Below are 40,949 nucleotides of genomic sequence, written 5' to 3'. Positions count from 1 at the left end.
CTCTTCTTATGGCAACAGGCAGTTCCTTATATTCAAGAGAGCCCACTTCTGGGAGGTGCAGCAAGGGTAGGCATTACTGCCCTCGCCAACATTAACGGCTCCTTTCGGCCTACTCCCTTACACAATTCATTTCTCACTTTGGCGTTAGTGGGGGGCCTGATTGCCGTGCTTCTAATGAGTATTCTTCTGTTAGCGGTTGTAGCGGCCGCCATGAGGCCGACAAACCCCGCAGCGCTGGGCTATGTCCAGCAATGGCTGCCTGCCCTAGCGGCTGGGCTTGCTACCTTCGCAGTAAATCCAGTAATTGACAGTCTCGGCTCTTCTCTGTTCTTTTACACGGTGATTTGCCTAGGCTTGGCCAACACAACTCGAACTATGTCCGGTATCAGTAAGGATACGCTGGCTGCCCAAGTACCGAAGCAAGCAGGAACAATAGCTGGTACTCGGTTGGGTTACTCAAAGTCTCAATTTAGGCCACGTAAATAGTGAGGAAAAGCATTCTGTCGATATTGCACACTGCAGCAAGCCAGCTTTGCCAGTCCGGTACAAGCTTTCTTGTAACCTTAGGCTTTGCGCAACTGCTCTCACCTGCGGACTTTGGCCTACTTGCTGGGGTATGGCTGGGCTGGATGTTGATATTGTCTTTCAACCGTTCGGTGTTTGCCGAGCAACTGCTTTCTCAAGGCTTGAAGGATCATAGGTCCAAAGGATACGGTTCGTTTTTTCTCCTGTGGATCACAGGATTAACAGGCATTACTGTGGTTTTCTTGATTTGGGCACATTCGCCACAGCTGCTGCCAGGGGCCTTATATATCGCAGGTTTTGTAGGCTCAGATGCCGTAAGGTATTGGTTCTTTGCAGGGGATCAGACGGCTAAGGCAAATCGCTCCCTTGTCATCGGCGTCGAAGTGATTCGCTTTGTTCTTGCTTTGCTTTTCTTCGCATTGGCGATGACCGATTTTGATCATCCACTAACAATTTGGCTTAGTGTTGCTATAGGTTTGGTATGGCCCATTGCCGGATATTCGATTAGGCGAAAGGTGACGTTATCTGGGGCCGCGGGCTTTGTTCGCAGCAAGAGCAAGTTCGAATTCCTTCTCGCTTTACAGTACTTTTTAGCGACAGGTGTCTCTCAGTTGTTGCCGCTGATGGCATTACCGATGTACGGATCCTCGTCTTTTGGCGGTATGCGTCTGACGCAGAGCTCTCTTTCCCCACTTGCATTACTGGGTACAGCTTTCCAGCCAGGAATGATCAAGTTTTTTGCCGGCCGAAGGGACCGTGGAGCGGTAGTCAGGCATCTCTCCATAGGGGTTGCGCTATGTAGCGCCGTTGCTTGCGTTATGGGTGTGGCAGCGTTTTGGGCAGTGATGGTCACTGGGCAGTATTGGTTGCCGTCCGAGCAGCTTCCGGTAGTTCAAGACCTTTCGCTGCCAGTAATAGTGGCCTTGACATTCGTTCTCATAGGCCAGCCCGGGGGTGCGGTTATTCGTGTACTCCGGCTGGGCGGAATATCCTTCGCAGGTCAGGTAGTAGGAATCGTAGCGGCGGCTCTTGCTTTCTACCTGGTTGCCATAACGGAGGGGGGTCTTCAAGACTTTGTCTGGGCGGTGTCAGTTGGAACTATAGGGACTGTGCTAAGCACTTATGTTCTGCTGGCCGTTCACCTTAGTAGGTCTAGCTTTGGCAGGGACGCCGACAGCTAGTGCGCCTGGCTCTATGCTTTCTAACAACAATGCGTGCGCTCCGACTTGGGAACCGGCTCCAACTGATACAGGTCCAAGCACGCTCGCTCCCGTTCCAAGCGTAACGTTGTCTCCGATCGTGGGATACATTCCTTTGTCCTGTCCATGTTGAACATCCCTTCGTCCTAGTACAACACCGCTCATCAAAGTGACATTCGCTCCAATACGACAATCACCTCCGATTACCGTCCCGACGGGATGCGCAAAAAGAATGCCAGAACCAATGCTTGCTCGGTAATCGACGTCAACGCCGTGTAGTATCAAATTGGCCTTCGAGAGCAGCCGAGCGACTCCCGGCCGGGAGTCGCGTAGGGCCGAAGACAGGCGGAAAACCGCAGCGGCGGCAAATGAACTGTTAGTCACGAAAAGTTTTGCAAGGCTGGGGAGGGATGTGTTGCTGGCGTTGAGCCGACGCGCGTCAGCCCTAAGTGTTTCGATGAAGGCCATGGTTGCACTGTACCTGATGGTGCTCTTTTTTTTCACCCAGTACCTCCAACTTACCTTTAAGGAATCGGAAGCAATTGAAAATCTCTGTCCTCACTCCCTCCTACAACTATGCCAAGTACATAGACACAGCGATAAATTCTGTCATGGCTAACGGGCTTGCGATTGAACATGTGATTATGGATGGCAATTCTAGCGATGGTACGCAGGACATCCTGGCTGCTTATGGTGGCAGAGTAAATTGGCGAAGCGAGGATGACAAGGGCCAATCGGATGCCCTGAACAAGGCATTAGCGCTCGCTTCTGGTGACGTTGTCGGTTGGCTGAATGCCGACGACTTTTATTTGCCGGGCGCCCTCGACCGTGTTGCAGAAGAGTTTGAACGGGATTCATCTTTGGACGTTCTTTACGGCGATACGGTTTTGGTTGATGGGGACGGAAAGGTTACGCGCCTTTATAAGTGCTACCCCGTCCCGCACAGCGTGTTGAAGTGGCGCGGATGCACGTTGATGAGTACTTCCACTTTCTTCCGAAAGAGCGTCCTGGGGGCTGATCCCTTTGATACGCAGTTAAGGATGCGAATGGACTGGGACTTGTTTCTCCGGTTGCGCCAAGATCGTTCGGTTAAGTTCAAGTATGTATCGGAACCCTTTGCTGCGTTTCGCTTTCATGAAGAGCAGGTAACGCATAATCAAGTGGCCTATAACACGGCTGAACACCTGTTGATACGCGAACGATACAATATTCGGCAGTCCCTTGTTCCTGCCACCCGCATGCTCGGCATTTCAATGCACAGAACGCTCAAGGCCATCAATGGTTCGTGGACGTTGGAGAGGAAGTCTGCAAAGCTCGAAGGGTTGCCCCTCATAGGTGAAAATGGACTGGTTGATCGTGCTTCACTCGGTGAGTTGCGTCGCCTTTGTTATGAGCGGTAGCGTCATCCTTGGTTGGGAAGTTCTGCGCTTTTGCATGATGGGGACGCTCCTTCATTTCACCCAATAGTGGCGTTCCGTGTTACCTAAGGGAATGAGGCGACTTCTTCTCAATCTAGAAGTGCCTCCCTCTGACCCTCTAGACTTGTTGCATGAAAGTATTGGTTACCGGCGGTGCTGGATACATAGGTTCGCATACGACTCTGAGCCTTTTAGATGCGGGCTATGAAGTCGTCGTTTTGGACAGCTTGGCGAACTCGAACCCCGAATCGCTGGTGCGTGTAGGGCAGTTAACCGGAAAAGAAGTGGATCTCCGGGTTATCGATCTCATGGATGCGGCAGCAGTGGACCAGCTAATAGAAGCCGAAGCCTTCGATGCTGTGATGCATTTTGCCGGGCTCAAAGCCGTTGGTGAGTCAGTGCAGAGGCCCTTGACGTACTACAGCAATAACGTTGTTGGAACAATAAATTTGCTGCAGTCCATGGAAAAACACGAGGTTCGAAAGTTGGTATTCAGTTCCTCGGCGACCGTCTACGGAAACACTGATAATGTTCCCATCGCCGAAAAATCTGAGGTGAGCGCGTCTAATCCTTACGGTAGGACGAAGGAGCACATCGAAGACATCCTGACTGATGTGGGTAGCGCTGATAGTCGGTGGAGCATCGCGCTCTTACGCTATTTTAACCCTGCTGGTGCCCATGAGTCCGGCCTTATCGGTGAGGATCCTCTGGGCACGCCGAATAACTTGGTGCCCTTCATCGCTCAGGTGGCAGTCGGAAGGCACGAGGCTGTTAAGGTGTTCGGCGATGACTATCCCACGGCGGATGGTACGGGGGTTCGGGATTATATTCATGTTGTCGATCTCGCACTTGGCCACCTCGCGGCCCTCAGATACTTAGATGGGGTCAACGGCACGTTCACATGGAATCTCGGAACCGGTCGTGGCTCATCCGTGCTAGAAGTTATTGAAGCATTCAGTGCTGCAGCGGGTAAAAAGATTCCGTTTGAATTCGCCCCCCGTCGAGACGGCGACTGCGCAGTTAGCTATGCCGATCCATCGTTAGCAATGGCTGATTTGGGTTGGTCAGCGAGACGCTCCCTTGCTCAGATGTGCGAAGACCATTGGCGCTGGCAGGCCTCTAACCCTTCGGGTTTTCGTTCTGTGTTGCCTGCCCAGCAGGGTCGCAAATAGGTGTGAAAAACGCCTGAACGAGTGGGAACCACTGGTCAACACGATGACCACAGCCATGCGTTAGGCCCGACACTCCATCTGCGAACCCTGCTTACGGCAGCTGGGCCACCCCGTTCTTGCCTTACGGGGGTAGAGCGTAAAGTCCCGACTTAGATTGCTCTTGCTCGGAGCCGGTGGTTGCTGTGGAACATTTAGCTATGGCTAGACGGCATCGGTGGGGGACTGATGGATACGCCGACTGTTGGCGCTGGTAGCCGCCGAGCGGAGGGGCCAGGAGGTGATGCCCACACGTGGTGTTTTTCACGGTCCTGTAGCACCCGCAACATCCGTGCCTGGGATTGGTTGATGACCGCCTGCCCCGCTTTGTGGTGTAGCAGCTGCCTGCCCGGCGTCATAAAACTCATGACTTGATCAATCCTTGAGGCTGTGTTCATAGCATGTCGGGCATGGGCAGATATGGGAGCGCATACCACGCTCGATACTCACGCCGGGAGTTTCGGCGGCGGAATATAAGGCTACTTTCCTATGTCCTGCTGTCAGCGTTGTCCGTGACAACGGTCGCCGTGGTCCTGCTGGCTTTGCGCGCTTAACTTCTGTAGGTACAAGTCTGTTTTGACATGACTTGTCATTCGGTTTGTCGCGTGATTGGGTCATAGTTGATGGGGATCACTGTGACCGATGGAGGCTGTTGTGGCTATATCCGAGTTTGCCTTTGCGTTGTGCGCCCTATTAGGCACCCTGCTGGTTCCCTTCGTTGTTTTGTACCAAATGCTGCGGCTTAAGCGCCGCGCCGTTCGGATCACCGCTCTCGCCGTCACCAGGAGTGAGCGCCGCTAGTCATGCCTTACGTAGACATCAACCCCCATAAAGGCCGTCCCAAGTGGCAGGGCTATGCCCTCCTGGCCGTGCTCTTGGTCCTCACTGCAGCTGTAGTGTCGGCCGCCTTGACGCGCATCTGACTCAGGACGTTCGCCAACCCCCTAGACTTACTGGTTGAACGAGTGCAGCAGAACAATTTGCCGAAACGTCCTGGGGGACTTACATGCCCGATCCGGCGGATCAGAACGCACGCGCCCATGCAGAAGATGCAGGGCAGCCGCAGCCGCGCCGACGCCGTGACCTCCGTCGCGGTGCCGGTGAACTGTCGGATGCCCGGACAGGAACCATGCCAGCCGAAACACACAACTCTGCCAGTCAGTTTGACGGTGGCAGGCCGCTGACGCGCCGGACCTCTTGGGCGGAGGCAGCTGCCGCAGCCGACGAAGTAATGCCTCCTGCACACGTCCCGGCTCCCACCCGTGCCCCCGAGCCCGCGCCGGTCCAGTCTGTTGCGGCGGATCCCGTCGCTTCCGGTCCGGATGCCGCTATGCCGGAAGCCCCGAAGCCGCCTTCCCATGCTCCTTCTGAAGCTCCCGCATTCCGTAGGGCCAGGCCGACCGTAGCCGACACCATCGCCGAAAAGCCCATGCCGGACTTCATCAGTTCGCCAGGACTGTTTGTAAAGGAACAAAAACCGCGCCCCGTCGGTGGTCTGCGCGGCGCCATCTTTAAGATGACAGGCGGGGCCTGGAACATGGGCCCCGGCGCAAAGCAGCGTCAGGAAGAAGAACTGGGCCGCCGCATCTCGCGCCAGTTGCAGGGCAGTTACAACACTGCCGTGCTGAGCCTCAAGGGAGGAATCGGCAAAACCTCCACCACCGTGGGCGTCGGCTTGACCCTCGCGGAGTACCGCGGCGACGCGCCCTGCGCCATCGATGCCAACCCGGACTCGGGTGACCTCGTGGAGCGTGCTTTGGGGGAGGGCATCTATCAGCAGGCCAGCCCCCGCACTATCACTGACCTGCTCCGGAACATTGAGTCCATTGATTCGCTCACAGCTCTGGCGCGCTACATGCACCACGCAGGCAGACTGCATCTCATTGCGGGGGAACAGGACCCGGAGGTCTCGGACTCGCTGACTGCCGGAGAGTACCTGCGGATCCGGAAGCTTATTTCCGCCTATTATTCTGTGGCCCTGACTGACTGCGGCACCGGGGTGACGCACAACGCCATGAGCGGAATTCTGCAGTCCGCGGACAACCTCGTGATCGCCGCCGGTTACGCCGTCAGTGGCGCCAAGCGCGCCCGCAGCACTCTGCACTGGCTCGCGAGCCACGGCTACCAAGACCTGGCCCGGAACGCCATCGTGGTGATCACCGATAAGGACGAGGTGTCCTCCCGCGTGGATAAAGATGCCATCGAGGAGCACCTTTCCGGAATCTGCCGTGAACTCATCGCTGTCCCGCACGACCGGGGCGTGGCCGACGGAGACCTGGTCACTCTGGACGTGCTGAAGCCCGAAACCCGGCGAGCTTACAAGGAGATCGCCGCCGCAATTGTTGACGGGTACCGCTGAAACTTGTTAGGGCTTGCTCTCGTGTGTCGACCTGGTCGTCGTTCCTAGCCAGGGTAAGGCTGACCGAGCGCGTAACGGGTTGCACCAGGTCTTTGGACCGTACCCCATGCTTCCTGCCGTAGAGAGTAGGGCACATAACCGGTCTTACGTGATCCTTACACTTAGGACATGGGGAAACTCGGCCAGCACATTGCGCCACCACCTCCTGACCTCTGAGTTGACGGTTCGGACCAGCGGTGCCCGGAGTGTGGGCACGAGCGCTAGGTCCGCAAAGAAGCCTGGGTGGATCGTCTCGCTGCGAAGCTTGGCTTGGTCCCTGGCCCTGCGCGGTGCGAATGGGAGGCGAAGTGATGACCGACCCTTGCGAATGCGGCCATCACTGCCACGACGCCTAGATCCCGTGCCGCCTGTAGTTCTGTAGGTAGGCGGCCAGTTCGTAGCCGGCCCTGTGTACACCCTGCTTGATGAAATCTTGAGCTTGACTTGGTAAGGGTTTCGGGGCGGGCTACGATCGGCAGGTTTGATACTGAAAGGTAAGCCTGCTGTGGAATTTTCTCAATATCTTTTCGGCCTAGGAATAGGCCTACTCATGATGGCACTGCCACTGCTCAGCGCACACTTCCTCTACCGGCGATACAAGAGCCGTCGCGGCACAGGCCAACAGACGTCCGACGCTGGGACGTATGATGAACGCGCCTGCCCCCTTGCAGGGGCCGTAGAGTAGGGCTGGCCTTGTATCGCATATTGGGGGATTGAACTTTGTTGTCTGCTCTTACACCGACCCGTGGCATTCAGGGCCTCCAGTTCGTTCGCGCCAATGCGGTGCTTCTTGTGGTTATGACCCATGCGGCGGCCATTCTTGCATTCCCCGAGAACATGAACCGGCCCTTCCTGGACGGGATCTTCGCGAAGGGCGCCGTCGGAGTCGACATATTCTTCGTACTCAGCGGATTCATCATCATTCACATAGCCCTGCAGAGACGAACGCTTGAGGCCCGAACTGGACTCGCTGACTTCCTCATCAAAAGATTTATCCGGATCGTCCCGTTCCTCTGGGTAGCCGTTGCAGCATATGCAGCCATCCGGTTCGTCGGCACGCGGGAGTTCGAATGGGGACCCTATCTGAACTCTCTGTTGCTCTTCCCTGTGGGCGAGGTCCGTCCGAACGTGGTCTGGTCACTGCGCCATGAGGCGCTCTTCTACCTCATCTTTGCTGCCTCATTCCTCCTATGGAAGAAGGCGCCCTACGTTCTGTACGCCTGGTGCGCATCACCGCTGGCCCTTTGGCTGCTCCGCGACTTTGGAGGATTGCACTTTGAGGCTGGCGAACTCTTCGATTTCGTATTCAACCGGGCTAACGCAATGTTTGGTTGCGGCGTTCTGATTGGCTTGATCTGTCAAAAGTATGAGTTGCCGCGGCGACCGTTGAGTCAGAACCCGATCATGCCCTGGCTGTTGATTGTCGGAGCTTCCGTTCTAGCATTTGTCGTCCGAGACACCTTGAATTCCGCCGCAGTTGCCCTCGCAGCTTCCGTCACCGTGGTGGCCGGCCTACTGACGCCGAACTCGGAGACGCTGTTCGCCCGCATATGGCAGTTGCTAGGGGACGCATCCTATGCCATCTACCTGACGCACAACATTATTCTCTTGGTTGGCGCCACACTTTGGGTGAAAGCACTGGGGAGTGACAATTTCGCGGCAGCAATCCTGGCACTCAGTATTTTCGCCGTTGTCGGTGGCGTGTTTGTGCACATTCTTGTTGAGAAGCCTGTCATCGTGCTTTCCAAGAGAGTCTCCGACAAATTGCGGACCAGGCGGGTGCCCGGTAAGCGCGTTCGCTCCGAAGTGCCCTAGAATCTGGACATCACAACTTGCTCTTTGGGGGACCCTTGCGCTCTGCTCGTTTGCTAACCGCCGCCGTCGTGGCGGGCTCGCTTTCCTTCGCAACAGCCTGCGCTTCCCATGAGCCAGTGCCCGTCTCGGAGAAGGTACAGCAGTACTACGACGAGCAGGTAGTAAACCGCCCCGCATCTACGGCCTCTGCCGCGCCGGCATCGCTGACGGTGGTGACTTTGACGCTGTAGCAGCCAAGCTGCGCGCGGCGGCGGAACCGCTGAGCCTCACGGTCATTGGCGACTCGACCGGCTTCCCTGCTCAGGGCTGGGTTGAAACCTCGCTGCGGGACATTGCCGCAACCACGGGTCGCGGCATCACCGTCCACACATGGGACAACGCAAGCGACCAGTACAGCGCCCCTCGCAGTATCGGGGCAGGCGAACCCACACTGACCGTTTGGAACGGGTCAGCACCAGGTAAGGACGCTCAGTACTCTCTGAACAACCTGGACACTCTGATGCCCGAGACTCCGGGCCTACTGATCATCAACCACGGCCACAACGTAGGGTTATCGAGCTCGATTGAGGGGCTTCTGATTCAGGCGGCGAAGAAAGCCCCCGGTGCTGCCGTGGCCGTGATGAAGCAGAACAAGGAGACCGGCACGACCGCGCCCGCGCAGTCCCTCCGCATGGCTGAGCTTGAGAAGATCACCGGGAAATATCCCGGCGTTCGGAAGATCGACGCGTTTTCCCTGTTCCCTGACACTGGGGGCACCCTCATGATGGAAGACGGGGTGCACCCCAGCGCCGAAGGTTACCGGGCTTGGGCTGACACGTTCCTCAAGGCCCTCGGCTTCTAAGGCTTCAGCGTAGGTGTGCGCAGGATACCCGTTGTCGGCAGGTTACTGTCCAGCGGAAGAGCGTTGATGTCCGACCCGTTCAGATCCGTATCAATCACGGTGCCCCGGTTCGCGTACCCGTTGTTCGCGTCGAACGTTGCGAGCTGAACCCGGAACGCCGGCATCAACGTCGGACGTGGGCAGGATGTTCACGGCTGGCACGTCCGGGGCAAAGGCTTTGGCTAGTGCCTTACCCATCCGCATAGCCCCGCCTGTGGAAGCGTGCGTGCCGTCGCCTGTGTACGCGGTGGTCCCAGTGACGCGCCAGTTCCCGTCAGCGCCAGCAAGCACGGCAGTGTAGTCGGCGAGGACCGCGCCGGGCTGGGTCTGCGCTTGCTGGCCAATGAATTGTTGATGCGTTCAATGGTCACGAGTTGTGTGGTGGTCGCTCCGGAGGACGGGGCGATGGTGCCAAGGATTAGGCGGATATCGGCGTTCTGGATCGCGTCGTAGATCGCGGTCAGGTTCGCTTGGATACCCCGAATGCCACGGCGCCGAGTACGTCATTGGTGCCCGCGAGTGCGTGCGCCAGCCTGGGTCGAGGGCGATAACGTCCTGTTGGACGCGGGCGAGGATCTGTGCAGTGTTCTGCCCCGTAATGCCACCGTTTGCTGTGCCGGGCGCTGCCACGATTTGGAGCCGCTGCCCGAGGCGCTGCATTGCCCAGGTGAGGAACCCTCTGCTGGGCCTGTAGGTGTTGACCCCGGTGGTGTCCTCGGACATATCCGGTCTTATTGACCCCTTATGATTGGGGCAGTCTCGATTACTTCTTGGGGGAAAAATGCTGGTGGCTCAGACGCGCCGTGATCATCTACGCAGCCTGACGGGTCTGAGGTTTTACGCGGCAGCCCTCGTGGTGCTTTACCATTTCTCGCGGTACTTCGAACCTATGGAAGTTACGGCGCCAGTGGTGGGGTTTGGGTACACGGGTGTCAGCTTCTTCTTCGTCCTGTCAGGCTTTGTGCTGGCATGGTCAGCTAAGCCCGGAGACACCAATAAGCAGTTCTACTGGCGCCGGGTCGCCCGTGTGTGGCCACTGCACGCGCTGACCACGGGCCTTGCCGCAGTTGTCGCCGTGATCATCGGGTTGCCGATCGTCTGGTCAGCGTTGCCGTTCGTGGCGAGCCTCACCCAAGCGTGGCTGCCGCCCGGTGATTATCGGTATGCCTTCAATGGTGTTTCCTGGTCCCTTGCCTGCGAGGCCTTCTTCTACCTGCTGTTCCCGTTCCTCCTTCCTGTCGTCAGACGGTTCCAGCGCGTCCTGATGCTGGCTGGCCTAGTGTTCGCCGCGACAGCCGTCGTTGGAGCGGCAGGCATCGCCGTCGCCCCGGAACGGGCGCTCGGCTACCTGTTCTACACCATGCCTGCCTTCCGTCTGGGCGAATTCATCATCGGCATCTGCCTTGCCGTGGCACTTCAGCGCGGCTGGCGCCCCCGCTTTGACGTGCGGCACGCCCTGCTCATCACCGGCGGAATCTACGTGCTTCTCATGGTGGGAACGTTCCTTGCCCTGCACTCTGCGGAGGAACTCCCGTATGTAGTTGCCAACACGGTCATGCTGCCGGGGTTCGTGGCTGTCATTGCTGCGTCCGCTGTCTCGGACATCGACGGTCGGGGTGGGCACTTTGGAAGCGATCGCCTTGTGAGGCTGGGCAAGTGGTCCTTCGCGCTGTACCTCGTCCACGAAATGGTCATCAAACTAGCTGACCGATGGATTGACCCGCTGCCGTTTGAATGGGCGATGGTCGGATGCTTGGCAATCGGAGCGCTCTGCGTTGCGCTGTCCGGCATCCTTTACGAGCGGTTCGAGCGGCCTGCGGAGGCGTACCTGCGCTCCCGGGCGGAGGCTCCTAAAGAGTCCAGCCAGGAGCGCAGGTAGTAGTCACAGGGTCCAGAGTTGCGAGGCGGGGACCACATCGACGTTGGACGCGGCCAGGTGGGTTACCACCTCATCGAAGGCCGCGATGGTGATGTCTTCCGTCGCAACTGCAGTCGGCAGGATCTGATGCAGACTCAGGACCATTGACTGCCCGGTAGCAGCTACGTTGTCAATCTTGGCCTTGATGGTCGCGGCGGTCTTGTTCTTCGTCCAGTAGTACAGCGGGCGGGTCAACCGGCGAGTACACGTGTGGCGCTCCCGTTTCCGTGAAGGACTGCACCCGGCGCATAGGTGGACCAGTACTCTGCTGCTACGGCCTCAGTAGCAGCGTTGCGCAAACCTCCGGGCCACACCCAAATTCGGTCACCATTGGTGAGTCCGTGAGCCAATTTGAACGCCTTCGCATCCTGATATACGGCGCGCTGCTGGGCGGCGGTGAGTGTAGTCATGTCCGTCCTGTGGTGGTCGTACATGTCCCATCCTGCGTCATGCATTTCCTTGAGCTGAGCCGCCGTGCGGTAGCCAAGGTTGCCGATGTTTGTGTGCTCCACGGCGATGCCGGCAGGGAACCCGTGTGCGGCCAGCTTGGGGAACATGGTGGTGTAAGTGTCCGCCGTGCCGTCGTCGGAGATAAGCGCAATCTTCCCGCGTGACTTCCCCTGATGGAGACGGATGTCCGCGATTGAGACGCTACCCGGCCCGGCGGCGCTGGAAGTGACCATGATGGTGAGCTGGCGCAGATCAAGCTTGGCCGTGTTGATCGGCGTGCCAGAGTAGCCCTGCTCGATGGTGCTGAGAACCACGCGGTACCACTCTCCAACTGTGAGTGTGGTTAGGGTTTTGTTCCAGCGCGTAGCAGTCCCGACACCGGAAGCGCCGAGGGAGCCCCAGAGGTCAAAGACCGTCGCTTCGGCGTTATCACGTCGGATGAGGAATGATACGAACTTGCCCGCTCCCAGTTTTTGGTTGAAGGCGCGCCCGATGCGGTAGGCACCTGACGCTGCTGAGGCAGCGATGGTCACATACTCGCCCACGTCGCGGGGGGCGCCCCGTGGTGACCGTCCCAGTCCCTGCGTTCGGGTCCAGTGTCCAGTCCGCCGGCACGCCAACCGACAGGGGAACGCCATTGCGAACTGCTTCTGCGTGACCGTAGTCGATGGCTGGCTGGACGACGGTAGAATAGTCCAGTTTGTTCGCTGTCTGGGTCAGGATCGTGGCAGTTTGTTCCCTTTACCGATTGAACACGATGCGTCAGTTCTAGGAGCTAGCTCACAAGGTTGAAGCTGAGCGGCCTGACACTTTTTCATTTATGGAGACCCGAAATCCGCACCGCAGCCACTAGCTCGGCGAGTTCAGCAGACCCAACTACCGCGTATCCAGATCCTCGAACACCAGGAACGTCTGCGTATCAAGTACTCCAGGCATGGACTGCAGCTGGTCGAAGATCACCCGCCGCAGGTCGATGTTGTCCACGGCGCGGACCAGCAGGATCACGTCGAAGTCCCCGCCCACCAGGGCCACGTGGTGCACCTCGGGGATGGCGCCCAGCTGGTCTCGCAGTTCGCGCCAGGCATCCTGCTTGAGCTTTAGCGTCACGTAGGCGGAGGACCGGAGCCCTGCCTTGATCGGGTCCACCAGCGCCGTGAACCTGGACAGCACGCCTTCGCTGGTGAGCCGGCCGATGCGCGTGTACGCGTGCGCCCGTGAGATGTGGACGTTCTCTGCCACCTGTGTGACGGACATCCGGCCGTCCCGCGTCAGCTCCGAGATGATCCTGCGGTCGATGTCGTCCAACGGGACGGGTTCCGTCCCGGCGTCCCTGGTTGCCACGCTGTCCACGGCCTATCAGTAATCCGGCTCACACTTACAATTCGTCTCCCAGTGTAAGGCGAATTGCGCAAGCTTTTGCGATTACCGAACAAGCTGAATACGAACGGGTGTCAGGAACGCGGGGACGAGGCCTCGCTGCGCCGGGCATCGTCCAGGTTCGCGGCGGTACGGATGAAGTCGCAGTCGGCAGGGGAGAGGAGAGTCTCACCGTGCCGGTCCTGATCGAACTCTACTCCGGTGGCCTTTGTAATCGCCGCCACCACGGACCGGGGAAGGATTTTGCACCCGGGATTGTCGATCAGCCACTGCCGTGTTTCTGGCTCGAGCTGGTCCCACACCTTGTCAATGCCCATTACGGATACCCACCCTTAGTCATTTCCCTGTGTTTGAAATGCCGCCCCGCGTCGGCGGGACGGATGGCGCTTGGTTGTCCCGGTCCCCGCCAGCCGCAGGAAAGGCTGATCGGGAAAGTGATTCAGAGGCGGAGGGGACCACGCTGTCCCCTCCGCGTCCATCGCCACACCAGGAGCCCCCATAGAGGATATCCCTGCCACCTGGTGCGGAGCCTGCTGCCTACAAAAACATAAAATGAACTCCGAACTTGACCGATAGACGTTTTCGTCAATCGACCAAATAGAGTGTGGTCCCATGCCTGGAGAAGGTCAAGGAGTTTTTCTAAACAGAAGAAGCATTACGGGCGCGCAGCCGGTCGCTATGGGCTCCTTCTGCCAACCGGCAAACTCGGCCCCTCAAAAGTCAGGGGCGGTTTGGTTGCTGCCCGTTGCTTAGTTCGTCCCGTGCGGCTTCCAGAAGAGTGCAACTGCGGTTGCAGGCCGTCATGATGAGCCGTCCGGCCGCTTCCTCCGGTGTGCAGCCGATTCGCGCGGCTATCGCCCCGCAGGCCTTGGCGATCACTGACCGCGATACAAGTGATTCCTCCAGAGCCAGGAACTGATCGTCCCAGAGGGCCGTGGATGGCAGTTCCTCCGGCAGGGGGCGCAAGGAGGAGAGGGCGGACGCCGTCCGGGCTTGGAGTACGGACCGGGCGGCGGCGAGCAGTTCGCCAGCTTCCGGGTACGCCAGCCGGTAGATCAGGTGGCCGTCGGACCGCAGGCACTGAATCAGGTGCTGCCCGCGCATCTGGCCCAGGTGCCGGGACAGGTGCGTCGCCTTCACTCCCGTGCCTTCGCATAATTCCGGAATGGTGGACTCGCCGTGGGAGAGCAACTCCAGGATGTGCGCCCGGACCGGATGGGCCACGGCCTTGAACAACTCCGCTGCAGCAGACATCGGCGGGCCGGCGCCTCCGCCAATAACCCCGTCCGGCATAGCCTGGTGGCTCTCCACGCCAATGTCATACCTGCTCATGCGCTTTGCTCCCTATAGGGCCTGCACGCCATTATCCTCCGTTGTCCGGCTCCCGGCCCCGGAAACTGTCCAAATAAACGGGTGGTTTCACTCCGAAAAACTGTCTCCCGCATCTGTGCCAGCCGTGGGGCCGCCGCCGTAATTTCCCTGGTCAGGACCGGGAGCCCGGCGTTACGCTTGGTCCCCTGGACCGAGGAGGCGATGATGCTCGACGAGGCGGACCTGATGCACGCCCTGAGGCGTCACTGGGAGTACTCAGGCAAGGACGAGGACATCGCCCACGAGATATACCACGACGACGCCGTGCTTGAATTCCCCCAGTCCGGCGAACGCTTCGAAGGCGTGAAGAACTTCCGCGAATGGCGGCGACGGTACCCGGCCAAGCTCAAGTTCCACACCCGGCGCATCACCCACCGGGCTGACCTGGTGGTTGTGGAGAACCTGATCAGCTACGACGGCGCCCCATGGATGTTCACTGTCAGCCTGCTGGAATTCAGGGGCGAGCACGTTGCGCACGAGCGGATCTACATCATGGACGGCTGGGACGCTGCCGAGTGGCGCGCTCCGTGGCGGTCCGAGGTGCCTGCAGACCCGCCGCCGCCGTCTCCCTAGCAACCCCCGGCGCCTCTCGCCGCCACCGAAAACCCGCCACCGTCCTGGCCGACCTGTAACTCAAACGCTCTATCAGCAGATGTCGGTTTGACTCCAACCCTCTCGCAGTTGATGTGGGTTCAACTCAAACCCTCTCTCGCCAATGCCGTGACTCCCTCGGGACGGTGAGCCGCACGGCGGTCGCGTGCCGCCGTCGTGCTCTACTTACTTGGTGAGGTGGGACTGGTCAATGTCCGAGAGGGCCGAGCACGCGGATTGAAGCATTGTCGCCCCCCCATTCTTCGCCGAGCCTTTTCTATCCCAGTGGTGAGTGCCTGATGCGTGACGATGTCACGGGCGGTCGTACCGCTGAAACGAATCTTCTTCACGTTTGGCCGAGATGCTTGTCCTGGTTGGACCGGAAATAATCCTACTGGGGGGTGTTGGGCTCCTCGCGATGTTTCCGTCCCACCTCGAGTAGATTGATGTCCACCCCGCCTGCAGTGCCGGGCTTCGGCGAGCCCCGCAGCTTGCGGAGCTGGGTGGCCCGGTATTCGTCCCGGGCCAGCGTGAATGTGTAGAAGGCGGCGCCTCCAGCCAGGGCAGTCAGGAACAGCCCGCCCCAGAAGGGCCCTTCTCCCTGTCCCAGCGGGGCCATCAATATCAGCACCGAAAGGACAGCCAGTAGTGCGGAAACAACCGCGAGAATTCCCATGCCCCACCAGGTGCTGACCTGGGCCTGCCCGCGGCCGGGGGTAAAGCCAATCTCGTCACCAGGGTAGCTGTGCAGCTCGCCAGTGCTGGTCCTGCGGAGTACCCGCTTTTCACCGGCTGCAACAGCTTTCTTATGTTCGGCGTAGACGGCGTCGTTGCGCCGCTCACGCTCACGGTCGTAAATCAAAGTCAGTCCTTTCACTTAGCGGGTGGGGCAAGCTGCCGCTACGTTGCTGTGTTGAGCCTTCGTGCTTTCACAACGCGCTGGGGTCGGCTGCGATCAGCCCGATGAGGGCCAAGACAGGTAGCGCAACCATGACGGGCCCGGCAACCAGCGCCCAGGAAGTGCCCGGGTACCCGCGGTAACCCCTGCCGCGCAGCTTAGCCGCCCAGAGGGCGGCGTAGAGGATGCTGGCGATGAGGTACGGGATCGTCATCACGACAGTACCCAAGCCGAGCCAGATGATCGCCTGGAGAATGTCTCTCCCGCCTTGGGTGTACATATCGGCCGATGCGGACGTGCCCGCAACAAAAAGAAGCAGCAGCATGACCACCATGAGGCCGGCGAGGGCCAGCAGAATGGTCCTGAATACCCTGGCCCAAGCAGGCAACGGCGGTGCTTGGGCCTGAGTTGCCGGTTGATGGGCATGATTATTGGGGTACTGGTGATGGGGTTCCACGGTGCTCTCTTCCTGGGCGTGGCCGGCCGCGTCTTGCGGGCGGGATCAGACGGGGTGGACGTGCACAATGATGACCTGGACGTCCTTCAAACCGTCGTAGCGGAGGTCGTACTGGACCTGGAGGCCTGTTGAAGTGCCCGGCGCCAGGGCAAAGTCGCTCTTGTCCTCCGGTTGGCTGGACTTGGATTCGATCCAGTCCTCTGCCGATTCACTGGGAATGCCGTAGCGGTCCACGCCGTCGCGAATCAGGGCTGTAAAGTCCTCCAATGATTCGGCTGTGAGGAAGAACGTGATCTCACGGAAGTCGGGCCCCTTGTTCATGCCGTTGAGCCGGAGCCGGTTTGTCTTGGCGCGGATCAGACCCGTTGGCGCTTCGATAGTCAGTTCCATCACACCATCGGGAATCAGGACATCCGGCGCCTGGCTGGTGCCGTCCTCCAGGCCAACGTCCTTTTTGGTAAGTCTCCCTGAGGTCATGTCGAACCGTGCCATCTTCGAGGTCTTGATGTGTTCTATTCCCGCCGGATCCAGGCTTGAGTAGGTCTTTGCACCGGATGGTGGTGGGGGCTCTGTTGACGCCGCCGGACCACTGCCAGGACCAGCCACGGCGCAGCCTGTAAGCACCAGCGATGCGAGCAAAAACGTGGCAGCTAAGGCCTTCATACTTATCCCCCAGGAGTACGTGACGGTCAGGGTCAGTAAATCACTGGGGCCGGATAATCAGGGAATTCGAAGCTGGGTAGTTGTCCCCATCGCCGCAAGCTCTTCAAGCCCTGAAATTGACACTTACGGAGGTTTACCATTTCGTCCACACTCCTGTCCGTAATCTGGCTCACACATACAATTCGTCTACCGGAAGGGCCGGAATCGGGCAGCTTCTCCACGATTCATCTAGGTGGTGGATACGAAACCTTCGGTGGGCGGATACTGGGGAGTAATAGTGGCAACAGAAGGACGGAACGATGACGATCTCCGCGAACCACACCGCACCGGACCAAACCAGCAAGGCGCCCGCCGAGGACGCTCTCACCGAAGCTGCCAATAAGTTCGGCATCACAGCCGAGGACTACATGCTTCCAGCCCGGCACCAGATCGAGATGGTGGACCCGGAAGGCCGGCTCAAGCCCGAAGGTGAGCAGGGCACCGAACCCGGCCACGAGTACCCTTTGCCCGGCGATGAGGAGCTGCTGGCAGCGTACGAGCAGCTCGTCGTCGGACGCCGCGTCAACGACCAAAACTCTGCACTCGTCCGGCAGGGCCGCATGGCCGTGTACCCGTCCAGCCACGGCCAGGAAGCCTGCCAGGTGGCGGCCGCGCTGTGCCTGTCCGACGGTGACTGGATGTTCCCCACCTACCGCGACGCCGTGGCCGTGATGACCCGCGGCGTGGATCCCGTGCAGGTGATGACCATTTTCCGCGGTGACTGGCACGGCGGGTTCGATCCCATCAAGCACAAAGTGGGCATCCAGTGCACCCCGCTGACCACGCAGCTGCTGCACGCGGTCGGTGTGGCCCACGCGGCCAAGCTCCGCGGCGAGGACACCGTGGTGCTGGCCATGTGCGGAGACGGCGCCACCAGCGAAGGCGACTTCCACGAGGCCCTGAACTTCGCCGCCGTCTTCCACCTGCCCGTCATCTTCTTCGTCCAGAACAACAAGTACGCCATCTCGGTGCCGCTGGCACACCAGTCCGTGGCGCCGTCGCTCGCGCACAAGGCAGTGGGCTACGGCATGGCCGGCGAACGCGTGGACGGCAACGACGTGGTGGCGCTCCTCGCCGTCCTGGACCGGGCCGTGAAACTGGCCAGGGAAGGCGCCGGCCCCCTGCTGGTGGAGGCCAACACCTACCGCATGCAGGCCCACACCAACGCCGACGACGACACCCGCTACCGCGAAAACAGCGAAGTTGCCGAGTGGCGCGCCAAGGACCCGGTGAACCGGATGCGGACCTACCTCACGGACCGCGGGCTCTTGGACGACGACGGCGAGGCGCGGATCCGCGAGAAGGCGGAGGCGGTTGCCACGCAGCTGCGTGACGGCCTCAGCGAAGACGTTCCCGTGGACCCGCAGGAGCTCTTCCGCCACGTCTTTGCCAAGACCACGCCCCAGCTGATGGAACAGTCCGCCCTGCTCGCCGACGAACTCGCCCGCGACGCAGCATCATTTACCGAGGAGGCCGGCAAGTGAGCCCCACCATCACCACATCGTCCGAGGCCAACGGCAACGTCAGTGCCGCCACCGCCCGGGCGGCCGCCTCGGCCGCTGCCTCCGCCGAAGCCGCCGGCCCCCAGCCGGTCACTCTTGCCAAGGCGCTGAATACGGCACTGGCTGACGCCATGCACGCCGATTCCTCCGTCCTGGTGTTCGGCGAGGATGTGGGAACGCTGGGCGGGGTGTTCCGCATTACCGACGGGCTCACCAAAACGTTCGGGGAGCAGCGCTGCTTCGACACGCCCTTGGCCGAGTCCGGGATCGTGGGCATGGCCGTGGGCATGGCCATCAACGGGATGCGCCCGGTGATCGAAATGCAGTTCGACGCGTTCGCCTACCCGGCGTTCGAGCAGATCATCAGCCACGTGGCCAAGATGCACAACCGCACCAAGGGCGCCGTGAAACTGCCCCTGGTGATCCGGGTTCCCTACGGCGGCGGCATCGGGGGAGTGGAGCACCACTGCGACTCCTCCGAGTCCTACTACGCCCACACCGCCGGCCTGAAGGTCTTCACCCCCGCCACGGTGGCGGACGGGTACAGGATGCTCCGCGAAGCCATCGACTCGGACGATCCCGTGGTGTTTATGGAGCCGAAGAAGCTCTACTGGTCCAAGGACCTGGTGGACTTGAGCGAGCTCCGTTCTGCCCACTCTGCTGCTGCTTCTGCCGGCCAGTCCTCCGAAGGCCGCGCCGCCGTCGCCCGTCCCGGAACCGACGCCACGCTGATCGCCTACGGCCCGTCCGTCCCCACCGCCCTTGCCGCGGCCGAGGCCGCAGCGCTGGAAGGGCGCTCGCTGGAAGTCATCGACGTGCGCACCATCGTGCCCTTTGACGACGAGACCGTCTGCGAGTCGGTGCGGAAGACCGGCCGGGCCGTGGTGATCGCCGAAGCCCACGGCTTCGCGTCCGTGTCCTCCGAGATCGTGGCCCGCGTGCAGGAGCGCTGCTTCCACTACTTGGCCGCGCCCATCCGCCGCGTTACCGGGTTCGACATCCCCTATCCGGCGCCGAAGCTTGAGAAGTACTACCTGCCCGGCGTGGACCGCATCCTCGACGCCGTTGACGACCTTCAGTGGGAGAACTGACCATGAGTGAAACACGTGTGTTTTTGTTGCCGGACCTGGGCGAAGGCCTCACCGAAGCGGAGCTGGTTTCCTGGCATGTTTCCGTGGGGGACACGATTACCGTTGATCAGCCCATCGCCGAGGTGGAGACGGCCAAGTCCACGGTTGAGGTGCCTTCCCCTTATGCGGGGATTGTGGCTGAGCTGCACGGGCAGCCGGGCGAGACGTTGGATGTGGGGAAGCCGCTGATCTCGGTTACGCCTGTTTCTGTGGGTGGGCCCGCTCCGGTGGATGTGCCTGCCGCCGAGCCTGCCGAGCCGGAGACCCAGCCGACCGAAACCGAACTGGGGGAGTCTGCAGTTGAAGCTGAGGAAACCCACCCCGAGGCCGAGGCCTACCGCGAAGAGGAAAAGGCGGGATCCGGCAACGTGCTCATTGGGTACGGCACCCCGGGCGGCCACGGCGTTGCCCGCCGGACCCGGGCGCGGAAGGGTACCGCGGCCGGCTCTGTTGGCACGCTTCCCCTGGAGGATGGGGCGGCCGACGGCGGTCCGGCGGCGGGTGCCGACGTGGACCTCTCCCTCCTGCGCACCCGCGTCCCCGGCAAGCTCGGTGCCGTGATCTCTCCGCTGGTCCGGCGCATGGCCCGGGAGCACGGCGTGGACCTTGGCGAGCTCCCCGGTTCCGGCGAGGGCGGGCTGATCATGCGCCGTGACGTGGAGAAGGCAATCAGCACTCCGGTGGTCGAGCCCGCTCCGGTGGCCGAGCCGAAGCCCGTGGTGGAGCCTCTCGAAACCACCCCCGGAAAAGCTGCGACAACGGACGCCCGCACCGGCCTGGCCGTCTCTTCGCGGACTCCTGTTCGGGGAGTGCGCAAAGTCGTGGCCGCAAATATGGCGCGCAGCCGTTCGGAAATCCCGGAGGCGACCGTCTGGGTGGACGTCGACGCCACCGCGCTGGTGGAGCTCCGCCAGGAACTCAAAGCCGGCGGCTCTGAGGTGCCCGGCCTGCTCGCGTTCATTGCCCGTTTTGTCACAGCTGGGCTAAAAAAGTACCCGGAGCTGAACACCCGTATCGAGACCGGGTCCGACGGGTCCCAGGAAATCGTCTCGTTCGACGGGATCAACCTCGGCATCGCCGCTCAGACCGACCGCGGCCTTGTGGTGCCTTCGGTCCGTTCCGCCGAAAAGCTGAGTGCCCGGGAGCTGGACGCGGAGATCCGGCGGCTGACCGACGTCGCGCGCCAGGGCAAGGCAACCCCCACTGAACTGGGCAGTGGCACCTTCACACTCAATAACTACGGAGTGTTCGGCGTGGACGGGTCCGCGGCGATCATCAACCACCCTGAGGTGGCCATCCTCGGCGTGGGCCGGATCATCGACAAGCCGTGGGTTTTGAACGGCGAGCTGGCCGTTCGGAAAGTCACCGAGCTGACGCTGACCTTCGACCACCGCGTCTGCGACGGCGGCACCGCGGCAGGCTTCCTCCGCTTCGTGGCCGACGCAATAGAAAACCCAACCACCCTCCTAGCCGACCTCTGAACCCACCCCCACCCCACCCCTAACACCCCCACCCCCGGACGCTCTCTCACTTAACGTCGCCTTTTCCCAAACCCTCCATCACTCGACGTCGCCTTTTCCCGAACGCTCCATCACTCGATGTCGGGTTTTCCCAAACCCTTCATCACTTGACGTTGGTTCAACCCAAACCCTCCATCAGTCGGGTGGGAACTACCACTCGGAGGCGAGGCCTAGGGCGGCGGCGCGTGCCGCCGTCTTAGACGTGAATTTGCTGTTACGGGCCACTCCCGGCCGGTCAGGACCGTCGACGCGTGGCCGGGACTACCCGGCCACGTCGTCCGCGAACTCCAAGCAGAGCCAGTCAGCCAATTCCGACTTCTCCACATGGTTGACCTCAAGTCCTGCAATTTCAGCCCTCCGCAAGACGCTTACAAACATGGCGTAGGCAATCCTTTCGGCGGACGGTGATGGCTCCTCGTTCAGGTTTGCGCCACCGTCCTGACAGGCACGAGCAACAAAGGAAAAGGCCCTTCGAGGTATCTCGAAGCCTTGCTCGGCGGTGTGATCGCGTGACCACTTCGAGGACTCCGTGAAGTTGAATTGATATAACGCGGCGTAGGCTTCAAGCGTTTGATAGACCACCGGCCAGTAGGTCGAAGGGATCCTCGGGAGCCCCGTAACTGCGGCCACCTGGGCAACCAAAGAAGGCAAGTCGGACTGGATGGTCACAGCTGGTTCTTGGTGGCGGGTTTGATCCCACAAGTAATGATGAGAAAACGCTGCGTTCGGAAGGGCCAATCCCTGCACTGCCCGAACGAACGTACCCGCGCCAAACCAAGCGCTTGCTCCTGCCGCCGGGCCTATGTGCTTCCTTAGATCGGTAGACAAGCGAGCCAAATTGATGGGTGTCTGCGATTGCGAGTAGGTGTCAATCACAACCTTCGAAAAATTCTCGTAAGCAATGCTGACATCAGGATCGTTGGGCCCCTGCGGGAAAGATGAGGACTGGTCAGCTGGAGAATCAAACGGTAGTTCTGTCTCGATGCCGGTTTCTTTTGGTTCGTCCGGCGTTATCAGATCGAAAACGTCCTGTTCGTCCTGGAATCGATCGGCGAGCGATTCGTAGGCAATAGCAGTCGACGATGTTGCAATGACCGTGATTTGACGATCATCTGCCCGGAGAACTTGCAACAATGGAGTGAAGTCCGAGTCCGCCGAAGCGATTACGAACTCGTCGTATCGGGTATTTGCCTGCAGTGCGGCCATAACATCGATGGCAATTCGGATATCGGCGCCATTCTTCGATCCTTTACTCAGCGGCGGGCAGTCTACGACTTCTACACCCGCCTGAGTAAAAAAGGGGCGGAACTTGGAGAAGTACAAGCGTTCGCTGGGGTTCCTCGGATCCGTAATTGAACCTGCCGGGTTCATGTAGCACCGCAGCACTAGCCATCGGCGATCAGCACCGTCCGAATAGCTGCTTTTTAGCCTCTGCAGCCAGCGCGATGGGCCCGACACCAGTTCTAGCGCCGAAGCAGGGTCGGTTGACATTAGACCGCTGAAAAAGTTGTCAAAATCGAGGAATAGCGCTGTTCGCATCATGATCACCATCGACCTTCGTAAATTGGGTCTACGAAGCGTACTGTTAATTGTTTTCCGGCGGCTCTCGATTTCTCCGTGTCCATACGTCTTCTGCGCGAATGCAACGTCCATAGCGCCAGCCCACATCGCTGCACTCTACGGCAGCCTAGATCGGTCAGTCACATCGTCGGCTAGGATCCTACGATCAGTCAGCATCGGGATAGGAGATGTCTGGCAGTAAAGGCTAGAACGGGGAGCGGCGGCCCAAAAGCATCGTGATCTGCCACGCGCTGACCGGATCATCGTGTCACTCGGTCACTTGACGACGCAATGCCTCATATAGGCTTGAAAGGCGCCTTCGTTCTGCCAAGAAGCGGCGCTCACAGTCTGTTCGAGTCGCTTGATGTAGGTATTCGCGGTTGTGAGGATTGCCTTCGAAAGTCTGAACGCATCTAAAACTTGGTCAGCTTCTTGGGCGAGGGTCTGGACCTGAGCAATGTAAGTCCTCAAGGCCTCAAAAACTCCCTTCTCACTGGCGGAAACCTGGGAGTAGCCCTTTCTTTGGAGCTGTGCTTCCGATTCCTTCTCTGCTGACATGAAAGAGGAAAACTGGGAACACATGGTGTCTCTCAGGAGGGATTCCGCTGTCTTTTGTAAATGTGCGTTAAGGGCTGCCGAGGGTTGCCTCCGCTGAAGAATTGATGCTGCCACAAGCTCAGCTGCGTCATCGCTAATTAGTGCAGCGATCTTTTCCGACACTCCCACCATCTCCGCCATGTCTTTTAGATGCGCGGCAAGCTGAACTGCTTGGTCTAAGTTCGCCTTTTCGCTTGTCGTTAGTTCGGCATCCTTTGGAACTTGAGACGCCGCAGATTCAAGCTTCTGGGCCTGTAACCGCAGGCTAGAAGCTGTCTCTTGATGAACAATGACTTGCCTAGCTTCTTCTTTGGTCTGACTTACGGCGTTGAGCGCGTTTTTGATTGCTGCACTGCACTGTGACGATGCACCCAGCAGGACGAATGCCACAAGGGACGCAGAAAACAGGCGAAGAATCCTGATGCGCCTGTGCTTCATGCTGTCTCCCGAAGAGAATTCCACAAGAGAATGTGCCTACGCAGCTTGGACAATGACCCGGTGCACGGAACAGGCCTTGATAGGAGGGGAGTCGTGGTTCCGTCCAGCCGAATGGCGAATAGGCCAGTCACGGGGTGGCCCCCTAACTCTCGTCATGCGAGACCAGAACCTCTCCCCGGGAGCATCGTACCCCTAGCCCACTAGCCAGACAACGGCAAGCCATCAAGCTGGCGTTACCCTTCTCCACCAGGTCTGCCTCCGCTTCGTGGCTCCTGAGTTAAGGCGTACGACGGCGGCGCGTGCCGCCGGCGTACGCCTACAGCTGTTTCAGGAAGTCTTCATGTCTGGTTTGCCGGGCTGAGGCCGTCGGCAGCCAGCAAGGCATCCAGCTGGGCGGCCTGGTGTGCTTGAAAGGCCTTGTCCGCGTTGGCTTTTGTGCTGGCGAGTAGAGGTATGTCGAGGCTGGCGTTGCATCCCCGGCAGCGGATCTCGTCCGTCCACGCCCAGCTGTATGCTGCGTGGGCTTCCCTTACCCGTTGCATCGCTGTGGTGATGCCTTCCGTCTTGGCCGCAAAGTGCGCCGCGTCCTCGTTGCTGAGGCTGCTACCAATTTCGATGTCGATGCTCATCGTCGCCTCTTTTCCGTTCTTCCGGATGGTGGAATCGACAGTAATGGCTGTTGTCCGGCGAAGGAACGACCGGAAGGTCACGGTTGGTTAACCCTTTTAGCAGCTGCCCGGGTCCTAGGCAGGAGAAGAGCACCGCTTCGGGTCTCTGTCCTCAGGGCTCTTCGCTCGCCTGCTTACCCTGGGGTCGAGCCCCAAACGGGCGGCTCCCCAGAGGGCTCACTTTCGCCGGTACGATGTGCCGGTGAGGGGAAACGGCGGGCGCCTGCAGGAGTGGACCAAGTACGCCGCACTTTTCGTGCTGGCCGTGGCCGCATTTGGGGTGGCAGCCATCGCCCTGATGGGTCCACAGGGCGGAGGCGAGGCCGTCCCCGTGACGGCAAGCGCTTCGGTGGCAGCTCCTACGGCTCCTGTGTCTGTGGCTCCCACCTCTACGGCTCCTGCACCCACAGCTACTGCAACCGCGCCGCAACCGGGGATTGAGTTGCCAGCTGAGCCCGTCCTCCTGATCATGGGCGACTCGTACACTGCCGGTGTTGGTGCCGACCAGCCGGACCAGGGGTGGGCGTACCTGGTTGCCCGGCAGCTCGGATATCCGACCAATATTGATGGCGTATCCGGCACTGGGTTCGCCTGGGGCGGCGGTGGGCAGGACGAGCTTGCGGGTGAGTACGAAATTCGGTTGCGGGAAATTGCCGCCAACCCCGCGTTCGTGCCCAACGTCCTCGTTCTGCAGGGCGGACAGAACGATATCCAGGTCCCCAATGCTGAAGAAGTCACTGCGGCCACGGCGCAGACCATCGAGGCCGCCCGCAGGTTCTGGCCGGGCGTCCAGGTGGTAGTGCTCGGACCGTCGGCGCCCCAGCCTCTCGCCGAGGAACTCCGCGGCGTGAACAGCGCCGTCCGCTCCGGCGCCGCTGCTGCCGGCGCTCCCTTCATTGACGCCATCGAGGCCGGCTGGTTCACAACTGCCAACAGCCCGGGCTTGGACGCTGACGGCGCCCACCCAAACTCAGCCGGCCATGCGTACATGGCTGAGAAGTTCCTGGAGTCCTGGGCCAGTTTGGTCCGATAGCCGGATGCCCGCGCGGGAACCAGTTGCCGGCGACACCTGGCGAAGGTCCGCACTCCGAATCCCATGCAACCCCAACGCTCCATCACTTGACGTCGGGTTTTCCGAAACGCTCCATCAGTTGATGTTGGTTCAACCCAAACCCTCCATCAGTCGAGGTGGCAGCACCCCTCGGGATGGTGAGGCGTACGACGGCGGCGGGCGCCGCCGTCGTACTGGCTGGCCCGCCTGTTGGCGGGAGTGGCGGCAGCCGCCCAAACCGGGGAAATGCATTGATTCTGGCCGCAAAGAGCGGTACGGTCGGCCGCACGAGCCGGTAAGAGACGTCGGGCAAAGGGGCGATCATGATGAAACTGGCCAGTGGATTGCGCCATGGGAAACCACGTTGACGCGCGTAAACGCGGACGCCAATTACAGGCGAGTGAGCATGCCCCGAAGGGAGCCCATCGTCTTTCATCCGTTCCACGCACGTTCCGTCCGGACATAGAGGGTCTTCGCGCGATCGCCGTTTTACTGGTGGTGCTGGACCACGCAGGCGTGCCGGGGCTGCAGGGAGGCTACATTGGTGTCGACGTCTTCTTCGTGGTCTCCGGCTTCCTCATCACCGGCCTCCTGCTCAAAGGCGCTGAGCGGGGCGGGCGGATCTCCCTCTTGGGGTTTTACGCCCGTCGGGCGCGGCGCATCCTGCCTGCCGCCACTCTTGTCCTCGCCGTCACAGTTGTCGCATCCTTCGCGCTGATCGGCGGTACGCGTGCTGCCCGAACCGCGGAAGACGGGCTATGGGCAGCGCTTTTCGCCAGCAATTTTCGCGAGATCTCGCAAGGGACGGACTACTGGGCCAGTTACCTTCCACCATCCCCGCTACAGCACTATTGGTCACTGGCCATTGAAGAGCAGTTCTACCTGTTTTGGCCAGCCGCAATGATTGCGGTCGCTGCGATCGGACGCAGAGTTCCGCTACGCACGCGACTGGCGTTTGTCCTCGCGGTCACTGTTGCCGTGTCCCTTGCGTGGTCGGTGTACCTGACGACGGAGAACGCGAGTGCGGCCTACTTCTCTCCCCTGACGAGGGCCTGGGAACTTGCGGCTGGCGCAATTCTTGCCGTGCTTACGCCGGCCATCATGCGGCTGCCGGTTGTCGTTGCTGCCCCTGCGAGTGTGTCTGGACTCATCGCGATTGCGGCAGCATCGCTCATGCTGGACGAGTACACGAGGTACCCGGGGTCCGCTGCTATTCTTCCGGTTGGCGGAACGGTTCTTGTGATAATCGGCGGGACAATCTCACCGAAGCGAGGAGCCGAAGTGCTCCTGCAGTGGGGACCTCTGCAGTGGCTTGGCAAGCTCTCCTATTCCCTGTACCTGTGGCACTGGCCCGTGCTGATCCTCGCCGCGGCATCGCTCGGGACTGAACTGACGATGACCACCAGGCTCGCCTTGGTCGGTGTGGCGCTGGCCTTGTCCGTCGTTACCTTCAAATATGTGGAATTTCCCGCACGGAACTCCAGTTGGCTCAAGGCCCGCCGGCCGTCCATCAGCGTGGCTTTCGGTGCCGCACTGGTGGCGCTATCACTGGGCCTCACCAGCATTCTGGTGTCGGTTTTGCCCAAGCCTTCCCCCACAGACAACTTCGACGATTTTCCAGTTGCCCGCGGCAGTGACCTGCCGACGGCTGACGAAGTGGCAAAGGCCGTGGCTGACGGCGTGAACGCTGCAGGGTGGACGCCGGAGCCGCCTGTTGGGAGGTTCCTTTTCAACCGACATGCCTGCGTAAGGGGCCTTGATGCCCCAACAGGGAAAATCCCATGCAGTTACGGTGACGCCAACGGTGGCGAGACAGTGGTGGTCTATGGCGATTCGCACGCCCAGATGTGGGAAAGTCCCCTCGGTGTGACAGCCACTGAACTTGGGCGGCGCTTCGAAGTCTTTACGATGTTCTCGTGTCCGCCAGCCGACTTTTCGGTCTACAACGCGAAGCGCAAGGGTGATTATCCCGAGTGCAAGGCATTCCGTGCTGACTCGCTGGCGAAGATTGCGGCACTCAACCCGAGCGTCGTCCTCATCTCGGGTCAGCGTCAAGGTACCTGGCTTGAGAAGGATGGGCGCCCTGACAAAGAAAACACGCAAGCCGCCTGGGCGCAGGGCCTCGCCTCGACCATCAAGTCGTTGAGCGCGATAAGTGATCGTGTGGTGGTAATCGGGGACATCGCGTACTCGGAAAAGAATCCCCAGGACTGCGTCACATCAAATTCCGACGACGTCCGTCGCTGCCACACTCCGCGAAGTTACGCGGTGGACACCGAACACAATGAGATGGAGAAGCGCGTCGCCGAGGCCGGTGGCGCGGTATACGTGGACGTTGTTCCCTGGTTGTGCGCGCAGTATCTCTGTCCCGCGGTTGTATCGGGATTTGCAACCCATGCGGATGCTCAGCACATCTCCACCAACTACGCCCTGTGGTTGCGCCGGTCTCTTGCTGAGGCGGCAGCCTTGCTTCCTTGACGCGGCGTCAGCACCGTCACGGTCGACCCTCCGGCAAAACAAGTACCCGGGTGGGAGTTGAATCTCAATATGAGTACTCAGTACTCGTGACCTGCTGCGGCGCCCCTCCTAGGCTGAACAGACGGGGATGAGGCCGGGCGCTCCGTTCTTGCCCAGAGTCCCCCACGCACCACGATGGGAGGACACCATGGCAAACAGCCCTCGCGACTCCCTCTTTCCCTGGATGGGCGGACACGGCAAGACGTCGCATCTTGTCCCTGAGGAGGAAACGTCACGCTCCGAAGCGATCAAGAAGCGTGCGGGGACCGGCGGCGCCGTCCTGATGGTCGTTTCCCTGGCGGTCGCCATTAGTACGCTCAGCGTCGCTGCAACTTCCCCGCGGACCCAAGCTGCTGAGGGCGGAGGAGGAGGCGGAGGAGGAGAGCCAGTGACCCAGGTAACTCGCTCTGCGCAGCCCACTACGGATACCCCTTCACCGGAGCCAACTTCTGATCCAAGTTCTCTGCAGCCGAGTGCCGAGGCCAGGCCTCCGGAAGCTACTGCCGAAACCGCCTCCCCGGAGCCGACCAAGGACGGCGGCTCTGATCCGGCTCCGAAACCCATGTCTGCGTCCTTCGACCAATCCCTGCCGGTGGGCGACCTGCCCGGCTGGAGGCAAGTCTTTGTGGAGGACTTCACGGACGGGGACGTGCCCCTTGGCGGTTTTCCCGGCATCTACGGTTCGAGATGGCACGAGACCTACAAGGACGGCACGCCGGACACCCATGCCCAGGGGCAGGAAAAGAACCAGAGAACGTCCGGCTACTACCCGTCAAAGGTCCTGAGTGTCCACAACGGTGTCCTGGACATGTTCCTGCACTCGGAAAACGGTGTCTCCATGGGTGCGGCACCCTCCCCGAGATTCGCAGGGGCCACCGTGCCGCCCTACAACAGCCAGCTTTACGGGCGCTACTCCGTGCGCTTCAAAGCCGACGCCCTCCCGGGTTACAAGGTAGCCTGGCTGCTCTGGCCCGTTAGCAAGCAGTGGCCGCAGGACGGCGAGATCGATTTCCCGGAAGGGGACCTCTCCACAGTCATCTACGCCGCCCTGCACGGCATCCGGGACGGCAGCCACCAATTCGATGTGTTTCGTCCCAACGTTCCCTTCACGGACTGGCATGTGGCAACCACCGAGTGGAGCCCGGGGCGCATCGAATTCTTCCTTGATGGCAAGTCCATCGGCGTTGCAAAGTCAATGGTCCCGAACAAGCCGATGCGCTACATCCTTCAGACCGAGTCGTGCCTGACCGGCTGCCCTGCACCCGAGACCAGCGGCCATGTTTACGTTGACTGGGTAGCGATTTGGGCGAGGAACTAGCCAAGTTTCGGGAGGCGCAGCAATTTTCCTTCGCTTCGGCCGGGCGGAGGCTACCCTACCTGGCCCAGCAGCAGCATGCCGCCACCTGTACCCGCACAGCCTCCCGGGAACTCCAAGGGCCAGTGGGTACAATCGACGCCTGGACGAACGAACACTGCTTTGCCGGAGGTACGGAGAAACAATGTCGGAATGGCTTGAAGTCGGCGCGGACAACTATGTGCTGGTCACCGAAGGATCGCTGCTGAACACCGGACTGATAGTCGGATCCGAGCGGGCCATGGTGATCGATACCGGCTGCGGCCCCCGGCAGGGGCGGGAGATCCTGGACGCGGTGTGGGAGAAGACCCAGTTGCCGCTCGTCGTCGTCAACACCCACGCCCACTACGACCATTTCTTCGGAAACGCCGTGTTCGCGGCACAGGGCGTCACCGAATTCTGGGCGCACCAGAACTGCGCCCGGGAGATCGATGAACGCGGGGACCTCCAGCGCCGCTTCGTGGGGACGCTGGAACCGGAGATGTCAGCCGGCGAGGGCCAGGACGTGGAGCTCGTGGTGCCCAATGCCATCGTGAAGGACCAGCCGGTGCTGGTGGACCTGGGCGGGTTGACCGCCACCCTGTTCCACCTGGGCCGTGGCCACACCGACGGCGACCTGCTGGTGGGCACGCCCACTACCCTGTATGTCGGCGACCTCGTGGAGCAGGGCGCCCATCCGTCCTTCGAGGACTCCTACCCGGAGGAATGGGCGGACGCGCTCCGGCACATCTCAGCGCTGCGCCACCGCTACGAGTTCCTGATCCCCGGGCACGGCAAGCCGTGCAGCGACCAGTTCGTGAAGACCATGGCGGACACCATGACGACGGCGGTACGCCAGGCCCAGCGTTCCATCCGCGAAGCCCCCTCCGACGCGACCAAGGCGATTCCCGTCCTGCCCTACGGGCCGGAGCAGTCGCGCTGGTTCATCAAGCGGCTGCAGGAGACCCGCCGGGAGCACCAGGCATACTGACGCGTACGACGGCGGCCGCGTGCCGCCGTCGTAAGCCTCCCGTTGCCCGGTGCGAACCTTCCGCCTGGTGGCTCAGGGATTCCCGGCCCACCCACCCTAGGATGTTCCCCATGAAGGTTGCCCGAGAGGCGTACTCCGCTGCCGTGGTGATAAACGCCGGCGCCCGCCTGGGAGCGGCGCCGGAGCTGGCGGTGGACAGGCTGCGAAGGGCGGGCCTGCCCGTCACATCCGTGCACCCTGTGCTGTCCGGCGCAGAGCTGGCCGGAACCCTGGACAGGGTGATGGCCGACGGGCACGACCTGGTGGTTGTTGGCGGCGGTGACGGGACGGTGTCCTACGCCGCCGGCCGGCTTGCAGGGACCGGAATCGTGCTCGGCGTCCTTCCACTGGGAACCGCCAACGATCTTGCCCGCACGCTCGAGATACCGAACGATCTAGCCGGGGCCTGCGCTGTCCTTGCGGACGGAAAGGTGGTGGACATCGACCTGGGGCGGGCGAACGGCCAGCCCTTCCTGAACGTTGCGTCGGTTGGCCTGTCGGTCGGTGTCACCGAGACCCTCAGCCCCCGCCTAAAGCGGTATCTCGGGCCGCTGGCTTATGGCGTTGCCGCCGTGCGCGCCTATGCCCGGCACAGGCCGTTCCGGGCCCGTCTCGAGTTCCCCGAGGGGGACCATGAAGCGCTGGAACTCGAAAACATGCTGCAGGTGGCAGTGGGCAACGGCCGCCACTACGGCGGCGGTAACACGGTCTCGCCGACGGCGGGGATTGATGACCACACCCTTGATATCTACGCCATCCCCGGGGCGCCGCTGCGGGAGCACGTGAGGATCGCGCGGCTACTGAAGGACGGCAGCTTCGTGGAACGCGACGGGGTTCATCACTTAACCAGCAGGCGTGTCCGGCTGATTACCGAGCCGCCCATGCCGGTAAACCTTGACGGCGAGATCGTCACTGCCACGCCCACCGATTTCACCATCGAGCGCAACGTGGTGCACGTTGTGGTGCCGGAGGGCAGTAGCAGTGCGCGGTTCGACGGCGGGGCTGATTGAAACTCTCATCAAGCGTTGACAGGAGACCCGCCGGGAGCATTGGCTGCATCCACCTGCGGGCTCAGGACTGCCGGCGAAGCAAGCCTGAGCTTTGCGGCTCGTTCAACGAGGATGGGGATGTAGTCCCGAACCCGGGACTCAGCAAAAAGGTTGTGTTCGTAGGCCACTACGTCCTCGATGACGGAGGTTGGCTGATCAGGGAAGCGCCGGGCCAGCCGGTCTACCACAGCCCTGAGCGCCCGGATTTCAGTTTCCCTGAGAACCATTACCACTACTCCTTCACCGAAGGGGAGCCAACCACCTGTACGTTCCAGAACCGGCGCATGGCTAAATCCTACGAACGTGGACAAGGGAAGAAAGGCAAATGCTGGAAGTCTGCGGATACCCGCAGACTTCCAGCCGGCTATGGCTTTGACAGGCTTTCGAGGACAACCGCTCCCACGGCCCCCTGCTGCGGCTTAGAGCCGGTGGCGATCCCGGCGCACGGCCCGGACGAGAAGGACGGCCGCGCCGGCTACGATCACCGCCCCGATACCCTGCAGACCCGGAGAGTCATCAGCGCCGCCGAGCACGAAGACGGCGACGCCCAGCGCCACGGCGAGGAGTGAGGCCAGCCACCTCACCGCTTCTCCGTCCCGTCGCCGGCACCATCGCTGGCACCATCGTCGGCTACCCACTCGAGCAGGTCGCCCGCCTGGCACTCCAGGACCCGGCACATCGCGTCCAGGGTGCTGAAGCGGATCGCCTTGGCCCGGCCGTTCTTCAGCACGGCCACGTTGGCCGGGGTGATGCCGACGCGCTCGGCGAACTCGCCCACGCTCATCTTGCGCTTGGCCAGTTCGACGTCGATGCGCACCACGATCGCCATCAGATCACCCCTTCCATGTCGGTCCGCAGTGCCGTGGCCTGCCGCAGCAGATCCCGCATCACCACAATCAGCAGGACCAGCACCGCAAAGATCAGCGTGATGCCGACCAACATGGCAGGTGTCCCGGGGTCACGCAGTTCGGGCGTGAAGTAGATGTACGCGATGAGGGAGCCGGCCAATGCCGCCAGCAGCAGCCATGCAGCGACGAACGTCCACATGATCACGTCCACCCACCGCAGGGAGGCCGGGGTGAAGATCCGGTCGTGCTGGACCAGGGTAAGCAGCCGCCAGATGCATACGATGACAACCTGCAGGCACAGCGCCTCCAATTCGGCGAACAACAGCAGCGGCCATCGCCAGGGATCCATTCCCGGCCCTTCCTCTGTTGTAAAGAGGAATTCGCCAGGGAACGACATGACCTGGGCCACCAACAGCCCAAGGAACACCAACACCAGCAGGACCCTAAGCGGGAGGACCAATCGACTCACAATACTCATGCCTCAAGAATCAATTGGTTTCTATCGAAAGTCAATATATGGCGGTCGCGCTGAGGCACTACGTGGTTCGGGTTTAGTAAAACGAGTAGGCGATACGCGGGCGCCGGCATGGGGGAATGCGTAGAGTCGGCGCATGACAGACGTAATCCGCAAGCACGGGCGCAGAAGAGGGCCAGGGCCAGCACAAGGGGGCGGCAAGCAGCTCGCCATCCTTGGCACCGTCCTGTTGATTGTCTTGGCTGTGGCCGCCTTCGCCCTGACACGCTAGGCCCCTGACGCGCTAGGCGCGCCTGGTCCCATTAGGCGGGCCATGGTTTTGGTGCCGGCCAGCATGGTCGGGATCCGACGGCGGCAGCACCGAATGCCGGCGTCGTTAGTCATGCCCATGGCCCAGTGAGCCCTGGTGGCAGCGGGGCTAATGCTGCTGGGCGGAATAGGGGTGATGACCCTGCTGCTGCGGCCTTTTATGTACGCACTGCAACTGCTGCCACTGGCGTCCTGGGCCGCGGCATGCAGGCTCTTTGGATTGGCCTGGATCGGGTTTGGGCTGGCGCTCGGTACCGGCATAGGCAATGCATGACCTGAGCCCCAGAGGGGCCGCTGGGCCCACTAGGGTCAGGCGGCCGGCTCAGGCGCTGCTGCCATCCTCTGGTTGCTGTACGCGGACGATTCCCTGTGCTCAGCACACTGGACATCAGCAACCAGGGAGCCGCCGACGTCGTCCTTTTGGTAGTGCGTGACGTGCTTGGTCTCCCTGCCGCACTTGCTGCAAAAAGCCTGGTGCTGTTTTGTCCACATGAATGAATAATACGGGCTTGGCGGTTTACCGGAAGTAGATGTGCCGGGATGTGTGGCTGTCCACATTGGAACTGCGGTTCCATCGGAATTTTTCGGCGTTAGACCCTTTACTACCAGGGTTCGGGTTACTAAAGTCAGTACTTGTCATAGTCCGGATGGGCGCTAGGGGGCGTCCGGGAAGGGGGAGTGCATCACCGCTGACCGATACCAGAAGACAAGTGACCACTACGTTGAAAGCCCCTCCTAGGAGGGGCTTTCCCTTGTCCTTCCAAGGTCCTGCGGATGTCAGCTGTTGCCGGTGTGCACGATGCTTTCACGGTCTTGTTCGCTTGCAGGGGCGTCTGCCAGGCCGGCGGGCGTGAGGTCGAGGTCCTCGATGCCCAGCGAGCGGGAATGTCCGTCATTGGACGCTGTGGTGTTGCTGGTGATGGTCATGCTCTGGTTTCCTTCGGTCTATCTTTTTCGGGTGGGAGCAAGGGTCAGAACTGCGCTGTGGTCCGTGTTTCCTGGGACACGGTGCACCAGCTGGTGCACAGGCCGTAAAAGGCATCCCGGCTGAGGATCGAGCCGGACCCGGGGTCCCGCTAGGTGGCTTCCGTGAGGAACTGATCAAACTGTGATTGCGCCATGGCGGCACTTCACAGCAGGGTGCAGCGGCCCGCCGTTGGGCTACAGCAGCCAGGCTTGATGCCCTGCACAGGACAACAAGCGAGCAGCCAGAATATCAGGGACCCCGGCTTCAGGGCTAAACAAGAGACCTTGGACGAGCTAGGAAACCACAAGGTGCGGCCGCAGGGTTCCCCCAATATCCACTCCGTACAGTCCAGGCATGACCATCACCACCACTCCACTGCACAAGGTGAATTGCCCCCAGCCCGGCGGCACGTCCCCCTTGATAAGCGCCGGAGGATCCACCCATCCGCTCATAGACCATGTTGTGCTGGAGAAGTTGCGCGAGGACCTTCATGAGTACGAGGTCTGGCGGGTATTTGTCCAAAACTTCATCACCGCCCTGCCTTCGAGGATAGAAAAGCTGCGGGTGGCGTTGACTACCGGGGATGCTGCTGAGGCCAGGGATGCGGTCCTCAGCCTCAAGACCGCGAGCCAGATGGTGGGCGCCGAACGCCTCGCGGCCCTCGCCCTCGACCTTGAGGCAGCCCAGCGGGAAGGTATCCGGATCGCTGATCCAGCCGTCGCCCTGCCCCGGCTCGCGGTGGACTACTTGTACCGGATCAAGCAACGGGCCAGTCAGACTTCCCACGCTCTCCAGACACACTTGGATACAGCCAGGCAGCCGCGGGACATCGTCGGCCAGTCCTGAGCGTCCGCTCACGCTGCGCCCCATCTGCCTCGGGGCAGGGCTGTTCCGCTCTGATACTGCTTGCCGCCAAGCTTCCGGTTCAGTCCACGAACCGGGTGGCGGGTGCGCCGCGCGGCATGTTCTTGAGGATGCCCTCGGCCACGTCCCGTACCTGCATGCTTCGCCGGGTGGACGCAGAGGCAAGCATGCTGAAGGCGTCCGGATAGGAACAGCGGTTCCGGCCCATGATCACGCCGCACGCCACGTCGATGGAGGTGCGGCTTTCCAGGACGGCTTTCAGGTTGTCCCCGGCTGCCCGCACGCTCCGCACGTCAAGGGCCAGCTTCAGGCTCTTTCCCGCCACGCCGGCGAACCAGGTGGCATGCCCCACCACCTCCGGCGCGAACGAAACGCCAGGCGGGGCGAAGAAGGCCAGGACGCAGGATATGCCGGCCTCCAGCCGGACCGGAACGGCGAGGACTTCGCCGTAGCCGGCGTCGAGGAACCGGCACCGGTAAGCCTGCCACCGCAGGGGAGTGCCGCCGTCGGCCGCCACCACCACGGGAATCCCTGAATCGACCACCTGGGCCCGCGGGCCGTCGTCGAAATCCTGTTCCGCTGCGGCGAGGGAAACGGCCCGGCCGTTGTTTGCTGCGCGAAGGGGAGCACGCTGTGCAGAGGCGAGCGTGGCGGCACAATCGATCTGAACCCCCACCGAGCCGGTGAGCGCAACAGCAGCAGTTTCGGCCAGCCTCCGCAGGGAGTCCACGTCCGTCTGTGTGTCCGTCACCAAATCCAGCAGGAACCCGGAGGGCTCCGGCCACGGCTCCAAGGCGGGGGAGCCCGCCATCGCCTGCTTCCCGCCGTCGGCCTTCAGCACCCTGCCGCTGGTGCCTGCCACATGAATCGTCACCGTGACCCCCCGTTCGCTCCGCCCCCGCACAGCATTGTCCGCGGTCTGCACCTTGAATCTACGGGCGGGCCCGAGGGGAGGGCACCAGTAGCCGGTACTCTAATTTCCGACGGTGGCGGCCGGGGACTACCTGTTTTGTTGCGTTTGCGTTTCCAGCCACTCAAGGAACGTCTGGCGTCCGACGGCGGCACCCGCCTTGGGAATCAGCTTGCCTTTGCGCATCGCTTTACCCATCGGGCCCGGAACATGCACCTGGATAATCCGTTTCCGCTTGCCCGTCTTCTTCAGGTAGGCGCTGACCAGGTCCACCAGCTGCTCGCCGCGGGGGCCACCGAGATCGGGCAGGCGTCCCTTTGGCCCTGCTTCCGCTGCGGTGACCAGGGCAGCTGCCACCTCCCGGGCGGCGACCGGCTGGGTGAACATCTTCGGCACCAGCACCAGCGGGCCGGCCGAGGCGGCTTTTACCGCCATCGGGACAAACTCGTGGAACTGCGTGGACCGCAGGAGGGACCAGGGAATGCCGCCGTGCCTGACTTCGTCCTCCTGCACCAGCTTCCCGGCGTAGAGGCCCGAGGTGGCCTTGTCGATTCCAACGATGGAGAGTGCCACGTGATGCCGCACGCCCGCCTTCTTCTCCGCCGCCAGCAGGTTCTGCGTGGCGTTGGTGAAGAAGTCAACTGCCTTCTTAGTGGACGTGGTCTGGATGCCGGAAACGTCGATGACTGCCTCCGTGCCCTGGAGCGCCTGGTCCAGGCCGCGGCCGTTTACCAGGTCCACGCCCTCCGAACGGCTCAGGCTGACAACGTTGTGCCCGCGCTCTTTCGCTATCTCCACCACGTGGCGCCCGACGGTACCGGTTCCCCCTGCAACGGCAATCTTCATGGAAGAAATCCTAATCCCGCAGCCCCTGACAAAGGGGTCATCGCGCAATTGTCAGTTTTTCGGAAGTGGGTGCCCTTGCCGATTAGGCCGGAGGGGTAGCCAGAGGGCTAAAGTAGTAAGTAACCTTATGAATGGGGTTTGCAGTTGCGGAATGCTTGGTTTGGCGACTCGGTTGGAGATGTGCGGCGTGGATGACGAGGTGGAGCGGCGGCTGGAGCTTGCTGCCACGATCGGTTTGGATCCCCGGAAACTACTGCCCGCCAATGCGGGCAAATCCCGGTGGTCCGAGTTCGAACTGGACGCCTACCTTCACGGGTCCATGGCCTGGCCCGAACCGCAACGCCGCCATCGTGCCGGTAACGGACACTCGCCGGGGCGGCGGCTGGCTCCCTCACCAGGCCTGACGGTGGAAAGATCCGGGCAGTACGCGGGGGACCAGGGGACACCCCGTGAGCAGTCGTTGTCGGCGCTGGGAGCTGCGGGCAAGTTTCTGCTTACGCCAGAACAGGCAGAGGGCGAACGCCTGAAATCCCTGCACGAGACGGCCCTGCTTCACAGCGGCGCGGAGGAAGCGTTTGACCGCATTGTGACTGCCACCAGGAAGTACTTTGATGTGGGTGCCGCATCATTGTCACTTATCGCCGAAGACGCCCAGTACTTCAAATCCGTCTTCGGGCCGCTACGAGAGGAAACTCCGAGGCAGATCGCACTCTGCGCGGCAACGGTGGAACAGAACTCGATGCTGATCATCAATGACACGCTCACCGACGACCGTTTCGCGTCCAATCCGCTGGTGGTGGGGGAGCCCCACATCCGCTTCTACGCCGGCTATCCCTTGCACGGGCCCCGCGGTTGGAATATCGGAACCCTGTGCATCATCGACCAGAAACCCCGCGCCTTCCCGCCATCGGACCAGCAGGTACTCCGGACACTCGCCGCAATCGCCCAGAGCCACATCGACGCGCGGACTTAGCGCCTGGCCGCTGTCTTGTGACAGCTGTTGGCTTTACCCGCGGACCTTCCTGACGCTCAACCTGCGCCGCCGCACGGGGGTCTGGCCAGTTACCGGGCGGAGCCGGCGCCAGGGCCGGTGCCGAAGGTTGGTGTCAGGATCGGCGGAAGGTGGAGCCGACGCGACCAGTGACGATCCACTCCTGCGGCGCCGCAACCTGAGGAGCAAGAACACCGCCAGGCCCAGCCAGGCGAAAGCCACACCCAGAATGAGGATCACCGCCGTGATCGTGTCCATGGCTAAGTTTAGGCGCGAGTCCCTCAGCGCTGTTTACTCGTTTCCGCGTCTGCTGACCACGTGGTTTCGGGGGAAACGAGTAGTAAGTACCTGTACTCAAACCCATGCTTTCTGCGGATTCGCGCTCCGATAGACAGCCGACACTGCCCAGACGACCACGAAATGAACCCAGCGCGGAAACTCCTGGTCCAGCAGCGCCCGGTCAGCGGGGGATGCGGCGTCCCCTGAACCGGCTTAGCAGCAGCAGGACGACAGCCACGACCACTAGCACCGGGGCCACCCCCAGGAGGAAGCCGAGCGTTTCGACGGCCAAGCCCACTATGAGGAGGACTACGGCGACGGCCAGAATAACCACGACTAACGCTTTCATCAGTCACACCCTTCGACCCTCCGCGATGGGTCAGGCCCTGGAGAAGTTGGTTTCCCCAGCGTACGCCGATTCCCTGGAATCAGCTCTCGCCCTCGTCTGACTTGAGCTCGTCTGACGTGAGGTAGATCGCTTGGCTGTAGCCGGCGCGGTGCCCGTTGCCGCCAAGGCCGTTGAGGGATTCGTTCAGCGCGTGCGCCAGCACATCGCGCTCAATGGGAGGAAGGCTCAGGGCACCGTGGACGTAGGCTTGGACTTCGGTCAGGCCTACTCTTCCCCCAAGTCCAAAATACTTCATCCAAATCTGGTCAAGGGTGAATGGTGCAGCCTCGAATGCTAACCGGAATCCTTGGCGCTGTTCGTCCTCGTCCCCAGGGAGGGCCATCCTTCACCCCCGGTCATGAATCAAGTCCCGGCGTGGACTCGAGGATTTCTTCCGCCACTTCCAGCATGGTCCGGTTCTCGTTCAGCGCCTTGGTCATGAGGTGCAGCATCGCGTGATGGCTGCCCATACCCAGGCTCGCCATGACGATCCCCTTGGCGGTGCTGATGGTATCGCGTTGCGCCAGAGTCGACTTGAGCTGATCGCTCAACATCTGGGCCCGCTCCCTAGCCTGTACGTTAACCAGGAAGATCGAGGCCTGGGCTGCGAACAACTCCAGCAGCCGGATCAGTCGGTGCGAGGCCGCCTTGGGTTTATCCCAGTAAATCTTGATTGCACCGAAGGCGAGGTCCCCGGAAAGCAAGGGAACGCTTACGCAGGACCGCAAGCCCAGATCGCCTGCTGCCGTGCCCCATTCAGGCCAGCGCAGGTCCGTACGCACGTCTGCGATGTCCACCGGGAATCCCGACGCCCACGCGCTTATGCAGGGACCCTGCCCGAGCTCATATTGAAGCGTATCGGCCTGTGCCACAACCGCGCTGGTTGAAGCTGCGCTGCTGCGGTTGCCGCTGGTATCCATCAGGGAGACGCCTGCTCCGGCGGCGTCATTCACCGCCAGGACTGCGGCCTCGGTGATGAGCTTCAGGGCGCTGGAGACGGTCTCCTCGGTCAGGAGTACGTTGGAAAACCGCGCAAAGACCGCAGCCAGCTCGTCAGCCAGCGGCAATTCAGTGTCCATAACCGGCTCCATTCCCAGCGTTTTTGGCCCTTGGTGGACCAACTGCTTCTTTCCTTCATCCCAGCACACATTGCCTTCACGTTCCACTCATTTGGTCACCTCATGTAGAGGTGCCGCGAACGGCGGCGGGGGCTGGCGGCCACTGCAGCTTCACCCTGGCCATCAGCCAGCCAGCCAGGCGCAGGTGCGCGGCCGGCAGGCGGGCGGGTGCTCCTGTTTTGACCTCCAGATGTGATCGGTGAGTCAGGCGGCGCCCCGTCGTTGGAGGAGAAGCCTCTCCAGGAGATAGGCAGTCTGATCCGCGGATTGCCTGATGCGTAGGAGGTAGGCTGCCGCGAGCCGGGGCAGGGCAACCTCGGGGTCGTCGTCGCGGGCGGCCGAACGCAGGGAATGTTCCACATCAAGCGCAAGGCCCGCCAGGTTTTCTGCTCCCACCATCTGGCTGGAGGTCTTGAGGCTGAGGACTGCGTTCCTGGCGCCGACAAGATCGGCGGTGGTGAGGGCCAGGCGGAGACTTTCCGTTCTGGCGGGCAGGTGCGCCACGAAGTCCTGGACAAAGACACTCCAGACGCCTTCGTCGTCGTCCAGCTCGGCACGCAACCTATCCAGAACTGAACTGTCCAGGAGTGGCAGGGTATGGCCCTCGTTCTGCGTCATCGCAGTCCTTCCGGCATGGAAATTACCACGCGGTCAAGGACTGGGCCGGAATCGGGCAGGGCCGCCCCAGCAGCAAGGGCTATGAAGCCCAGGAAAATCTGTTTATTGTCGGCCGGAAAATGACCGGGAGGCCCGGACGTCATGGGGGCCAATGACTTTTTGCGGAACCACGCTGTACCGCCGCCTCCGTCATTGGCCCCGGTCTGATGGTGCGCTTTTCGCACTCCGGGTTTAGTCCCCATAAGCCTGCCCCCTGCCAGCCGAACCACTGAAGCGAGTGTCGTCGCAGACACTTTTTCAGAACGCTACGGGGTGGGGAGAGGAAGGGCACGAGTAGTGGGTACTCACTTTTTTTAAAGTAGACACTCCAGGCGCTTCAGCCGGTACAACAACGTGCACGTCATGGGGAGGGGCTCGGCTTGGCGGTGCCGGCTTCTCGACACCGCCAAGCCCTGAGACTCTGTTTCCCCCAATAAAGGCTTTGGCATTGCTGGTCCCAGTCCCAGCTGCAACTTTGTTGCGCTTCAAGCCTTACACGGAATACTTTGACGTCTCTGGCTCAAGGACCCCGGCAGATAGGGTCAAGAGTGCCTCAAGGTTCCCGCAGATTCTGCACGGATCTGATGCCTCCCATGTCCCGGGGAGAACTATCCGGGCGGGGCACACATGCACTGTGCATCGGCCGCTGGGGGCCATCCGCTTGCCCCTAGGGATTCCCTAGGAACCAGCGGAAG

General features: G+C 61.4%; 48 protein-coding genes. 22 read left to right on the top strand and 26 right to left on the bottom strand.

Going from position 1 to position 40,949, the window contains the following annotated elements:
• Together AC5RV1_RS09770 and AC5RV1_RS09765 are read left to right on the top strand one after the other, a co-directional pair.
• Positions 1-486, top strand: a 486-nt coding sequence (locus tag AC5RV1_RS09770) for a hypothetical protein (RefSeq protein WP_493994388.1), incomplete at its 5' end; no start/stop codon positions are given.
• A complete protein-coding gene (locus AC5RV1_RS09765; RefSeq protein ID WP_493994387.1) occupies positions 486-1,706 on the top strand; it encodes an MATE family efflux transporter in 1,221 nt (406 codons plus the stop codon). The genes AC5RV1_RS09770 and AC5RV1_RS09765, both read left to right, overlap by 1 nt.
• Here the strand turns inward: AC5RV1_RS09765 and AC5RV1_RS09760 are convergent.
• On the bottom strand, positions 1,638-2,192 hold the full coding sequence (locus AC5RV1_RS09760) for a serine O-acetyltransferase (RefSeq protein ID WP_493994386.1): 555 nt from the start codon (positions 2,190-2,192) through the stop codon (positions 1,638-1,640). The genes AC5RV1_RS09765 and AC5RV1_RS09760 overlap by 69 nt on opposite strands.
• A gap of 74 nt (positions 2,193-2,266) precedes the next feature.
• On the opposite strand from AC5RV1_RS09760, the gene AC5RV1_RS09755 reads away from it, so the two are divergent.
• The 6 genes from AC5RV1_RS09755 to AC5RV1_RS09730 all read left to right on the top strand — a co-directional run bounded on the left by AC5RV1_RS09755 (position 2,267) and on the right by AC5RV1_RS09730 (position 9,404).
• Entirely contained in the window at positions 2,267-3,124 is an 858-nt protein-coding gene (locus AC5RV1_RS09755) for a glycosyltransferase family 2 protein (protein ID WP_493994385.1), read from the top strand.
• 149 nt (positions 3,125-3,273) lie between these two features.
• On the top strand, positions 3,274-4,314 hold the full coding sequence (gene galE, locus AC5RV1_RS09750) for a UDP-glucose 4-epimerase GalE (protein WP_493994384.1): 1,041 nt from the start codon (positions 3,274-3,276) through the stop codon (positions 4,312-4,314).
• A 690-nt stretch (positions 4,315-5,004) separates the two neighbouring features.
• Entirely contained in the window at positions 5,005-5,151 is a 147-nt protein-coding gene (locus AC5RV1_RS09745) for a hypothetical protein (RefSeq protein ID WP_493994383.1), read from the top strand.
• A gap of 328 nt (positions 5,152-5,479) precedes the next feature.
• Positions 5,480-6,709, top strand: coding sequence for a MinD/ParA family ATP-binding protein (locus tag AC5RV1_RS09740; protein WP_493994382.1), 1,230 nt, complete (start codon positions 5,480-5,482; stop codon positions 6,707-6,709).
• Positions 6,710-7,471: 762 nt separating this feature from the next.
• A complete protein-coding gene (locus AC5RV1_RS09735; RefSeq protein ID WP_493994381.1) occupies positions 7,472-8,563 on the top strand; it encodes an acyltransferase family protein in 1,092 nt (363 codons plus the stop codon).
• 499 nt (positions 8,564-9,062) lie between these two features.
• Complete coding sequence (locus AC5RV1_RS09730; protein WP_493994380.1) at positions 9,063-9,404, top strand: SGNH/GDSL hydrolase family protein; 342 nt, start codon at positions 9,063-9,065, stop codon at positions 9,402-9,404.
• 90 nt (positions 9,405-9,494) lie between these two features.
• On the opposite strand, the gene AC5RV1_RS09725 is transcribed toward AC5RV1_RS09730, so the two are convergent.
• A complete protein-coding gene (locus AC5RV1_RS09725; protein WP_493994379.1) occupies positions 9,495-9,641 on the bottom strand; it encodes a hypothetical protein in 147 nt (48 codons plus the stop codon).
• Between the two features lie 589 nt (positions 9,642-10,230).
• Here AC5RV1_RS09725 and AC5RV1_RS09720 point away from each other — a divergent pair.
• Positions 10,231-11,322 (top strand): acyltransferase family protein, encoded by a 1,092-nt coding sequence (locus AC5RV1_RS09720; protein ID WP_493994378.1) that lies wholly within the window; start codon positions 10,231-10,233, stop codon positions 11,320-11,322.
• Positions 11,323-11,325: 3 nt separating this feature from the next.
• Here the strand turns inward: AC5RV1_RS09720 and AC5RV1_RS09715 are convergent, their stop codons facing one another.
• From AC5RV1_RS09715 to AC5RV1_RS09695, 5 genes are all read right to left on the bottom strand, one after another.
• Positions 11,326-11,556, bottom strand: a complete 231-nt coding sequence (locus AC5RV1_RS09715; RefSeq protein WP_493994377.1) for a hypothetical protein — start codon at positions 11,554-11,556, stop codon at positions 11,326-11,328.
• Complete coding sequence (locus AC5RV1_RS09710) at positions 11,553-12,344, bottom strand: polysaccharide deacetylase family protein (protein ID WP_493994376.1); 792 nt, start codon at positions 12,342-12,344, stop codon at positions 11,553-11,555. The genes AC5RV1_RS09715 and AC5RV1_RS09710 overlap by 4 nt, the downstream gene beginning before the upstream one ends.
• 343 nt (positions 12,345-12,687) lie before the next feature.
• Positions 12,688-13,152, bottom strand: a complete 465-nt coding sequence (locus AC5RV1_RS09705) for an Lrp/AsnC family transcriptional regulator (protein WP_256248981.1) — start codon at positions 13,150-13,152, stop codon at positions 12,688-12,690.
• Between the two features lie 110 nt (positions 13,153-13,262).
• Positions 13,263-13,505 carry a hypothetical protein gene (locus AC5RV1_RS09700; RefSeq protein ID WP_430227060.1) on the bottom strand — a complete coding sequence of 81 codons (243 nt, stop codon included), beginning with the start codon at positions 13,503-13,505 and terminating at the stop codon, positions 13,263-13,265.
• Between the two features lie 403 nt (positions 13,506-13,908).
• On the bottom strand, positions 13,909-14,520 hold the full coding sequence (locus AC5RV1_RS09695) for an ANTAR domain-containing protein (RefSeq protein ID WP_493994375.1): 612 nt from the start codon (positions 14,518-14,520) through the stop codon (positions 13,909-13,911).
• 201 nt (positions 14,521-14,721) lie between these two features.
• Between AC5RV1_RS09695 and AC5RV1_RS09690 the strand changes: the two genes are divergently transcribed.
• Complete coding sequence (locus tag AC5RV1_RS09690; RefSeq protein WP_493994374.1) at positions 14,722-15,132, top strand: nuclear transport factor 2 family protein; 411 nt, start codon at positions 14,722-14,724, stop codon at positions 15,130-15,132.
• Between the two features lie 409 nt (positions 15,133-15,541).
• Here AC5RV1_RS09690 and AC5RV1_RS09685 read toward each other — a convergent pair whose 3' ends face one another.
• The 3 genes from AC5RV1_RS09685 to AC5RV1_RS09675 form a co-directional block, all read right to left on the bottom strand.
• Positions 15,542-16,012 carry a hypothetical protein gene (locus AC5RV1_RS09685; RefSeq protein ID WP_493994373.1) on the bottom strand — a complete coding sequence of 157 codons (471 nt, stop codon included), beginning with the start codon at positions 16,010-16,012 and terminating at the stop codon, positions 15,542-15,544.
• A gap of 67 nt (positions 16,013-16,079) precedes the next feature.
• On the bottom strand, positions 16,080-16,436 hold the full coding sequence (locus AC5RV1_RS09680; protein ID WP_493994372.1) for a hypothetical protein: 357 nt from the start codon (positions 16,434-16,436) through the stop codon (positions 16,080-16,082).
• Positions 16,437-16,550: 114 nt separating this feature from the next.
• Positions 16,551-16,997 carry a hypothetical protein gene (locus AC5RV1_RS09675; protein WP_493994371.1) on the bottom strand — a complete coding sequence of 149 codons (447 nt, stop codon included), beginning with the start codon at positions 16,995-16,997 and terminating at the stop codon, positions 16,551-16,553.
• Between the two features lie 470 nt (positions 16,998-17,467).
• Here AC5RV1_RS09675 and pdhA point away from each other — a divergent pair, with 470 nt between their 5' ends.
• From pdhA to AC5RV1_RS09660, 3 genes are read left to right on the top strand one after another with little or no spacing between them, the layout of a single operon-like run.
• Positions 17,468-18,691: a pyruvate dehydrogenase (acetyl-transferring) E1 component subunit alpha gene (gene pdhA, locus AC5RV1_RS09670; protein WP_493994370.1), complete on the top strand. Its 1,224-nt coding sequence runs from the start codon at positions 17,468-17,470 to the stop codon at positions 18,689-18,691.
• Positions 18,688-19,800, top strand: a complete 1,113-nt coding sequence (locus AC5RV1_RS09665; protein ID WP_493994369.1) for an alpha-ketoacid dehydrogenase subunit beta — start codon at positions 18,688-18,690, stop codon at positions 19,798-19,800. The genes pdhA and AC5RV1_RS09665 overlap by 4 nt, the downstream gene beginning before the upstream one ends.
• 2 nt (positions 19,801-19,802) lie before the next feature.
• Entirely contained in the window at positions 19,803-21,320 is a 1,518-nt protein-coding gene (locus tag AC5RV1_RS09660; protein WP_493994368.1) for a dihydrolipoamide acetyltransferase family protein, read from the top strand.
• Positions 21,321-21,620: 300 nt separating this feature from the next.
• Here AC5RV1_RS09660 and AC5RV1_RS09655 read toward each other — a convergent pair whose 3' ends face one another.
• The 3 genes from AC5RV1_RS09655 to AC5RV1_RS09645 form a co-directional block, all read right to left on the bottom strand.
• Positions 21,621-23,012, bottom strand: a complete 1,392-nt coding sequence (locus tag AC5RV1_RS09655; RefSeq protein WP_493994367.1) for an NYN domain-containing protein — start codon at positions 23,010-23,012, stop codon at positions 21,621-21,623.
• A 183-nt stretch (positions 23,013-23,195) separates the two neighbouring features.
• A complete protein-coding gene (locus AC5RV1_RS09650) occupies positions 23,196-23,954 on the bottom strand; it encodes a hypothetical protein (protein ID WP_493994366.1) in 759 nt (252 codons plus the stop codon).
• 338 nt (positions 23,955-24,292) lie between these two features.
• Positions 24,293-24,664: a hypothetical protein gene (locus AC5RV1_RS09645; RefSeq protein WP_493994365.1), complete on the bottom strand. Its 372-nt coding sequence runs from the start codon at positions 24,662-24,664 to the stop codon at positions 24,293-24,295.
• 160 nt (positions 24,665-24,824) lie between these two features.
• Between AC5RV1_RS09645 and AC5RV1_RS09640 the strand changes: the two genes are divergently transcribed.
• The 5 genes from AC5RV1_RS09640 to AC5RV1_RS09620 all read left to right on the top strand — a co-directional run bounded on the left by AC5RV1_RS09640 (position 24,825) and on the right by AC5RV1_RS09620 (position 31,563).
• A complete protein-coding gene (locus AC5RV1_RS09640; RefSeq protein ID WP_493994364.1) occupies positions 24,825-25,655 on the top strand; it encodes an SGNH/GDSL hydrolase family protein in 831 nt (276 codons plus the stop codon).
• Between the two features lie 369 nt (positions 25,656-26,024).
• Positions 26,025-28,151 carry an acyltransferase family protein gene (locus AC5RV1_RS09635; protein WP_493994363.1) on the top strand — a complete coding sequence of 709 codons (2,127 nt, stop codon included), beginning with the start codon at positions 26,025-26,027 and terminating at the stop codon, positions 28,149-28,151.
• 187 nt (positions 28,152-28,338) lie between these two features.
• A complete protein-coding gene (locus AC5RV1_RS09630) occupies positions 28,339-29,508 on the top strand; it encodes a glycoside hydrolase family 16 protein (RefSeq protein ID WP_493946960.1) in 1,170 nt (389 codons plus the stop codon).
• Positions 29,509-29,689: 181 nt separating this feature from the next.
• Entirely contained in the window at positions 29,690-30,514 is an 825-nt protein-coding gene (locus AC5RV1_RS09625) for an MBL fold metallo-hydrolase (RefSeq protein ID WP_493994362.1), read from the top strand.
• Between the two features lie 110 nt (positions 30,515-30,624).
• Positions 30,625-31,563 (top strand): lipid kinase, encoded by a 939-nt coding sequence (locus AC5RV1_RS09620; protein ID WP_493994361.1) that lies wholly within the window; start codon positions 30,625-30,627, stop codon positions 31,561-31,563.
• A gap of 8 nt (positions 31,564-31,571) precedes the next feature.
• On the opposite strand, the gene AC5RV1_RS09615 is transcribed toward AC5RV1_RS09620, so the two are convergent.
• From AC5RV1_RS09615 to AC5RV1_RS09600, 4 genes are all read right to left on the bottom strand, one after another.
• Positions 31,572-31,829 carry a three-helix bundle dimerization domain-containing protein gene (locus tag AC5RV1_RS09615; RefSeq protein ID WP_493994360.1) on the bottom strand — a complete coding sequence of 86 codons (258 nt, stop codon included), beginning with the start codon at positions 31,827-31,829 and terminating at the stop codon, positions 31,572-31,574.
• A 192-nt stretch (positions 31,830-32,021) separates the two neighbouring features.
• Positions 32,022-32,186, bottom strand: a complete 165-nt coding sequence (locus tag AC5RV1_RS09610; protein WP_493946957.1) for a hypothetical protein — start codon at positions 32,184-32,186, stop codon at positions 32,022-32,024.
• On the bottom strand, positions 32,183-32,431 hold the full coding sequence (locus AC5RV1_RS09605; RefSeq protein ID WP_493994359.1) for a helix-turn-helix domain-containing protein: 249 nt from the start codon (positions 32,429-32,431) through the stop codon (positions 32,183-32,185). Before AC5RV1_RS09605 ends, AC5RV1_RS09610 begins: the two co-directional genes overlap by 4 nt.
• On the bottom strand, positions 32,431-32,928 hold the full coding sequence (locus tag AC5RV1_RS09600) for a DUF2975 domain-containing protein (RefSeq protein ID WP_493994358.1): 498 nt from the start codon (positions 32,926-32,928) through the stop codon (positions 32,431-32,433). Before AC5RV1_RS09600 ends, AC5RV1_RS09605 begins: the two co-directional genes overlap by 1 nt.
• A 133-nt stretch (positions 32,929-33,061) precedes the next feature.
• On the opposite strand from AC5RV1_RS09600, the gene AC5RV1_RS09595 reads away from it, so the two are divergent.
• Both AC5RV1_RS09595 and AC5RV1_RS09590 read left to right on the top strand, forming a co-directional pair.
• Positions 33,062-33,196, top strand: a complete 135-nt coding sequence (locus AC5RV1_RS09595) for a hypothetical protein (protein ID WP_493994357.1) — start codon at positions 33,062-33,064, stop codon at positions 33,194-33,196.
• Positions 33,197-33,331: 135 nt separating this feature from the next.
• Positions 33,332-33,508, top strand: a complete 177-nt coding sequence (locus AC5RV1_RS09590; protein WP_493994356.1) for a hypothetical protein — start codon at positions 33,332-33,334, stop codon at positions 33,506-33,508.
• Between the two features lie 35 nt (positions 33,509-33,543).
• Here AC5RV1_RS09590 and AC5RV1_RS09585 read toward each other — a convergent pair whose 3' ends face one another.
• Together AC5RV1_RS09585 and AC5RV1_RS09580 are read right to left on the bottom strand one after the other, a co-directional pair.
• On the bottom strand, positions 33,544-33,726 hold the full coding sequence (locus AC5RV1_RS09585) for a hypothetical protein (protein WP_493946953.1): 183 nt from the start codon (positions 33,724-33,726) through the stop codon (positions 33,544-33,546).
• A gap of 285 nt (positions 33,727-34,011) precedes the next feature.
• Positions 34,012-34,161 (bottom strand): hypothetical protein, encoded by a 150-nt coding sequence (locus AC5RV1_RS09580; protein WP_493946951.1) that lies wholly within the window; start codon positions 34,159-34,161, stop codon positions 34,012-34,014.
• 394 nt (positions 34,162-34,555) lie between these two features.
• Here AC5RV1_RS09580 and AC5RV1_RS09575 point away from each other — a divergent pair, with 394 nt between their 5' ends.
• On the top strand, positions 34,556-35,047 hold the full coding sequence (locus tag AC5RV1_RS09575) for an Hpt domain-containing protein (RefSeq protein ID WP_493946950.1): 492 nt from the start codon (positions 34,556-34,558) through the stop codon (positions 35,045-35,047).
• 79 nt (positions 35,048-35,126) lie between these two features.
• Here AC5RV1_RS09575 and AC5RV1_RS09570 read toward each other — a convergent pair whose 3' ends face one another.
• Entirely contained in the window at positions 35,127-35,939 is an 813-nt protein-coding gene (locus AC5RV1_RS09570; protein ID WP_493994355.1) for a GAF and ANTAR domain-containing protein, read from the bottom strand.
• A 126-nt stretch (positions 35,940-36,065) separates the two neighbouring features.
• Entirely contained in the window at positions 36,066-36,821 is a 756-nt protein-coding gene (locus AC5RV1_RS09565; RefSeq protein WP_493994354.1) for an SDR family oxidoreductase, read from the bottom strand.
• A 160-nt stretch (positions 36,822-36,981) separates the two neighbouring features.
• Between AC5RV1_RS09565 and AC5RV1_RS09560 the strand changes: the two genes are divergently transcribed.
• Positions 36,982-37,794: a GAF domain-containing protein gene (locus tag AC5RV1_RS09560; protein WP_493994353.1), complete on the top strand. Its 813-nt coding sequence runs from the start codon at positions 36,982-36,984 to the stop codon at positions 37,792-37,794.
• Between the two features lie 33 nt (positions 37,795-37,827).
• Here the strand turns inward: AC5RV1_RS09560 and AC5RV1_RS09555 are convergent, their stop codons facing one another.
• From AC5RV1_RS09555 to AC5RV1_RS09535, 5 genes are all read right to left on the bottom strand, one after another.
• Positions 37,828-38,070, bottom strand: coding sequence for a hypothetical protein (locus AC5RV1_RS09555; protein WP_493994352.1), 243 nt, complete (start codon positions 38,068-38,070; stop codon positions 37,828-37,830).
• A gap of 202 nt (positions 38,071-38,272) precedes the next feature.
• Positions 38,273-38,440, bottom strand: a complete 168-nt coding sequence (locus tag AC5RV1_RS09550; RefSeq protein WP_493994351.1) for a hypothetical protein — start codon at positions 38,438-38,440, stop codon at positions 38,273-38,275.
• A gap of 79 nt (positions 38,441-38,519) precedes the next feature.
• Positions 38,520-38,735 (bottom strand): hypothetical protein, encoded by a 216-nt coding sequence (locus AC5RV1_RS09545; RefSeq protein WP_493994350.1) that lies wholly within the window; start codon positions 38,733-38,735, stop codon positions 38,520-38,522.
• A gap of 100 nt (positions 38,736-38,835) precedes the next feature.
• The gene (locus tag AC5RV1_RS09540; protein WP_493994349.1) at positions 38,836-39,558 is read right to left on the bottom strand and encodes a GAF domain-containing protein; all 723 of its coding nucleotides are present in this window, start codon (positions 39,556-39,558) and stop codon (positions 38,836-38,838) included.
• Positions 39,559-39,801: 243 nt separating this feature from the next.
• A complete protein-coding gene (locus tag AC5RV1_RS09535; protein ID WP_493994348.1) occupies positions 39,802-40,215 on the bottom strand; it encodes an Hpt domain-containing protein in 414 nt (137 codons plus the stop codon).
• Between the last annotated feature and the right edge of the window lie 734 nt (positions 40,216-40,949).

The organism is Arthrobacter sp. Hb9-2 (assembly GCF_059091165.1).
This window is presented reverse-complemented; position numbering and strand designations above follow the sequence as displayed.

Bases quoted from the DNA above. Each gene is read 5' to 3' on its own strand.
- AC5RV1_RS09760 (WP_493994386.1), bottom strand. From the start codon at position 2,192: ATGGCCTTCATCGAAACACTTAGGGCTGACGCGCGTCGGCTCAACGCC.
- galE (WP_493994384.1), top strand. From the start codon at position 3,274: ATGAAAGTATTGGTTACCGGCGGTGCTGGATACATAGGTTCGCATACG.
- AC5RV1_RS09740 (WP_493994382.1), top strand. From the start codon at position 5,480: ATGCCAGCCGAAACACACAACTCTGCCAGTCAGTTTGACGGTGGCAGG.
- AC5RV1_RS09730 (WP_493994380.1), top strand. From the start codon at position 9,063: ATGCCCGAGACTCCGGGCCTACTGATCATCAACCACGGCCACAACGTA.
- AC5RV1_RS09725 (WP_493994379.1), bottom strand. From the start codon at position 9,641: ATGGGTAAGGCACTAGCCAAAGCCTTTGCCCCGGACGTGCCAGCCGTG.
- AC5RV1_RS09700 (WP_430227060.1), bottom strand. From the start codon at position 13,505: ATGGGCATTGACAAGGTGTGGGACCAGCTCGAGCCAGAAACACGGCAG.
- AC5RV1_RS09695 (WP_493994375.1), bottom strand. From the start codon at position 14,520: ATGAGCAGGTATGACATTGGCGTGGAGAGCCACCAGGCTATGCCGGAC.
- AC5RV1_RS09690 (WP_493994374.1), top strand. From the start codon at position 14,722: ATGATGCTCGACGAGGCGGACCTGATGCACGCCCTGAGGCGTCACTGG.
- AC5RV1_RS09675 (WP_493994371.1), bottom strand. From the start codon at position 16,997: ATGGCACGGTTCGACATGACCTCAGGGAGACTTACCAAAAAGGACGTT.
- pdhA (WP_493994370.1), top strand. From the start codon at position 17,468: ATGACGATCTCCGCGAACCACACCGCACCGGACCAAACCAGCAAGGCG.
- AC5RV1_RS09660 (WP_493994368.1), top strand. From the start codon at position 19,803: ATGAGTGAAACACGTGTGTTTTTGTTGCCGGACCTGGGCGAAGGCCTC.
- AC5RV1_RS09655 (WP_493994367.1), bottom strand. From the start codon at position 23,012: ATGGACGTTGCATTCGCGCAGAAGACGTATGGACACGGAGAAATCGAG.
- AC5RV1_RS09650 (WP_493994366.1), bottom strand. From the start codon at position 23,954: ATGAAGCACAGGCGCATCAGGATTCTTCGCCTGTTTTCTGCGTCCCTT.
- AC5RV1_RS09635 (WP_493994363.1), top strand. From the start codon at position 26,025: ATGGGAAACCACGTTGACGCGCGTAAACGCGGACGCCAATTACAGGCG.
- AC5RV1_RS09630 (WP_493946960.1), top strand. From the start codon at position 28,339: ATGGCAAACAGCCCTCGCGACTCCCTCTTTCCCTGGATGGGCGGACAC.
- AC5RV1_RS09625 (WP_493994362.1), top strand. From the start codon at position 29,690: ATGTCGGAATGGCTTGAAGTCGGCGCGGACAACTATGTGCTGGTCACC.
- AC5RV1_RS09620 (WP_493994361.1), top strand. From the start codon at position 30,625: ATGAAGGTTGCCCGAGAGGCGTACTCCGCTGCCGTGGTGATAAACGCC.
- AC5RV1_RS09615 (WP_493994360.1), bottom strand. From the start codon at position 31,829: ATGGTTCTCAGGGAAACTGAAATCCGGGCGCTCAGGGCTGTGGTAGAC.
- AC5RV1_RS09605 (WP_493994359.1), bottom strand. From the start codon at position 32,431: ATGGCGATCGTGGTGCGCATCGACGTCGAACTGGCCAAGCGCAAGATG.
- AC5RV1_RS09600 (WP_493994358.1), bottom strand. From the start codon at position 32,928: ATGAGTATTGTGAGTCGATTGGTCCTCCCGCTTAGGGTCCTGCTGGTG.
- AC5RV1_RS09595 (WP_493994357.1), top strand. From the start codon at position 33,062: ATGACAGACGTAATCCGCAAGCACGGGCGCAGAAGAGGGCCAGGGCCA.
- AC5RV1_RS09585 (WP_493946953.1), bottom strand. From the start codon at position 33,726: ATGTGGACAAAACAGCACCAGGCTTTTTGCAGCAAGTGCGGCAGGGAG.
- AC5RV1_RS09580 (WP_493946951.1), bottom strand. From the start codon at position 34,161: ATGACCATCACCAGCAACACCACAGCGTCCAATGACGGACATTCCCGC.
- AC5RV1_RS09575 (WP_493946950.1), top strand. From the start codon at position 34,556: ATGACCATCACCACCACTCCACTGCACAAGGTGAATTGCCCCCAGCCC.
- AC5RV1_RS09565 (WP_493994354.1), bottom strand. From the start codon at position 36,821: ATGAAGATTGCCGTTGCAGGGGGAACCGGTACCGTCGGGCGCCACGTG.
- AC5RV1_RS09555 (WP_493994352.1), bottom strand. From the start codon at position 38,070: ATGGACACGATCACGGCGGTGATCCTCATTCTGGGTGTGGCTTTCGCC.
- AC5RV1_RS09550 (WP_493994351.1), bottom strand. From the start codon at position 38,440: ATGAAAGCGTTAGTCGTGGTTATTCTGGCCGTCGCCGTAGTCCTCCTC.
- AC5RV1_RS09545 (WP_493994350.1), bottom strand. From the start codon at position 38,735: ATGAAGTATTTTGGACTTGGGGGAAGAGTAGGCCTGACCGAAGTCCAA.
- AC5RV1_RS09540 (WP_493994349.1), bottom strand. From the start codon at position 39,558: ATGGACACTGAATTGCCGCTGGCTGACGAGCTGGCTGCGGTCTTTGCG.
- AC5RV1_RS09535 (WP_493994348.1), bottom strand. From the start codon at position 40,215: ATGACGCAGAACGAGGGCCATACCCTGCCACTCCTGGACAGTTCAGTT.